This is a genomic window from Streptomyces sp. BPTC-684 (assembly GCF_030028635.1).
GTDB lineage: Bacteria > Actinomycetota > Actinomycetes > Streptomycetales > Streptomycetaceae > Streptomyces > Streptomyces noboritoensis.
In genome coordinates this window covers 3445699-3502530 of record NZ_CP124863.1, presented here as the reverse complement: position 1 = coordinate 3502530, position 56832 = coordinate 3445699, and the positions used below count along the sequence as shown (strand labels likewise).

Sequence of the window (56832 nt, the reverse complement as noted above, 5' to 3'; positions counted from 1 at the left end):
CTCCTCCTCGTCCTCGAAGGGGACCACGGCCACGACCGGCCCGAAGATCTCCTCGCGGACGACGCGCATGTCGTTGGTGCAGTCGGCGAGGAGGGTCGGGGCGACATAGAACCCCCGCTCCAGCGACGGCCGTTCGCCGCCGGCCACGACCCGCGCCCCCTCCTTGCGCCCGAGCTCCACGTACGACTCGACCCGGTCACGGTGCGCGGCCGAGATCACCGGCCCCACCACCGTGCCCGCCTCCGCCGGGTCACCCACCTTCAAGTGGCCGATATAGATAGACAGTTGCTCCACCAGTTGGTCGTGTACCGACCGGTGGACAAGGACCCGCGTCGGCGCCGTACAGATCTGGCCGCTGTAGAACGAGAACGTCGTGCCGATGCCCCTCACCGCCGCCCCCACGTCCGCGTCGTCGAAGACGACCGCCGCCCCCTTCCCGCCGAGCTCCATGAGCTGGCGTTTCATGCCCCGGCCGCACACCTCCGCGATGCGCTGCCCCACCGCCGTGGAGCCGGTGAAGCTGACCATGTCGACGTCCGGGGAGTCCACGGCCGCCTCCCCGACGGCCGGGGCCGAGCCGGTGACCACGTTCACCACCCCCCTCGGCACGCCCGCCTCCGCCAGCGCCTCGGCCATCCGGAAGACGGACAGGGGGTCCTGGGGGGCGGGTTTGACGACCACCGTGTTGCCCATGGCGAGCGCGGGCGCGACCTTTCCCGCCGGGTTGGCCCAGGGGTTGTTGTACGAGGTGATACAGGTGACCACCCCCACGGGCTGCCGCACGGCGACGGCCCCGAAGACGCCCGCCCGCCCCATCGGCCCGGCCTCGTTGATCTGCGGCGGAATCGCGCTCTCGACCGGCTCCAGGGCTCCCTTCGCGTACCGCCGGAAGCGGGCCGCGCCCACCGCGACCTGCATGCCGCGCGCGGTGGCGGTGGTGGCGCCGGTCTCGGCGCGGGCGAGTTCGGCGTACGGGGTGAACTCGCGCTGGATGACGTCCGCCGCCCGGTCGAGGATCGCGGCGCGCTCCTCGGGGGCGGTGCGGGACCAGCCGTCGAAGGCGTCCCGGGCGGCGGCGGCCGCCGCGTACACCTGCGCACGGCTCGCCTCGGGGGCGAGCCCGACGACTTCCTCGGTGGCGGGGTCGAGGATCTCGTACTGCCCGCCGTCGGGCTCGACCCACTCACCGTCGATGAACAACTTCGGCTCGTACAGGCTCACTTGACGGACACCGTCCTCGTGTCGCGGCCGGAGCGCAGGACCGTGCCCGGCACCGCGCCCGTCACCACGTCGTCGCGGATCGTCTCGACGCCGTTGACGCGGACCGAGACGACGCCGATCGCCTTGGAGTCCAGGCGCGGGCTGTCGCCGGGCAGGTCGTGGACGAGCGTTGCCGGGCCCGCCTCGATGCGCTCGGGGTCGAAGAGGACGAGGTCGGCGTGGTAGCCCTCCTCGATCCGCCCCCGCTCGCGCAGCCCGAACAGCCGTGCCGGGTCGTCGCTGAGCATCTTCACGGCCTGTTCCAGGGACACCAGCTTGCGGCCGCGCAGACAGTCCCCGAGGAAGCGCGTGGTGTACGGGGCGCCGCACATCCGGTCCAGGTGGGCGCCCGCGTCGGAGCCGCCGAGCAGGACGTCCTCGTGCTGCCAGGTCTCCTGGCGCAGCGCCCAGCTGGCCGGGTCGTTGTCGGTCGGCATCGGCCAAAGGACCGTCCGCAGCCGGTCGTCGGCGCAGATCTCGACCAGGCAGTGGAAGGGGTCCTGGCCGCGCTCGGCGGCGATGTCGCGGACCACGCGCCCGGTGAGCCCGGCGTTGGCCTCGGAGTAGGTGTCCCCGATGACGTACCGCCCGAAGTCGGCGAGCCGCCGGAAGACCCCGGCCTCCTTGCTGTCGGCGCGGCGCAGCATCTCGGCGCGTACGCCGGGGTCGCGCAGCCGCTCGATCCGCTCGGGGACGGGAAGGTTGAGGACATCGCCCCAGCCCGGGATGAGGTTGAGGGCGCAGAAGGTGCCGAGCGACATGTTCATCGGGGTGAGGATCGGCATGGTCAGCGCGACGATCCGGCCGCCGGACCGGCGGGCGCGCTCACTGGCGGCGAGCTGGCGGGGTACGCGCTCGGGGACGGCGGCGTCGATGGTGAGGACGTTCCAGTTGAGCGGCCGCCCGGCGACGGCGGACATCTCCACAAGGAGATCGATCTCGTCGTCCGAGAACTGGTCCAGGCACCCGGCCACGATCGCCTCGATCTGGGTGCCCTCGTGCTGCCCGACCGCCTTGGAGAGGGCGAGCAGTTCGGCGCGGCGGGCGTGCCGGGAGGCGACGGGGTGGCCGTCGCCGTCGGAGTGGGTGGACGACTGGGTGGTGGAGAGCCCCCAGGCGCCCGCGTCCATGGCGTCGTGGAGGAGGCGCAGCATGGCGTCGAGCTGGTCGGGGGTGGGCTGCCCGCCGACGGCGTCGGGCCCCATGACGTACCGGCGGAGCGCGCAGTGCCCCACCATGAACCCGGCGTTGACGGCGATGCGGCCGTCCAGCGCGTCCAGGTACTCGCCGAACGTCGACCAGCCCCAGTCGACGCCGTCCTCCAGGGCCTTGAGCGCCATGCCCTCCACCCGGGCCATCATCCGGCGGGTGTAGTCGGCGTCCTCCGGGCGGTCGGGGTGGAGGGGGGCGAGGGTGAAGCCGCAGTTGCCTCCGGCGACGGTGGTGACGCCGTGGTTCATGGACGGGGTGGCGTACGGGTCCCAGAACAGCTGGGCGTCGTAGTGGGTGTGGGGGTCGACGAAGCCGGGGGCGAGGACGAGGCCGTGGGCGTCCTCGCTGGTGCGGGCGTCTTCCGGGGCGAGGGTGTCGGGCTCGGCGATCTGGGCGATGCGGCCTGCTTTCAGGGCGACGTCCGCGGTGTAGGCGGGGGCGCCGGTGCCGTCGACGACGGTCGCGCGCCGGATCAGGTGGTCGAGCATGGTGTCCCTCTCTTCCGGGTCCTCCGGAGCGTGGGTGTGCCCCGGCCGGGGGTCACGCGCGGCGGGCCGCCGCCGGGTGGCCTCCGGCCGGGGTGGACGGGGGAACGGCCCGGGATGCCGCCGCCCCGCGTCTTTGTTTTGCCCCACCCCGCCCCTTCCCGAAAGCCCTCTGGCGGGCGGCCGGGGGGGGCTTCGCCCCCTGGGGCAGGTGTTCGTCTGCGGGTGGGTGGGGGCTGGTCGCGCAGTTCCCCGCGCCCCTACAAAATGCCGCTCCGCGGCAATCCCCTGAGGCGCCCCGCAGGGGCGCATCTCAGGGGCGCGGGGAACTGCGCGGCCAGCCCCCACCCACCCGCAGCCAAACCGTTCGCTCAGGCGCCCGCGGCCTCGCGGAATCGGGTCGTCCGGTGGACCGGATCCGTGTCGATCTTCGGGATCACGTGCTCCCCGATCAGCCGGATCGTGTTCATCGTGTCCTCATAGGGGACCCCGATCGGCAGGCCGAAGGACAGCTGGTCCGCCCCCGCCTGCTCCCACCGCTTGCACTGCCGCGTCACCTCGTCCGGATCGCCGCAGATCATCAGCTCCTCCGCGATGAGGAGTTCGATGATCTCCGTGGTGTACTCGGGCAGCAGCTCCGGCCACTCGGGCACACCCTCCGGCCGCGGGAACGTGTCGTGGTAGCGGAACACCAGCGACTGCAACCGGTTCAGACCGCCCGCCGCGGCAATGGCCACCGCCTTCTCGTGCGTCTCCGCACAGATCGCCGTCGACGTCACCATCACGTTGTCGTTGACGAAGTCGGAGATCGGCTCCGCCTCCCGTATCGCCGTCTTGTACTGCTCCAGGACCCACTCCATGTCCGAGACCTTCTGGACGGAGAAGCCGAGGACGCCCAGGCCCTTCTTCGCGGCCATGGCGTACGACGACGGGGACCCGGCCGCGTACCACATCGCCGGGTGCGACTTCCCGTACGGCTTGGGGAAGACCTTGCGCGGCGGCAGCGACCAGTGCTTGCCCTGGAACCCCACGTACTCGTCCTGGAGCCACATCTTGGGGAACTCCGCGATGGTCTCCTCCCAGATCTCCTTGGTGTGGTTCATGTCGGTGATGCCCGGCATGAACCCCAGGATCTCGTGGGAGCCCGCGCCCCGCCCGGAGCCGAACTCGAAGCGCCCCTCGCTGAGGTGGTCGAGCATCGCGACCTTCTCCGCGACCTTGACCGGGTGGTTGACCGGCGCGAGCGGGTTGAAGATGCCCGAGCCGAGGTGGATCCGCTCGGTCGCGTGGGCGAGGTAGCCGAGGAAGACCTCGTTGGCCGACAGGTGCGAGTACTCCTCCAGGAAGTGGTGCTCGGAGGCCCAGGCGTACTTGAAGCCGGACTTGTCCGCCTGGATGACGTATTCGGTCTCCTCCATGAGCGCCTTGTGCTCCGCCTGGGGGTCGACCGACGAGCGTGCCACGGGCACGTATCCCTGTACAAACAGTCCGAATTCCAAGGAGGTTCACCGTCCCTGTCAACGTTTCTGACGCATCGTCAGATCTCTGCGATACGGCGACTGTTCCACCGGCGCCCGACGTCGTCAATACCTGACGCCAAGTCAGGAAGGGCTCAGAACAGGCTCACCCCCGCCAGCCAGCCCCCGTCGATCACGAACGGCTGGCCCGTGATGTACGCGGAGTCCTCGCTGGTCAGGAAGAGCGCGAGCGCCGCGACCTCCTCCGGCCGCCCGATCCTCCCCAGCGGCACCAGCCGCTTGTACAGCTCGGCCACCGCCTCCTTGGCCTCCTCCGGGTCGGCCGTCGGGTCGAGGGCCGCCGGGTTGGTCATCGGGGTGTCCACGGCGCCGGGGCAGACCGCGTTCACCCGGATCCCCTTCGCCGCGAGCTCCACGGCCGCGACCCGGGTGAGGCCGAGGATGGCGTGCTTGGTGGCGGCGTACGCGCCGACGTAGGCCATGCCCGTGAGCGCGGTGTACGAGGCGGTGTTGACGATGGTGCCGCCGCCGGCCGCCTCGATCTCGGGCGCCGCGTACTTGATGCCGAGGAAGGCGCCCACCTGGTTGACCTGGATGATCTGCTGGAACTCCTCAAGCGGGGTGGCGACGAGCTCGTTGAAGCGGAGGATGCCCGCGTTGTTGACGAGCCCGTCGAGATGCCCGAAGGCGGCCTTGGCGAGGCTGATGGCGGCGACCCACTCCTCCTCCCGGCTGACGTCGAGGTGCACGAACCGGGCGGACTCCGCCCCCAGCTCCTTGGCCACCGCCTCCCCCTGGTCGTCCAGCACGTCCGCGAGGACCACCTTGGCGCCCTCGGCCGCGAAGAGCCGCGCCTCCTGCTCGCCCTGCCCGCGCGCCGCGCCCGTGACGAGGACGACCCGCCCGTCCAGCTTGCCCATGTCCGTACTCCCTAGGTGAGGTGGGGGGCCACGTCGGCGGCGAACGCCGCGATCTGGTCGATGAGTTCGGCGCGGCCGCGCGAGCGGAAGCGCAGCTGGACCTGGTGGACGCCGAGCGCGGCGTACTCGCGCAGGGAGTCGGCGAGGGCGTCGGGCTTGCCGCTGAGGGTGCGGCGCCCGAGGTCCCAGCGCGCCTCGCCCACGTACAGCGGCTCCGCGATGGCGCCGACGCAGAACGGCCCCTCGATGCCCGCGCGCTCCCGCAGCTCCCTGATCCGGGCGATCTGGTGCGGCAGCTTGTCCCGGGGGTCGCCCTGCGGCAGCCAGCCGTCGCCGCGCAGGGCGGCGCGCCGGACGGCGGCGGGCGAGGACCCGCCGACCCAGATGGGCACGCGCTCCTGGGCGGGCCGGGGCCGCTGCCCGAGCCCGCTGAAGCTGAACCTCTCGCCGTGGAACTCGGGGAACTCCTCCGGCCCGAGCGCGACCCGCAGTGCGTCGACGGTCTCGTCGAGCACGGCGCCTCGGCGCGCGAAGTCGGCCCCGAGGGCCTCGAACTCCTCCTGTACGTGCCCGGCCCCCACCCCCAAGACCAGCCGGCCGCCGCTGAGGTGGTCGAGGGTCGCGTACTGCTTGGCGGTGAGGAGGGGGTGGCGCAGGCCGACGACGGCGACGTGGCTGAGGAGGAGGGTGCGGGTGGTGAGGGCGGCGAGGTAGGCGAGGGTGGCGACGGGGTCGTACCACGTGGTGCCCATCGCGCCCGCGAGCCGGCGGGGGATGGCGACGTGGTCGCAGGTGGCGAGGTAGTGGAAGCCGGCGCGGTCGGCGACCCGCGCGATCTCGGCGAGGTCGTCGGGGGTCGCGCCGGCTTCCCAGGGTTCGGCGTAGAGAGTGCTCTGGGACTGGATGGGGAGCTGCATCCCGTACGAGAGCGGCCCCCCGGGTATGTCCGTGTACGGGTCCACGATGCGGCCTCCTCCGCCGGGACGGCACGCCGATCTGACGCCCCGTCACTTCCTGACCGGCTCACCCCATCGTGATATCTGACACTCCATCAGACAAGGGTTCCGGCTCACCCCAGAAGGGCGTACACCGTGCTGGCCCGGGCGGCGGGCTCGTCCGCGCCCTCGGCGGTGAGGGTGATCTCCGCGAACGCCATGCGCTTGCCGAGCTTGGTGACGCGCGCGTCGACGAGCACGTCCGCGCCGACGACGGGGCGCTGGAAGCTGGTCGACTGCTGGACGGTGGTCATGGGGCCGTACGCGCCCCGGGCGGCGGAGACGGCGATGACGGTGGCGGTGTCGGCGGCGGCCATCATGGCCTGCCCCGACATCCCTCCCCCGTCCCGCGCCAGCCGCGCGTCCCAGGGCAGCCGCAGCACGGCGTGCGTGTCGCCGACCTCGACGACGGCGAGGTTGAGGTCGAGCACCCAGGGGGCGAAGTTGTCGACGAGGATCTGCTGTGCGGATTGGGGGTTCATGGGGGGATGGTGGGGCAGGCCGGGGGCACGGACAAGAGCGCCGGGCGGGTGGTTCGCCTGCGGGTGGGTGGGGGCTGGTCGCGCAGTTCCCCGCGCCCCTTTTTGGCCCGGTGTTTGTCTGCGGCCCGGCGGGGGCTGAGCGCGCAGTTCCCCGCGCCCCTTCTTGGGCCGGTGTTCGTCTGCGGGCCGTGTGGGTTGCTCGCGCAGTTCCCCGCGCCCCTGAAGGGGTTCGTCGTTGTCTGCGGACCGTGCTGGCTTGCTCGCGCAGTTCCCCGCGCCCCTTAAATGCCGCTGCGCGGCATCCTCGGGGGCGGCCCGGAGGGGCGCTTCTAGGGGCGCGGGGAACTGCGCGACCAGCCCCCACCGGTCCGCAGACGAACGGAGTCCGGGGCGCAGCCCCGAAAGCGGGGTGCAGGGGCCGCAGGCCCCGCCCCAGGGGTCCGGGGGCGTAGCCCCCGGGAGAGCCGCCTTCACCCCCACCCACCCCCGGAGGCCACGCGGCGGAGCCGCAAATGCCACAGCGGGAAGGGGCGGGGTGGGGGCTCTCAGCCCGGCCACAGACCATCCGTCCCCAGCGACAGGAGCTCAATCGCGTTGCCCCGCACGATCCGCTCCACCACGTCCCCCCGAAGGTGCGCCATCTGCCCCTCCCCCACCTCCTTCGACTTCGGCCACGTGGAGTCCGAATGCGGGTAGTCCGTCTCGTACAGGACGTTCCCCACCCCGATAGCCCCCAGGTTCCGCAGCCCGAACGCGTCGTCGAAGAAGCAGCCGTAGACGTGCTCGGCGAAGAGTTCCGACGGCGGGCGGTGGACCTTGTCCGCGACTCCGCCCCAGGCGCGGTTCTCCTCCCAGACCACGTCCGCCCGCTCCAGGATGTAGGGGATCCAGCCGATCTGCCCCTCCGCGTACATCACCCGCACCCCCGGGAAGCGTTCGAACTTGCCGCTCATCAGCCAGTCGACCATCGAGAAGCAGCAGTTGGCGAAGGTGATCGTGGAGCCGACGGCCGGCGGCGCGTCCGCCGAGGTGGACGGCATGCGGGACGACGAGCCGATGTGCATCGCGATCACCGTCCCCGTCTCGTCGCACGCCGCCAGGAACGGGTCCCAGTAGTCGGTGTGGATGGAGGGCAGGCCAAGATGCGGGGGTATCTCGGAGAAGGCCACCGCACGTACGCCCCGCGCCGCGTTCCGCCGTACCTCCGCCGCCGCGAGCTCCGCGTCCCAGAGGGGGATCAGGGTCAGGGGGATCAGGCGGCCATGCGCCTGCGGGCCGCACCATTCCTCCACCATCCAGTCGTTGTACGCCCGCACCGAAAGCAGCCCCAGCTCCCGGTCCGCCGCCTCCGTGAACGTCTGGCCGCAGAAGCGCGGGAAGGTGGGGAAGCAGAGTGCCGACTGGACGTGGTTGACGTCCATGTCCGCGAGCCGCTCCGGAACGCTGTACGAACCCGGCCGCATCTGCTCGTACGTGATCACTTCAAGGCGGATCTCGTCCCGCGCGTACCCGACCGCCGTGTCCAGGCGCGTCAGCGGGCGGTGCAGGTCCTCGTACACCCACCAGTCGCCGATCGGCCCCTCGTCCCCGGGCGCGCCCATGACCGGCGCGAACTTGCCGCCGAGGAAGGTCATCTCCTTGAGGGGGGCGCGGACTATACGCGGGCCCGAGTCCCGGTACTTCGACGGGAGCCGGTCCTGCCAGACGTGCGGCGGCTCCACCGTGTGGTCGTCCACCGAGATGATCCTCGGGAAGCTCTCCACGGTCTCCACAGTCTTCATGGTCTCCATGGCTCTTCACCGTAGACCCGAACTGACGGTTCGTCAGCTAGTCGTGCGGGGCGCTCTTCGGCCACTTCACCGGTCGCCCTCGGACAAAGCTCCGCCGGATCCGGCCGACCCGCCACCCGCGCACCGGTCGCACCTCGGCCACCCACCAGTCACTCGTCGGCCATTCGCCCCTCGCTCCCCGCCCCTCGACGCCTGTCCGTCCCCCGGACAGGGCCGTGGACACGCGCCGGTGACCTGTAACGAAAGTGTGCGGAGGCCTTGTGCGGAGCGTCACCCGTAGCTGACGCGCATGCCATGGACAGGGCAGACTGGCACGGGCATTACCAGCGCTACGGGGGCACAGGGGGTCGCTATGGACCGAAACGGCGAGCCGCGCATTCCGGAGCAGCGGGCTCCGGTCCCGGCAGCGGACGCCGGCCAGGCCGCGGACACCGCGGACCTGCGCTTCGGCGTGCTCGGAAGCGTACGCGCGTGGCGCGGGGCCGACGTCCTGCCGTCCGGCTCGCCGCAGCAGCGCGCCCTGCTCGCCGCGCTGCTGCTGCGCGACGGCCGCACGGCCACCGCGGCCGAGCTGATCGACGCCATCTGGGGCGACGAACCGCCCTCGCAGGCCCTGGCGGCGGTACGGACGTACGCCTCGCGGCTGCGGAAGGCGCTGGGCCCTGGCGTCCTGGTGAGCGACGCCGGCGGCTATGCCATCCGGCTCTCCTCCGGCGTCCTCGACCTCGCCACCGCCCAGGAGCTGGCCGCCGAGGCCGAGAAGGCGCGCGCGGGCGGCGACCAGACCAGGGCGCGCGAGCTGCTGAAGGCCTCGCTCGCGCTGTGGACCGGCGAGCCGCTCGCCAATGTGCCCGGCCCGCACGCGGACACCGAGCGGACCCGGCTCGTCGAGTGGCGCCTCCAGCTCACCGAGGCGCGGCTCGACATGGAGCTGGACGCCGGGTGCCACGCCGAGGCCGTCTCCGAACTGACCGCGCTCACCGCCGCGTACCCGCTGCGCGAGCGGCTGCGGGAGCTGCTGATGCTGGCGCTCTACCGCAGCGGCCGCCAGGCCGAGGCCCTCGCGGTGTACGCGGACACCCGCAGGCTGCTCGCCGACGAGCTCGGCGTCGACCCGCGCCCCGAACTCTCCCGCCTCCAGCAGCGGATCCTGCGGGCCGACGAGGACCTGGCCCGGCCCGCCGAGGCGCCCGCCGCCCCGGCGCCCGTCCGGGCGGCCCAACTCCCCGCCTCCGTGCCCGATTTCACCGGCCGTGTCTCCTTTGTCCAGGAGCTGTCGGCGCGGCTCGCCGCCGCCGACACCACCGTCATGGCCGTCTCCGCGCTCGCCGGGATCGGCGGCGTGGGCAAGACGACGCTCGCCGTGCACGTCGCCCACGCGGCCCGCCCGCACTTCCCCGACGGCCAGCTGTACGTCGACCTCCAGGGCACCGGGCCGCGCGCCTGCGAGCCGGAGGCGGTGCTCGGCGCGTTCCTGCGGGCGCTCGGCACCCCCGACGCGTCCATCCCCGACTCGCTGGAGGAGCGCGCGGCCCTGTTCCGCTCCACGCTCGACGGCCGCCGGGTCCTGGTCCTGCTCGACAACGCGCGCGACGCCGCGCAGGTGCGCCCCCTGCTGCCCGGCACGGCGGGCTGCGCCGCGCTGGTCACCAGCCGGATCCGGATGCTGGACCTGGCCGGGGCGTATCTGGTCGACCTGGACGTGATGTCGCCGGAGGAGGCCCTCCAGCTCTTCACGAAGATCGTGGGGAAGGAGCGGGTGAGCGCGGAGCGCCAGTCGGCGCTCGACGTCGTCGCCGCCTGCGGCTTCCTGCCGCTGGCGATCCGCATCGCCGCCTCCCGGCTCGCCTCCCGCCCCACCTGGACCGTCTCGTTCCTCGCCGCCAAGCTCGCCGACGAGCGGCGCCGCCTGGACGAGCTCCAGGCGGGCGACCTCGCGGTCAAGGCCACCTTCGAGCTCGGCTACGGCCAGCTGGAGCCCGCCCAGGCCCGCGCCTTCCGGCTGCTCGGCCTGCCCGACGGCTCGGACATCTCGCTGGCCGCGGCCGCCGCCGTACTCGACCTGCCGCTCCAGGAGACCGAGGACCTGCTCGAATCCCTCGTCGACACCAGCCTGGTGGAGTCGGCGGCCCCCGGCCGCTACCGCTACCACGATCTCGTACGGCTCTACGCGCGTGCGTGCGCCGAGCGCGACGAGGACCCGCCGTCCGGGCGGGCCGCGGCCATGTCGCGGCTGCTCGACTTCTATCTGGCCTCGGCCGCCCGGGTGTACGCGATCGAGCGGCCCGGCGACCGGCTGGTGGAGCACCTGGCGCCGACCCAGTACCCGGGGCTGCCGTTCGCCGACGGACACGCGGCGGTGGACTGGCTGTACGCGGAGGCCAACTGCCTGCTGTCGTGCGTCCACCAGTGCGCGGGCGACCCCGCGCTGCTGCGGCGCGCGGTGGACCTGCTGTGGGCGGCGAAGGACCTCGCCGAGTCGGGGGCCAACTCGCGGCAGTACGAGACGACCGCGGTGGCCGTGCGCGACGCCGGGCAGGAGCGGGGCGACGCCAGCGCCGAGGCGCGGGCCCGGCTGGCGCTCTCCACCGTGCTGCTGGTCTCCGGCCGCTTCGAGCAGGCCGACGAGGAGGCGCGGCTCTCCTCGCTGCTCGCCAAGGAGGCCGCCGACCCGATGCCGGCCGGAGCCGCGCCCAACGACCGCGGGATCATCGCGTTCTACCAGAACCGGCACGCCGACGGCGAGCGCTTCCTGAAGGAGGCGATCGACAACTACCGCGCCGACGGCAACCGGCCGGGCGAGGCCAGCGCGCTGTGCAACCTCTCCCGTATCCACGTGAACATGGGCCGCACCGCGAGCGCGGTCGAACTCGCCCAGCGCGGGCTCGACATCTTCAACGAGATGGGCCTGGCCCTGCGGGTCGCCAACGGCCGCTTCGCGCTGGGCATCGCGCTGACGCGGGCGGGCCGCCTGGACGACGCGCTGTCCCAACTGGGCCAGGCCCTCCAGGTCTTCCAGGACAACCGCCAGCGCCTGTGGGAGGGCACCACGCACTTCCGCATCGCCGAGGCCCACTTCGCGGCGCGGCGCCCGGCGCGGGCGGCCCAGCACGCGGAGCAGGCGCTGGCGCTGCGCTGCATCGGCGGCGAGTGGATGCGCGGCAACGTCCTGACGACGCTGGGCCGCGCCCTGGACCAGCTCGGCCAGGCGGACCGGGCGCGCGCGTGCTGGCGCGAGGCGCTGGCCATCTACGAGTCGACGGGCGCGGCGGAGGCCAAGGACGTACGGCAGCTGCTGAGCCCGATGGCGGCGGCGTAGCGGGTACGGTTCACTGCGGCCGGGTCTTTGACGAGGCCTTTCGCCGGCGTACGGGGCTTTCGCCGCGGCTGTCCGCGCAGCTGTCCAAGCTGTTGTCGACGCCGTTTAGCCATCGTTTATCGCCCCTCGGCACTCTCTTACTCAACGATCCGCCGCGTCGGGGGGCAGGCGGGTCGACGGTGGGCCTCCCCGCTAATGTGGACGGCCCTTGAAGTGCCCGTCCGGCGACCCTCGGGGGAGCCGCCGGGCGGGCACCGTTCACAGCACGACATGCAGCAAACTCAGGGGAGCTGAACACGATGAGTGACGGAAACAAGCCCGAGATCGGCGACACCACGACGCAGGAGAATCACGCGGGGGGCCCGGGCTCCGGCACGGGCACGGGCACGATCCGCCCGCTGGAGAACCACGCCGGCCTGCTCGGCGGCGACGGCAAGATCAAGCCGCTGGAGAACCACGCGGGTCTGGTCGGCGGCGACGTGGTGAAGCCGCTGGAGAACCACGCCGGACTGATCGGCACGGGCGGCCCGGTCAAGCCCATGGAGAACCACGCGGGCCTGATCGGCGCGGACGTCCTCAAGCCCCAGGAGAACCACGCCGGTTCCGAAGAGGCCTGAGTACTACTGCTGGGCGGGGGTCGGCCGCGGCGACGCGGAGGGGGGCCGTCGCGGCCGGCGGCATACGGGGGAGCACGGGGGAACCACCGGGCCAACGGGGGAACGGGGGCCACGGGGGATCGCCGGGGACGCGTACTTGGGGGTGCGCGTCCCCGACGGGGGAGCAACGGGGGAAGTACGGGGGATTACGGGGGAACGGGGGAAGCAGGGGGGAGAACGGGGGAAGCAGGGGGGAGAACGGGGGAAAGTACGGGGGAAACCGAGCGCCCCGCGGCCGGACGTGCCGCGGGGCGCTCGGTGTTGTTCGAGGGGACGGGGCCGGGCTCAGGACGCGGGCGGCGTTTCGGCCTTCGTGTGGAGGACCTCGCGGGCCTGCTCCGCGGCGCGTATGAGGCTCTCGCCGACGAAGTCGAGGAAGCGGGCGATGTTTTCCAGGCGGGCGGCGGCCGGAGTGCCGGGGCCGAGGACGCCCACGCCCTGCCGGGCGATCTCGACGATCTGGGCGTTGGCCCGGACGCTGGCCATCATCGACTGGTACCAGATGTCGTCGTCGATGAAGTAGCGCTCGCGGCGGCGCTCGTCGCGTTCCCGGCGGACCAGGCCCTGGCTGTCGAGGAACGCGATCGCCTTGGAGACGGACGCCGGGCTGACCTGGAGGCGCCGGACGAGCTCGGACGCGGTGAGGCTGCCCGCGTCGGTGAGGGTGAGGCAGGCCATCACCCGGGACATCATCTTGGGCATGCCCGACGCCATCATGACGGTGGTGAGCGCCTCCTCGTACTCGCGCACCGCCTCGGCGTCGCGCCCGTACGCCTGCGCCGGCGCCTCCGCGTCCCGGGGCGCGGGCTGCGTGCGCCGGTGGGCGCGGCGTTCGGTGGCGCGGTGGGCCAGGTCGGCGCGGTAGGCGGTGGGGCCGCCGTTGCGCATCACCTCGCGCGTGACCGTCGAGGTGGGGCGGTCGAGCCGTCTGGCGATCTCCGCGTAGGCGAGGCCGTCGGCCAGCCCCAGCGCGATCTGCTGGCGCTCCTGCTGGGTGAGCCTGCCTCCCGGCATCGCGATCTCCTTCGTGTGTCCGTGATGCCCCCAGCATAGCGTTCACGCTCAATCCATTGCAACGATCGAGAGGGGTGTTGTTGCATTAAAGCACAGACCATTGCAACGATTTACTGGCTTTGACCTGCATAAATACAGATTCCACGCAACGAGCCTGTTGCCGTTTTCATGAACGCAACGTAGCTTTTCCCTCATCGGAAACGACAACGAAGCGAAGGAACACACCGTGCAGAAGTTCGCCACCACCGCCCCGATCTCCGCCGTCCTCGACATCCCCGCCGGACACATCCGCTTCATCGCCGCCGACCGGGCCGACGCCACGGTCGAGGTCCTCCCCGCGAACGCCTCCAACGGCCGCGACGTGAAGGCGGCGGAGCAGACCACGGTCGAGTACGCCGACGGCGTCCTGCGGATCGAGGCCGCACCGGCGAAGAACCGGATCCTCGGAAGCTCCGGATACGTCGAGGTGACGGTCCAGCTGCCCGCCGGCTCCCGCGTCGAGGCGAAGGTGGCCGACGCCGAGTTCCGGGGCGTCGGGCGGCTCGGCGACGTCGTCATCGAGGGCGCGCAGGGCTCGGTCAAGCTCGACGAGACCGCGAGCGCCCACCTCACCCTCCAGGCCGGTGACGTCTCCGTCGGCCGCCTGGGCGGCCCCGCGCGGATCAGCACCCAGAAGGGCGACCTCCGGATCGCCGAGGCCGTGCGCGGCGCGGTCGAACTGCGCACCGAGGCCGGCGACATCTCGGTCGGCGCCGCCCGCGGAGTCTCCGCCTCACTGGACGCGGGCACCGCGTACGGCCGGATCCAGAACGCGCTCATGAACACCGAGGGCGCCGCCGGTCTGAACATCCACGCGACCACCTCCTACGGCGACATCACCGCCCGCAGCCTCTGACCCCCGACCCCGCAGCCTCTGAAGGAGCACCCCTCATGACCAGCTTGGCCATCGCGGCGAACGGGCTGCGCAAGTCGTACGGCGACAAGGTCGTGCTCGACGGCATCGACCTGGCCGTCCCCGAAGGAACCGTCTTCTCCCTGCTCGGCCCGAACGGCGCGGGCAAGACCACCGCCGTGAAGATCCTCTCCACCCTCGTCCCGGCGGACGCCGGGGACCTGCGCGTCGGCGGCCACGACCTGGCCGCCGCCCCGCAGGCGGTGCGCGCCGCGATCGGCGTCACCGGCCAGTTCTCCGCCGTCGACGGCCTGATCACCGGCGAGGAGAACATGCTCCTCATGGCGGACCTGCACCACCTGTCCAGGCGGGAGGGCCGCCGGGTCACCGCCGAGTTGCTGGAGCGGTTCGACCTCACCGAGGCCGCGAGGAAGCCCGCCTCCACCTACTCCGGCGGCATGAAGCGCCGCCTGGACATCGCCATGACCCTGGTCGGCAACCCGCGGATCATCTTCCTCGACGAGCCGACCACCGGCCTCGACCCGCGCTCCCGGCACAACATGTGGGGCATCATCCGCGAGCTGGTCTCCGACGGCGTGACCGTCTTCCTCACCACGCAGTACCTGGAGGAGGCCGACGAACTCGCCGACCGCATCGCGGTGCTGAACGACGGCGGGATCGCCGCCGAGGGCACCGCCGAGGAGCTGAAGCGGCTGATCCCCGGCGGGCACGTCCGGCTCCGCTTCACCGACCCGGCGGCGTACCGCAGCGCCACGTCCGCGCTGGGCGAGGTCACTCGGGACGACGAGGCCCTGTCGCTCCACATCCCCAGCGACGGCAGCCAGCGCGAGCTGCGCTCCCTCCTCGACCGGCTGGACTCGGCCGGGATCGAGGCGGACGAACTGACCGTGCACACCCCCGACCTGGACGACGTGTTCTTCGCCCTGACCGGCGGCACCACCCTCCCCAGCCAGCCCAAGGAGTCTGTCCGATGAGCACCTTCGCCCTCGCCGTACGCGACTCGCGGACGATGCTGCGCCGCAACCTGCTGCACGCGCGCCGCTACCCGTCCCTCACCCTGAACCTGCTGCTCACCCCGGTCATGCTGCTCCTGCTCTTCGTCTACATCTTCGGCGACGTGATGAGCACGGGCATCGGCGGCGCGGACCGCTCCGACTACATCGCCTACATCGTCCCGGGCATCCTGATGTTGACCATCGGCGGCACGGTGATCGGGGCGGCGGTGTCCGTCGCCACCGACATGAACGAGGGCATCATCGCCCGCTTCCGTACGATGGCGATCCACCGGGGCTCGGTGCTGATCGGGCACGTCGTGGGCAGCGTGCTGCAGTGCGTGATGAGCGTGGTCCTGGTCGGCGCCGTCGCGGTGGCCATCGGCTTCCGCTCGACGGACGCGACGCCCCTGGAATGGCTGGCGGCGTTCGGGCTGCTGGTGCTCTTCGCCCTTGCCCTCACCTGGATAGCCGTCGGCATGGGCCTGGCCAGCCCGAACGCCGAGGCCGCCGCCAACAGCGCACAGCCGCTGGTCATCCTGCCGCTCATCTCCAGCGCCTTCATCCCGGCCGACACGATGCCGGGCTGGTTCCAGCCGATCGCCGAGTACCAGCCCTTCACCCCCGCCATCGAAACCCTGCGCGGCCTCCTGCTCGGCACGGAGATCGGCAACAACGGCTGGCTCGCGGTGGCGTGGTGCGTGGGCCTCGCGGTGCTGGGCTACGTCTGGTCGACGTCGAGGTTCAACGGCGAGGCGACCAAGTAGCCACCGTGGGTCGAAGTCCGCCTGCGGGCTGTCGTGGGCTGGTCGCGCAGTTCCCCGCGCCCCTTAGATGCGCCCCTTCGGGGCGCCCACTAGGGGCGCGGGGAACTGCGCGAGCAACCCAGCACGGCCCGCAGACGAAAGAAGCGGGGCGCAGGGGCCGCAGGCCCCGCAAGGGGGTCCGGGGCGAAGCCCCGAGGGGGTGCAGGGGCGCAGCCCCGCCCGGGGTCCGGGGGCGCAGCCCCCGGGAAACGAGCCTCCACCCCCACCCGCCCCCGGAGGGTCTAGGGAAGGGGCGGGGTGGGGGACAACTCCCGGAGCACACCCTTCACCACCTTCCCCCCCGCATTCCGCGGCAACTCCCCCAAGAACCACACCTCCCGCGGCACCTTGAAGTTCGCCATCTCCCGCCGCGCCCAGGCGATCAGCTCGTCCGCCGAAAGGCCGGACCCGGCCCGCCGCACCACGAACGCCCGCCCCACCTCCCCGAGCCGCCCGTCCGGCACCCCCACCACCGCCACGTCCGCGACCTCCGGATGCAGCCCGAGCACCTGCTCGATCTCGGCGGGGTACGCATTGAAGCCCCCCACGATGAACATGTCCTTGATCCGGTCCGTGATCCGCAGGTTGCCCGCCGCGTCCAGGACCCCCACGTCCCCGGTCCGCAGCCACCCGTCCCCCGTGATCGCCCGCGCCGTCTCCGCCTCGTCCTCGAAGTACCCGCGCATCACGTTGAACCCGCGCACCAGCACCTCCCCCGGAGAACCCCGCTCCGCCAGGACCCGTACCTCCGTACCCGGTATCGCCCGCCCGGACGTGGCCGCGATCACCTCCGCCGGGTCGCCGCGGCGGCACATCGTGACGATGCCGCTCGCCTCGGACAGCCCGTACGCCGTGAGCACCGTCCCGATCCCCAGCTCCGTCCGCAGCCGCTCGACGAGCCGCAGCGGGACGACCGCCGCGCCGGTCACCACGAGCCGCAGCGCGGACAGGTCGTGGGCCGCTCTCGCCGGGTGGTCGAGGAGGGACTGGTGGAGCGTGGGCGGGCCGGGCAGTACGGAGATGCGCTCGGCGGAGATGTTCGCCAGGACCGTCTCGACGTCGAACACCGGCTGCGGCACCATCGTCGCGCCCCGCATCAGACAGGCGATGATCCCCGCCTTGTACCCGAAGGTGTGGAAGAAGGGGTTCACGATCAGATAGCGGTCGCCCTCCCGCAGGCCCGCGAGCTCGCTCCAGATGTCGTAGCCCCGCAGCGTCTGCGCGTGCGTGATCACCACGCCCTTGGGGCGGCCCGTCGTACCGGAGGTGAAGACGATGTCCGAGGCGGCGGAGGGGGACACCGAGTCCGCCCGCCCTCGTACGTCCGCCGTCGGGACGCCTTCCCCTGCCGCCAGGAAGTCCTTCCAGGTCCAGAAGTCGTCCGGCGCGTCCTCCGCCAGGACCACCACCTGTTCCAGATGCGGCAGTCCGGGCAGCGGCCCCGCGCCCTCGCCCTCGGCGGCGGCACGCCGCAAGGTGGCAACGTACGACGTCCCCAGGAACGTTCCCGTCACGAACAGCAGCTTCGCCCGGCTGCGTTGGAGCACGTACGCCGCCTCCGCGCCCTTGAACCGCGTGTTCAGCGGGACCAGCACCGCCCCGGCCGTGACCGCGCCGAGCGCGGAGACGATCCAGTCCAGGGTGTTGGGTGCCCACACCGCGACCCGGTCGCCGCTCTCGACCCCGGCCGCCATACAGGCCGCCGCCGCCCGTTCGACCCGCTCGCCGAGCTCCGCGTACGAGACGCGGGTGCGGCCCTCGACGACGGCCTCCCGCTGTCCGTACCGCTCGGCCGCGCTCCGTACGAGCGCGGGGACGGAGCCCCGCTCCAGGTCTCCCCGCTCCAGGTCTCCCCGCTCCAGGTCTCCCCGCATGGCGAACCCTCCCACCCGCAGTAGCTGAGCAATTCATCGACCGACCCACGCGCTAGCTGACTGTCCGTCAGATTAGCTGTACCCTTCCTCGCTGTCAGCAGCAATTCCAGCGGCAATGGCGCACGGGGATCGCGGAGGTGGCGGGTGTCGATGCTCAAGGACGCGACGGCGATCGCGGGCATAGGCCAGACGGAGTTCGCCCGCCGACTGGGCGACTCCGAGAAGAAGTTGGCCTGCCGGGCCATCCTCGCCGCGCTCGACGACGCCGGGATCTCCCCCTCCGAGGTGGACGGCTTCGCCTCGTACACGATGGAGGAGACCGACGAGGTGGAGGTCGCCAAGTCCATCGGCGCCGGCGACGTCACCTTCTTCGGCAAGGTCGGCTTCGGCGGCGGCGGTTCCTGCGCGACCGTCGCCCATCTCGCCGCCGCCGTCGCCACCGGTCAGGCGAACGTGGGGGTCGCCTGGCGCTCCCGCAAACGCGGCAGCGGACCGAGGCCGTGGACGAACACAGCGGTCCAACTCCCCACCCCCGCCCAGTGGACGCGCCCCTTCGGGCTGCTGCGGCCCGCCGACGAGATCGGCATGCTGGCGCGGCGCTATATGCACGAGTACGGCGCCACCCGCGACCACCTCTTCAACGTCGCCCTCGCCTGCCGCAACCGCGCCAACCAGAACCCGGCCGCGATCATGTACGAGCGGCCGCTGACCCGCGACATGTATATGACCTCGCGCTGGATCAGCGAGCCGCTCTGCCTCTTCGACAACTGCCTGGAGACGGACGGCGCGCTGGCCTGCGTGATCGTCTCCGCCGAGCGCGCCCGCGACTGCCGCCACAAGCCGGTGTACGTGCACTCCGCCGCCCAGGGCCTGCCCGCCCAGCACCACGGCATGGTCAACTACTGGAACGACGACCCGCTGACAGGACCCGCCTGGACCGCCGCCCGCCACCTGTGGAAACAGGCCGACTTCGGTCCCCAGGACGTCGACGTGGCCCAGATCTACGACGCGTTCACCCCGCTCGTACCGCTCTCCCTGGAGGGCTACGGCTTCTGCGGCCGGGGCGAGGGCGCCGCCTTCACCGAGGGCGGGGCCCTGGAGATCGGCGGCCGGCTGCCGCTCAACACGGGCGGCGGCGGCCTGAGCGAGGCGTACGTCCACGGCTTCAACCTCATCAACGAGGGCGTGAAGCAACTGCGCGGCACGTCCACGGCACAGGTGCCGGACGCGGCGACGTGCCTGGTGACGGCAGGCGAGGGCGTCCCCACATCGGCTGTTCTGCTGAGGAGTTGAGATGCTGACCCCGGCGATCGACGACGACGGCGCCCCGTTCTGGGGGTACGCCGCGCAGGGCGAACTGCGCGTCCAGGCGTGCGCCGCCCCCGACTGCGGCCGACTGCGCTTCCCGCCCCGGCCGTGCTGCCCGCACTGCCACTCCTTCGACAGCGAGTGGCGCCGGATGTCCGGGCGCGGCCGCATCTGGTCGTACGTGTTCCCCCACCCCCCGCTCCTGCCGGAGTACGCGGCCCAGGCCCCCTACAACGCGGTGGTCGTCGAACTCGTCGAGGACCCCCTGATCCGCCTGGTCGGCAATGTGGTCGCCGCCCCGGACGCACCACTGGACTCGGTGGCACCGGAGCGGCTGCGGATCGGGGCGCGGGTGCAGGTGGCGTACACGGAGACGGATGGCGTGACCGTCCCCCGCTGGCTCCTGGAGCGCCCGTGACGCTGGAGGTCGTACGGGACGAGAAGACGGGCGTGGCGGTGGTGAGGCTGAACCGCCCGCACAAGCTGAACGCGATAGACGCGGAGACGGCGGCGGAACTGTCTTCTGTCTGGCGGCAGTTCCGCTACGACGACACGATACGGGCGATCGTGCTGACGGGCTCGGGCGAGAAGGCATTCTGCACGGGCATAGACCGAGCGACGGCGGTCCCACAGCCACCATCCCCATACTCGATGGACGACCCCCTCCTCACGATCGGCCCGAAGGCGAACGACCTGTGGAAGCCGGTGATCGCGGCGGTGCGGGGGATGGCGTGCGGCGGGGCGTTCTATCTGCTGGGCGAGGCGGAGTTCGTGATCGCCGCCGAGGACGCCACGTTCTTCGACCCGCACACGACGTACGGGATGGTCAGCGCGTACGAGTCGGCCTACCTGGCCACCCGGATGCCCCCCGGGGAGGCGGCCCGGCTCGCCCTGATGGGCACGGCGGAACGGGTCTCGGCCCGCCGGGCGTACGAGACGGGCCTGGTCAGCGAGGTGACGCCGCCGGGCGAGGAGGTAGCGGCGGCGCGGCGCTGCGCGGAGGTCCTGTCCGCCTACCCCACGGAGGCGGTCCAGGGCACGGTCCGCGCTCTGTGGACGACCCGCTCCCCCACCCTGACCCAGTCCTTCGCCCAGGCGCCGCATCTGATCGCGCTGGGGAATCTGCCGCCGAGGAGGCAGGCGGAGTTGTTCGGGGGGAGGGGCAGGGGGTTCAGGGTGAGGTGATTCGTCTGCGGGCGGGCGGGGGCTGGCCGCGCAGTTCCCCGCGCCCCTTATCGGCCCGGTGTTTGTCTGCGGACCGTCGGTGGTTGCTCGCGCAGTTCCCCGCGCCCCTTAAGTGCCGCTGCGCGGCAATCCCCTGGGCGCCCCGCAGGGGCGCATCTCAGGGGCGCGGGGAACTGCGCGAGCAACCACCGACGGTCCGCAGCCGAAACACCCGGCCGCCCGCCAGAGGGCTTTCGGGAAGGGGCGGGGTGGGGGATCCCCGCCGGAGGCGCTACCCGGCCCCCACCCCGTACCGCGCCAGAAACACATCCACCCCCGCCACCACCAACGCCTCCACCTCGTCGTGGGACGGCGCATACTCGGGGTCGAACGTCTTCGCCAGCTGCGGAATCGAGATCGTCACGCTGACCAGCTGCTTCACCGCCAGCTCAGGATCCGCCACAGCCAGCGAACCCCGCCGAGTGAGCTCGGCAAACGCCTCGACCAGCGGCGCGTTCATCGCCGCATAGCTGCGCCGGAACCACAGCCGCCCCAGCTGCGGAAAGCGGTCGACCTCCCCGATCACCAGCCGCCGCAACCGCACGATCCGCTCGTCGAGCTGGATCAGCGTCCATTCGAGCTGCACCTCGATCAGCGCCGAGCGCAGGTCGACGGCCCGGGTGAGCGCGGTGCCGTGCGGCTCCAGCTCCTCGTACGCCCCGTTCAGGACCGAGCCGATGACCGCGAGGAACAGCCGCTCCTTGCTGCCGAAGTGCTTGTACACCGTCGGCTTGGACACCCCCGCGCGCGAGGCGATCGCGTCGACCGACACCGCGCTGTACCCCCCGGCCAGGAACTCGGCCAGGGCCGCCTCCTCTATGGCCCGCCGCTTCACCTGGGAGACGCTCACGGCCTCCGGGATCACCGGGATTCCGTACGCGTCCACGTCCTCGCTCATCGCTCTCGCCCTCCGCCGCCGCCTCCACCTGCCTGTCCGGCCCAGTATGCCTGACTGAACCGTTCAGCTGACTAAACCACACGGTGTAGTTGCATGAATGAACTGAACGGTTTAGTGTCATCGACATCGCCGCAGGGGCAACACCCGCCCCGGGGCGCACACTTGGGAGGGAAACCAATGAGCGACTTCAAGATCCTCGGCATCTCGGGCAGCCTGCGCGCCGACTCGCACAACAGCGCCCTGCTGCGGGCCGCCCAGAAGTTCCAGCCCGGCGGCCTGGACATCGAGATCTACGAGGGCCTGCGCGACATCCCCCCGTACGACATGGACCTGGACACCCCCGAGAACCGCCCGGCGGTCGTCGCCGACCTGCGCCGCCGTATCGACGAGGCCGACGGCGTGCTGATCGCGACGCCCGAGTTCAACTACTCGATCCCGGGCACGCTGAAGAACGCGATCGACTGGGTCAGCACCGACTGGACCAAGCAGGAGGGGCTGCCGCTGCGGCACAAGCCGATCGCGATCATGGGTGCGGCGCCGACCAACTTCGGCACCGTCCGCGCCCAGTTGGCGCTGCGTCAGGTGTTCGTCTGGACCGAGAGCGACGTCGTGGTCAAGCCGGAGGTCCAGGTCTTCCGTGCGCACGAGCGGTTCGACGCGGACGCCAACCTGGTCGACGACATGACCGTGGACCTGCTGCGCGGCCTGCTCACGGCGCTCAAGGGCAAGGTGGAGAAGAACCGGTAGAACCGCTGGACAGGAGCCGGGTCAGCTCCACTCCATGACCCGCACCACGCGGCACTCCTTGACCTTGTCGAGCCGCGACGTCAGCGCCATCGGCACCTTCACGGTCTCCGTCGCCCCCGCGTCGAGGGTGACGAAGGCGGAGCCCGTGTCGACGGTCTCGCCGGCCGCGCCGAGGAACGCGACCTCCAGGCGGTACCGGTGGCTGCCGCTCGCCAGCGGGTCGCCGGTGACCCGTACGGTCGCGGAGGTGACGGCCGGGCGCTTGCCCTTGGCGGGCGAGACGCAGGTGACGACGGTCCCCGTGGCGGTGGCCGAGGGGGACGGCGTGGGGCTCGGGGTGTACGAGCCGGAGTTGGAGCCGGACCCGCCACTGCTGCTGCCGTAATCGTCGTCGTGGCGGTATCCCGAACCGCCGTTACTCTTGTGGGAGTTGGAGCAGCCGCCACCGCCGCCGCTGCTCTTCCCGTGGCCGTGCCCGGAGAACCCGGTCAGTGCCAGCACCACTCCGGCCAACACGGCCGTGAACCTCATCCGTCGACGGAACACCGCGCCCTACCCCCCGTACCGAAGCCTGCCGAAAACCGCCGACACCGTAACAGCAGGGGCGGGTGGGACTCGGGCTGTCCGGCGCCCGCCACACGATCTCCTCGGCGTCCACGTCGTACTCCCACAGCCCGGCCGGGCGCCCGCTGGCAGGGGGGCGGGGTGGGGGGTAGCGTCGTCAGCGAGAGCCGGGGTTCTGGTCCGCCGCGCTTCCGCCCGGACCCGTCTCCCCGCTCGCGAACGACGGCCGCCGTTCCAGCCCCTTCCGCGCCGAGTGCGACGGCCGTCCCGGCCGGGCGGCGCAATTCTTTGTCTGCGGGCCGGCGGGGGCTGGTCGCGCAGTTCCCCGCGCCCCTAAATGCGCCCCTCCGGGGCGCCCAGGGGATGCCGCGCAGCGGCACTTAGGGGCGCGGGGAACTGCGCGACCAGCCCCCACCCACCCGCAGACGAATCACCGGTGTGCCCCGGACGTCGCCGTCCCCTTCACCGCGTCCAGCGCGTACACGCAGCGGTCCTTGCTGCATGCGTACACCACCCCGTTGCGGGCCACGGGCGAGCCCGTGATCTCGCCGCCCGTGGCCAGCTTCCAGCGGAGTTGGCCGCCCGCCGCGTCCAGCGTGTACAGGCAGTGGTCGGCCGAGCCGAAGTGGATGCGGCCGTCGGCCACCACCGGCGTGCCCACGACCTCCGCCCCCGCCGCGAAGCGCCACTTGGGGGTGGAGGTGACCGCGTCCAGGGTGTACAGCGCGCTGCCGCTGCCCACGTGGATGTTGCCGTCCGCCACCAGGATCGGCTCGATGGACTGGCGGGACTCGGTCGCGATGCGCCAGCGGTCCTTGCCGGTGGCCGCGTCCAGCGCGTACACCGTGCCGAGGTAGTCCGCCAGGTACACCCCGCCGCCCGCGACCGCCGGGCCCGGCGCGAACGTCGGCGGGCAGAGGAAGACCGCCGGGGCCTCGAAGTGCCAGCGGACGTGGCCGCTGGCGATGTCGATCGAGAGGACGCGGGTGCCCGCCGAGACGTACACGTACCCGTCCGGCGCCGGGGCGAGGCGGACCGGGACGCCGCCGCACGACGCCGCGTCGCCCACCGGGTACGACCAGCGCTCGGCGCCCGTACGCGCGTCGAGGGCGCGCAGCCGCGCGTCCTGCCACACGTACACCGTGCCCTCGTGGATCACCGGCCCGGCCTCGGGGGTCTCGAAGTCGCTCTGGGCGCCGGTGATCTCCCACAGCTTCTCGCCGTTCGCGGCCTCCCAGGCCTGCACCCCGCCGCCCCGGGTCGCGGTGACGATGGTGCCCCGGTCCGCCTTGAGGGCGTACACCCAGGCGTCGGTCGGCAGGCGCCACAGCTCGCGGCCGTCCGTCGCGTCCAGCGCGTACAGCGTCGGGCCGTCGGAGGCGTGGATCCGGCCCGCCTCCACGGCCATCGCCCACGCCACGTCCCGCGTCTTGAACTGGCGCCGGCCGCTGCCCACGTCCAGCGCGTGCACCTCGAAGGAGGTGACGTAGAGCAGGTCGCCGGCCACCGCCGGGGTGCCCCACACGTCGTTGGACATGCGGAAGCGCCAGGGCCGCCAGCGGCCGGGCGGCTCGGGCGAGGGGGTCGGGGCCGGTACGGGCGGGGCCGCCGTCGGGGCCCCGTTCGCCGGGGGCCGGTCCGGTCTGCCCAGGGGGGCGCCGACCGGGAACCTGACCCACCCCGTGGCGGGGCTGGCCTCGGCCACCGCGCGCGCCCCGTCCATGACCCGGGGCCCGGGGCCGATCGACACCTTCGCCCCGGCCAGCCGGACGGGCCCGTCCGGCACGGACTCGGGCAGCGAGGGGTGGTGCGGCGGCTGGTACGGCGGGCGCGGCGGCGGCGAGGGGTCCACGGGCTGCGCGACCGGCTTGGCCCGGCCGCCGCCCCGGCGCTGCTCGATCATCGCCACCGAGCGGTCGGGCAGCCACGCCGAGGCGGTGCCGCTGTCGTCGGAGCCGCCGAAGAGGTGCGGGGCGAGCTGCGCCTGGAGGTCCTCGGGCGAGGGCCGAAGGCCGGCCTCCATCTGCATGCAGGACTCGATGAGCGGCCGCAGCTCGTCCGGCAGCCCGGTCACGTCCGGGCCCTCGCGCAGCAGCATGAAGACGGTCTCGACCGGGTTGGCGCCGTGGAAGGGGGCGTGGCCGGTCGCGGCGAAGACCAGCGTCGAGCCGAGCGAGAACACATCGCTCGCGCCGGTCACGCTGCGCGAGTCCTTCGCCTGCTCGGGCGACATGTACGCGGGCGTGCCCACGGCCACGTTCGTCATGGTCAGGCGCGTGTTGGAGACGCCGGACGCGATACCGAAGTCGATCACCCGGGGGCCGTCCTCGACCACCAGGACGTTGGACGGCTTGAGGTCGCGGTGGACCAGGCCCGCCCCGTGGATGGACTGCAGCGCCTCGGCGATGCCGGCCGCGAGCCAGCGCACCGCCTGGGCCGGGAGCGGCCCGCACTCGTTCACTATTTCTTCCAGCGAGGGCGCCGGTACGTACGCGGTGGCCAGCCACGGCACCGCCGCGCGCGGGTCGGCGTCGACCACGGCCGCCGTGTAGAAGCCGCTGACGGCCCGGGCCGCCTCCACCTCGCGGGTGAAGCGGACCCGGAACAACTGGTCCTCGGCGAGTTCCGTACGCACCGTCTTGATCGCCACGCGGCGGCCGGACGCCGAGCGCGCCAGATAGACCAGCCCCATGCCGCCGGCACCGAGCCGTCCCAGCACCTCGAAGGGGCCGATCCGCCTCGGGTCGTGCTGCGTCAGCTGCTCCACTTGCCTGCCACCTCCCCGTACGGGCCTTAAGTATCAACGCGTCGCAACAAGGCCCCGTGCAGCGTCTCACGCGGCACCCCGATTCTTCCTGCCGGAGGCACCCGGTGGCCAACCCGAGCACGGATCGGGATGTCTCATCCCGATCCGGGACATCCCCCGCCCGCTTCTCCTGGACGATCCTCACTCCTTCTGGAGGATCGCGAAGCTCGCCCCCTGGTCGTCGGCGAGGACCGCCATCCGTCCGTGGGCCATGTCGAACGGCGCGGTGGTGACCCGGCCGCCCAGATCGGCGCAGGTCGCGGCCGTGGCGTCGCAGTCCCCGACCGCGAAGTACACCAGGAAGTGGTCGGGCATCTCGGCCGGGAAGGTGTCCCCCATGAGGCCGCGGCCGCCGAAGGCGGTGTCGGGGCCGGGCTCGGAGCCCGCGGGCGACCACGTGCGGAAGTCGTCGTCCGTGCCGTCCAGGTCGCGGCCCTCGAAGCCGAAGACCGCCTCGTAGAAGCGGTCGGCCTGGGCCGTGTCCCTCGTGTACACCTCGGTCCAGCAGAAGGAGCCCGGCGCGCCGCTCTTCTCGAAACCGGTGTGCCCGGCGGCCTGCCAGAGGCCGAAGACCGCGCCGCCGGGGTCGGCGGCGACCGCCATCGTCCCGTACGGAGGAACCTCCACCGGGTCCCTCACCAGCTGGCCGCCCGCCGCCCTGATCCGCACGGCGAGGCCCGAGGCGTCCGGCGTCGCGAAGTAGACGCCCCAGGCGGTGGGCATCCGGCCGTCCCGCTTGGGGACGAGGGCGGCGACGCGCCTTCCGCCGCTGAAGGCGTTGGTGTAGTACCCGTACCGCTCCTCGGCGTCGTCGTCGAAGGTCCAGCCCATCAGCGCGCCGTAGAACCGCTTGCCCGCCGCGAGGTCGGGCAGCGTCGCGTCGGCCCAGCACGGCGCGCCTTCCGGAAATCCGCCCATGCGCCTGGTTCCTTCCTGGGGTGGCCCCGCGCGGGTGCCGCTGCGCGGTGAGCTCTACGCCGCGAAGCTAACGGCCCCGTCCGCACCCCGCAGTGGCACAAATCGAACAAATACTCTGCTTTGCCCCCACTGTAGGCGCCCGCGCCCTTTTCCCGCACGGGTTGTCCACAGAGCGTGTCCACAGGCTGTTGATAACACCATTCGAGTGGCGGACGGGCGCTCGACGGCGGGCCGGGGTGACGCGAGCCCGGGGGCGGCACGAGGAGTCGGGCCGGGCCCCGCTCCCGGCCCCCGTCAACCCCCGGCCCCCATTTGCAGTCGGCCGAATCGCGCTCCGATCACCCCTCGGTAAGCTGACGGCATGACAGGACAAGTACGCACCGTCGACGGCCGCGTGGCCGGCCGACGCGGCCAGGCGACGCGGCAGAAGCTGCTCGACTGCCTCAGCGAGATGCTCAGCTCCTCGCCGTACCGGGACGTAAAGGTCATCGACGTGGCCCGGAAGGCGGGCACTTCACCCGCGACCTTCTACCAGTACTTCCCCGACGTCGAGGGCGCCGTCCTGGAGATCGCGGAGGAAATGGCCAAGGAGGGCGCGGCGTTGACCGCCCTCGTCGAGGGCCGCTCCTGGGTCGGCAAGGCCGGCTGGCAGACGGCGGAGGAACTGGTCGAGGGATTCCTCGACTTCTGGCGCAAGAACGACGCGATCCTCCGTGTGGTGGACCTGGGCGCGGCCGAGGGCGACAAGCGGTTCTACAAGATCCGCATGAAGATCCTCAACTCCGTGAACAACTCCCTTACGGACGCGGTGAAGGAACTCCAGTCCAAGGGCAAGGTCGACAAGGACGTCAGCCCGGCGGCGATGGCGGGCTCGATCGTCGCGATGCTGGCGGCGGTCGCCTCGCACCAGAAGGGCTTCCAGACCTGGGGCGTCAAGCAGGCCGAGCTGAAGCCGAACCTGGCGCTGCTCGTGCATCTGGGCATCACGGGCAAGAAGCCGACGAAGTAGGCGCGGCCCGGGAGGCGTACGGGTCAGCGGCCTCGCGCTGACGCGTTGACCGCCGGGGCGCGCGCCCTCAAGTCCTGTCACGCCGACGGTGGTTCACCCAGGTGAGCCCCGTCGGCGTTCCCGTGCCCCGCCGCGCCCTCCTGCCGCCGCTCCAGCCGGAAGAGCCGTATCTCGCGCTCGACGCGGGCCTGGTAGGCGGCGTACGGGGGCCAGAACGCCAGCGCCGCCCGCCAGGCCGCCGCCCGCTCCTCCCCCGCGAGCAGCCGGGCCCGGACCGGCACGTCCCGCCCCTTCCAGCTGATCTCGGCGTCCGGGTGGGCCAGCAGATTGCCGGTCCAGGCGGGGTGGCCGGGGCGGCCGAAGTTGGACCCGACGAGCAGCCAGGTCCCGGCGTCCTCCGGCATACAGGCGAGCGGGGTCCGCCGCGCGAGCCCCGACTTGGCCCCGCGCGCGGTGAGCACGACCCCCGGCAGCATCCGCGCGCTCGGCAGCACCCGGCCCCGGGTGAGCCGGTGCACGGCCCGGTCCAGGGCGGGGACGACGTGGGGGGCCACCTTCGCGAACGCGCGCGTGGACGACGCTTTCTGTACGAGTCGTACGCCACGCGAGGCGCCGGTCACCGGGTGGCCGCCTGCACGCGCGTACCTGTCGTACGCTCGCGAAACAGCCCGGCCCGGTCGGCGGCGCGGGCCCGCAGCAGCGGTACGGGACCGAAGAGCAGCTCGTCGGACGCGGCCCGCTTGAAGTACAGGTGCGCCTCGTGCTCCCAGGTGAACCCGATGCCGCCGTGCAGCTGGATCGCCTCGGCGGCGGCGCTCCGCAGCGCCTCCAGCGCCTGCGCGAGGGCGAGCCCCCCGGCGTCCGGGTCCCAGGCCGCGTAGTAGGCGGCGGAGCGGGCCGCCTGCACCTGTACGTAGCGGTCCGCGAGGCGGTGCTTGACGGCCTGGAAGGACCCGATGGGCCGCCCGAACTGCTCACGCTCCTTCACGTACGCGACGGTCCGCTCCAGCACGTGCGCGGCGGCGCCGACGGCTTCGGCGGCGAGGGCGGTGGCGGTGGTGCGGCCGGTGTCGGCGAGGGCGGGGAGGGGGTCGGCGTCGCCCATCAACTCACCTACCACCTCCCTGAGTTGGATCCTCCCCTGGCTGCGGGTCTCGTCGAGGGTGGTCTGCCGGACCCGGCGCAGACCGTCGGCGTCTCCCCGTACGAGGAAGAGCTGGACGCGGCTGCGGGGGAAGCCGCCGGTGTGGGCGGGGACGAGGAGGAGGTCGGCGCGGTGGGCGTCGAGGACCTGGGAGGCCTCGCCGTACAGCCGCCATCTGTTGTCGACCCGCCGGGCCTGGATGCCGCCGGCGCGGCCGCCGCCCGCCCAGGCGCCGTCGGCGTCGTCGCCGGTCAGGCCGAGGGCCGGGGCGAGGGCGGGGCCCGGGACGGCGAGGGTCGCGGTGAGTTCGCCGCGCGCGAGCGGGGGGAGGTACGCGTGCTTCTGCGGCTCGGTGCCGAGGGCGAGGAGGAGGGGGGCGGCGAGGGCGGCGGTGGCGAGGAGCGGGGAGGGCAGGAGGGCGCGGCCGGTCTCCTCACAGGCGAGGGCGAGCTCGGCGGGCCCGCAGCCGACCCCGCCGTACGCCTCCGGGATCGCGAGCCCCGGAAGCCCCAGCTCCTTGGCGAGCCGCTGCCACAGGGCGGGGTCGTACCCCGGGGCGGTCCGGACGGCGGCCTTGACCTCGTCCGGGCCGCAGCGCTTGGCGAGGAGGGTGCGGAGGGTGCGACGGATCTCGTGCTGCTCTGGGGTGAAGTCGGCGTCCATGAGCGGCTTTCCTCCCGGGGGGGGGCGGGGTCGACGCGGCAAATCTGACGGTACATCAGTTTCCCCCCACCCCACCCCTTCCCTGAACCCTCCGGGGGTGGGGAGGGGTGGAGGTGGGCCTCCCGGGGGCTACGCCCCCGGACCCCGTTCGTCTGCGGGCCGTCCGTGGCTGGTCGCGCAGTTCCCCGCGCCCCTAAGCGGCTGGCCGGGGCGCGCCGCCTGGTTATGCCCACGGGAACGTGACGACCGGCGTCGAAAGCGACTGTGCGTTACGCAGCTCCGCCTCGGTGCAAGGCCGTACCTGGTGGGGCGGCGCACTCCATTCGGCGCCGCCACCCGGTGGACGGAGGTATACGGATCCCTCGTACTCGGCCAGGATCTCGCCGACGGCGTCCGTGCCCGTGTCCACTGCGAATCGCCTGCTGGTCATGTTGCCTCGCCGTCCCCTAGTAGGTCGTGTGGCGATCATTCCGCCAGGCAGCGAAGGTCTACAGGGACGCAACGTCCTAGTCTCCGCACGCTAATTGGCGAGGCCCAGGAACTCGGCGAGCTTGCGCAGGCCCGGCGGCCGAATCGACGACTCCCACAGATCGCTGACGATGGCCACCGCGAGCGTGTGATGGCGCATCCATGCCGGAGCCACACGCCGCAGCGATTCGAGTGCGCGAACGGCACCCGCGGCATCCCCCACATCCGTGTGCGCACGCGCCACGTCCAGCAGCAGCCAAGTGCGCCATGAAGGCGGGATGTCCTTACTGAGCCGCATCCCCTTGGCCAGGTTCAACGCTTCCTCCGGGCGTTCGTGCTGAACGGCGAGGCGAACGCGCTCGATGCGGACTGACGACCGACTGAAGACCGAGACCAACTTGCTGTCCGGCGGGGGTGGGAGCGCCGCGAGGCGATCGGCCGCCCTCTCCGCCGTCTTCATCATCGTGTCGGCGGTGTCGTAATCGTCGTTCCTCGCGTAACTGGTCGCAGCCGACATCAGCAGACCGCCCCACACCCGGACCCCTTCGGCGGTATGAACGTGCTCCCTCTCGACTCCGTCCGCCGCGTACACCGCGAGGTGCTGCGCGTCATCCAGTCGATTCTGGCGTTGATAGGCCCATGCGACGGAGTTGGACACCATGGCGGGCAGCAAGGGGTCAGCAGACTGTCCGGCGGCCTCTATGGCCCGTTCCAGGGCTGACAGCGCGAGGTCCGACTTGCCCAAACGGATGGCCAGATGTCCACCGAGTTGCAGTGCCTTGCCCAGCGCGGCTTGCCCGGCGGCCCTTTGCTCCGGAGTGCCCACAGCAGCGGCAAGACGGGCATCAGCGATGATCCCCGGCAGCACCTCCATGAGGTGCCCGAACTCGGCATCGTGATAGAGCGTCCACCCTCCGGTCAGCTCCGACCGCAGAAGCGGCAGGGACAGCCGCTCGGCTCCGCTCGACTCCGGTGGCGGGGCGAAGAGTGGAGGCATGATCGCGCGTCGTACGGCGACCAGGGCCGGAGGATCCGCTTCGCCGGTGGAGGGTACGCCGGGAGGGTCACCCAACAGGCTGGTGAGTTCGACCCCGAGCCCCTTGGACAGCGCGTGGAGCGTGGGCAGGCGGGCACTGTGCTTGCGCTTCTGTTCCAGCTTGCGCACGACGTCCACAGACACGCCGGACCGCTGCGCCAACCCTTCCTGAGTCAGATCGGCGAGGCGACGCAGACGACTCAGCCGGTCGCCCAAGTGCTCAGAGGCCATGCTCTTACGCTACGCCCGCGCTTCAGCCGCAAACACGGGAAGAACCTTCACGTGGCTACGCCTTCCAGGGCCCCGTTCTGCCTTTGGGGGCGCGGGGAACTGCGTGACCAGCCCCCCACCGGCCCACAGGCGAACGACACCCCTACGGCCACAACAACTCCCGTACCCACCCCGCCCCCTCACGGCGATACCGGAGCCGGACATGCCTCCGCCGCGCATCCCCCTGGAAGAACTCCACCTCGACCGGGTCAAGGGCGTACAGCGTCCAGCTGGGCACAGGCGCGTCCGGCGCAACCTCGGCCCGGGCCCACGCGCGCTCCGACGCCGCCGCGAGCTCGTCCAAGGACCCCAGCACCTCACTCTGGCGCCCGACCAACGCGGCGGCGAGCGCGCCCGTCGACCGGGCGTGCAGATCGGCCTGGCCGGCGTCGGCCCCCGACGGCCGCACGGCCCCCCGCACCCGCACCTGCCGCCCCACCGCAGGCCAGTAGAACCCGAGCGCGCCAGCCGGGCAGGCGGCCAGCTGCCGCCCCTTCGCACTGCTGGAGTGCGACCCGAACCAGAACCCACCCGCGTCGGCCCCGTGCAGCATCACCGTCCGTACGTCGGGCAGCCCGTCAGCGTCCACCGTCGCGAGCGACATCGTGTGCGGCTCTGCCTGCCCGGCGCGCCCCGCGTGCATCAGCCACTCCTGGAACAGGGCGACGGGCTCGTCGGGCGCGGCCTCCGGATCGAACTGCGGCAGCTCGACGTCCCAGACGCGCAGGGTATGCAGGTACTCCTGGAATTCCATGCCCAGATTGTCACCCGTAGGCCCTAAGCGGACTTGTGGAAGTCCGGTGCGGTACCGCGCCCCTTCAGGGGCGCGGGGAACTGCGCGACCAGCCAGCGACGGCCCGCAGACGAATCACCGCACTTCCAGCGGAGCGCTTAGGCGCCCCGCGCGAGCCACTCCTCCCGAGTCAGCGCGTACTCGACGTCCCCGTGCTCATCGCCCTCGACGGAGTAGGGCCACTCCTCGAAGTACGTGCGTACGTACGTGAGCCCGCACGTCTCCATGACGTGCCGGGACCGGTCGTTCACGTACATCGTGTTGCCGGTGATGCGCGCGTAACCCAGCTCACCGAACCCCTTCTCGATGAGCGCGAGCGCGCCCTCGCGGGCGTACCCCTTCCCCCAGGCCGCCTTCCGCAGCCGGTACCCGAGGTCCGCGTGGTCCGGCGGGGCGTTGAGCCCGGGGCGCAGACAGTGCCACCCGATGAACTCACCGGTGTCGCGCAGATGCGTCGCCCAGAAGCCCTTGTCCCCGCCCCCACCCCCCGGCAGCATCCGCGCGAACGACTCGGCCCGGATCTCGTCCCGGGTCATGGGGCGGCCCCCGGTGAGGTACCGCATGACCTCCGGGTCGCTGTCGAGCTCGACGACGAGGTCGAGGTCGGCCTCGGTGTCGGTGAAGGGGCGGAGGGTGAGGCGGTCGGTGGTGAGGAAGGGGGGTGGTGTGGTCATGGGGGTGATTTTCGGGGGGCGGGGGCGCGAGGGGCCACCGGTTTAAGGCGGCCCGGGGCGCGAGGGGCTCACCCTCTCCCCAGGACCAGCGTCCCGGACGAGCAGAACCAGCCGCCCGTGCCCGAGGCGACGGCGAGCTCGGGGAGGCTGCCATCGGCTCTGCGCACCTGACCCGCGCCCGCCTCGCCGCGCAACTGCCGTACCGCCTCGACGATGAGGAACAGCCCGCGCATGCCCGGATGACAGGCGGAGAGCCCACCGCCGTCGGTGTTGACGGGCAGCGCGCCATCCCTCAGAAGCCGCCCCTTCCCTACGAAGGACCCGCCCTCCCCCTTCTCGCAGAACCCGAGGTCTTCGAGGGTCACGAGGGTCATGTACGTGAAGGCGTCGTAGATCTCCGCGAGGTCGATGTCGGACGGGCGCACCCCGGCCCGCTCGAAGGCGAGGCGGCCCGAGACGGCGGCCGGGGAGGCGGTGAAGTCGTCCCACTCGGACATCGTGGTGTGGGAGACGGCCATGCCCGAACCCAGCACCCAGACGGGGTCCTTGGCGGTGTCCGGCACGTACTCCTCCGCCGCGAGCAGCACCGCGCAGCCGCCGTCCGAGCGGATGCAGCAGTGCAGCTTGGTGAACGGGTCCGCGATCATCGGCCCGGACAGGACGTCGTCGACGGTGATCGGGTCGCGGAACATCGCGTCGGGGTTGGTCGCGGCGTTGGCGCGCGCCTGCACGGCGATCTCGGCGAGCTGCTCGACGGTGGTGCCGTACTGGTGCATATGGCGGCGTGCGGCCATCGCGTACTTCGAAATCAAGGTGTGGCCGTAAGGAACTTCGAATTGCAGGGGTCCGCGCCCGCCGAACGACAGATTCGATGTCCTTCGCCCGGCTTTGATGTCGGCGCGGGCGGTCGAGCCGTAGACGAGGAGTACGGCGTCGGCGTGCCCGGCGGCGATGGCGTCCACGGCGTGGGCGGCCATCACCTCCCAGGTGGCGCCGCCGACGCCGGTGGAGTCGACCCAGGTCGGCTTCAGCCCCAGATACTCGGCGACTTCGACCGGCGCGAGCGTGCCGAGCCCCGCCGACCCGAACCCGTCGACGACGCTCCGGTCGAGCCCGGAGTCGGCGAGTGCCCTGCGGGCGGCTTGGGCGTGCAGGGCGTACGGGGTCGCGTCGTCGACGCTGCCGGTGTCGGAGAGGGCGGCGCCGACGATGGCGACGGGGCGGGGGCGGGAGCGCGGGGGGGCTGCTGCCATGAATCTGACGGTACATCAGTTTTGAATCCCCCCCCACCCCTTCCCGAAAGTCCTTGCCGGACGGCTGGTTTGGTCGGCTGCGGACCATGCTGGGTTGCTCGCGCAGTTCCCCGCGCCCCTTGAGATCGAACCTCGGTGGCTCAGCCGAGATAGGGCCGATCCTGGTGCTCCAGGTAGTGCGTGAGACGTAGCCGCTGCGTGTGGTGCATGGGCAGCACGTCGAAGTCATCGGGCGAGACGTAGCGCAACTCCGTCGACTCGTCCGACATGGCGAGCTTCCCCCCGACCACGCGAGCCGTGAAGACGACGGCGAACTGCCGGCGAACCTCTCCGTCGCTGTACGCGATGATGTGCCGTGGGTCCGTGTACGTGCCGACCAGCCCCGTGATCTCCACGTCCAGGCCCGTCTCTTCCTTGACCTCCCGGACAGCCGTACCGGGCAGCGACTCCCCCATGTCCATGGCTCCACCGGGAAGCGCCCACAAGCCGTTGTCCCGGCGCCGCTGGAGGAGGATGCGCCCTTGGTCGTCCGCGACGACGGCAGAGGCGGCAACGACCAGGCTGTTGGGCTTCGGTGCGTTTGGGTCGTCGTAGTACTCGGTCCGTGCCATGCGATCACCCTTCCAGGGGTCGGGCCGTCTCCCATACGGCGTTGAAGCCCTCCGCAAGGGGCGGGGTGGGGGCGATGCCCCGAGCGCAGCCCTACAGCGCAGCCCTGAACACCGGCACCGCCACCTCCCCACCCCGAAAGCCCACCACCAACTCCATCCCGATCCTCAGCCCCGCCTCCCCACACCCCACCACCTCCGTCATCATCCGCGGCCCCTCCGCCAGGTCGACCACCGCCGCCATGTACGGGACCCGCGCGTCGAACGGGGGCAGGTCGTTGCGGTGGATGACCGACCAGGTGTAGAGCGTGGCCCGGCCGCTCGCCCGCTCCCAGGTCACGGTCTCGCTCCAGCAGTACGGGCAGAACTCGCGCGGGTAGTGGTGGGCCCGGCCGCACGCCCCGCAGCGGCGGATCAGGAGGTGGCCCTCGGCTGCCGCATCCCAGTACGGGCGCGTGAAAGCGTCGATCTCAGGGGTTGCGGCGTCCGTCATCAGAACCACCCGATCGCGTGGTCCAGCGACCACGTCTGCCACGACACCGCGAAGAGCGCGACCATCGAAATCAGGGCCATCATCGCGTTCTGGCCCTGCTCGGCCCAGTCGTGGATCATGAGGAGGAGGTAGAGCAGGTTCAAGATCAGGCCGCCTATCAGCGCCACCGGTGTGAGCAGGCCCGCCACCAGGCCCAGGCCGAGGGCCAGTTCCGCGTACGCCACCACGTACGCCATCGTCCGGGGACGCGGCTTCACCACGACCTCGAAGCCGCTGCGGACCGCCTCCCAGCGGTGCTTCGCCGCCACGTCCGCCGCCCAGGCGATGCCCCCGCCCGCGAACCACGTCTTCTTGTCCTTGTGGCGCCAGCTCTCCAGCCACCACAGGCCGAGGCCGATCCGCAGGACGGCCACCCACTCGGCCCCACTGAGCCAGATCGCATCCATCATCCGCAGGCCTCCATCGACCACCAGTTTCTGACGGTACGTCAGTTCAGTCGATGCCTCCGCCGTGCGCAAGAGGTCCGACGCCACCCCACCCGCGCAAACTCCGGAGCGTAATCGATTCGTAACCGATTCAGGTCTTGACCGAGACCCATCAAGTGGCTGCGTCGTTACGCTCGGTTCCCATGGCCACCAACGACCCCACCCGCCCTGTCTACGTCATCGGCGCCGGCCCCGGCGGGCTCGCCGTCGCCGCCGCGCTGCGCGGGCGGGGCGTACGGGCGGTCGTCCTGGAGAAGGCCGACGCCGTCGGGGACTCCTGGCGACACCACTACGACCGGCTGCGGCTGCACACCACCCGGCGCCTCTCCGCGCTGCCGGGCCTCAAGATGCCGCGCTCGTTCGGGCGCTGGGTGGCCCGCGCCGACGTCGTGCGGTACCTGGAGAAGTACGCCGAGGTGCATGAGCTGGAGATCGTCACCGGTGTCGAGGTGTCGACGATCGAGCGTGCCGAGGAGGGCTGCTGGCTGCTGCACGCCACCGGCGGGCGGCGGCTGACCGGGCGGGCGGTCGTGGTGGCGACCGGGTACAACCACACGCCGTACCTGCCGGAGTGGCCCGGCGCCGACGCGTACACCGGCACCCTGCTGCACGCCGGGCAGTACCGGAACCCCGCCCCGTACGCGGGCAAGGACGCCCTCGTCGTGGGCAGCGGGAACACCGGCGCGGAGATCGCCGTCGACCTGGTCGACGGCGGGGCCGGGCGGGTGCGGCTCGCCGTGCGCACCGCGCCGCACATCCTGCGCCGCTCGACCGCCGGCTGGCCCGCCCAGGCCTCCGGCATCCTGGTGCGGCGGCTGCCGGTGCCGCTGGTGGACCGGGCGGCCGGGGCCCTGGCCCGGCTCAGCGTGCCCGACCTGTCCGACAAGGGGCTGCCCCGGCCGGAGACCGGCCTCTACGCGCGCGTGCGTGAAGGCGCCATCCCCGTACAGGACGTGGGTCTGATCGCGGCCGTGCGGTCGGGGCGGGTGGAGCCGGTCGCGGCGGTCGAGTCGTTCGAGGGCGCCAAGGTCGTTCTGGCCGATGGCAGTCACCTCTCCCCCGAGGTCGTCGTGGCCGCCACCGGCTATCGGCGGGCCCTGGAGGGGCTGGTCGGCGAGCTGGGCGTGCTCGACGGGCGGGGCCGCCCCACCGTCCACGGCGGCCGCACCGCGCCCACCGCCCCCGGCCTCTACTTCACCGGGTTCACCAACCCCATCAGCGGCATGTTCCGCGAGCTGGCCATCGACGCCGAGAAGATCGCCAAGGCGGTCGCGCGCTCCTGAGGCCGATCGGACACACCGTCGGTACGCCTCTTCCACACCACCCGCGTACGCCGTAGTTGGCGCAATGGTGACGGGTAGGCACCCCCCGGGCGGGTACGGGAAACGTACTCGGCCGGACCTCCGCACGTCCCGGAGCCTTCGGTGAGCCTTTGCCCGCACGACGGTTCCTGACTGGTCGTCAGGTCTGTAATCTGACTATGCGTCAGTTACCAGCCAGTTGCGCAAGAGCCATGTTGGCCATCGACCAGGAGCGGGCGGAACGATGCTTGGATCGACTCACGGCACCCTCACGACCGACTTCCGCGCACGGGTGGTCGCCTGCGGCGAGCAGCCCCGGCCCGGCGCCGTCCACGGCACGGCCGCCGCCGAGGGCGATCTGGACGTCAGCGGCCGGCCACTGCACGCGCCCGTACCCGACCTCGACCGGTTCTTCCGGCCCGAGTCGCTGGCCGTCGTCGGCGCCTCCGACGCCGAGGGCCGCCCCAACACGGGGATCACCCGCCAGCTCATCGCCTGGGCCGAGCGGGTGGGCGCCCGCGTCCACCCCGTGCACCCCACCCGCGCATCCGTCTTCGGCCTGCCCTGCTCCGCGTCCGTCGCGGACCTGCCCGAGCAGGTGGACCTGGCCGTGCTGCTCGTCGGCGACCCGCTGCCGCTGATCGACGAACTGGCCGAGGCCAAGGTGAAGTTCGCGGTCGCCTTCGCGTCCGGGTTCGCCGAGACCGGCGAGGACGGCGCCGCCGCGCAGGAGCGCCTCGCCGCCGCCGTGCGGCGCTCGGGGGTGCGGCTGCTCGGCCCCAACACCAACCTCAACGCCTTCGAGCGCTTCCGGGACGACCTGGAGGGGCCCGCGATCGCCCTGATCACCCAGTCCGGCCATCAGGGCCGCCCCCTGTTCGCCCTCCAGGAGCTGGGGGTGCGCCTCTCCCACTGGGCGCCCACCGGCAACGAGGCCGACCTCGAAGCCGCCGACTTCATCTCGTACTTCGCCGAGCGCCCCGGGGTCGGGGCCGTCGCCTGCTATCTCGAAGGGCTCAAGGACGGACGCTCCTTCCTGCTCGCCGCCGACCGGGCGGCGCGGGCGCGGGTGCCCGTGGTGGCGGTCAAGGTCGGCCGCACCGAGACCGGGGCGCGCACCGCCGCCTCCCACACCGGCAAGCTGACCGGCGCGGACCAGGTGGTCGACGCGGCGATGCGGCAGTACGGAGTGATCCGCGTCGACGGGCTCGACGAGCTCCAGGACACCTCGGCCCTGCTGGCACGGGCCCGCCCGCCGGTCGCCGACGGGGTCGTCGTCTACTCGATCTCGGGCGGCACCGGCGCCCACTTCGCGGACCTGGCGACGGCGGCCGGGCTCACCCTGCCAACGCTCTGTGCCGCCAAGCAGGCCGAGCTGCACGAGTGGATACCGCCGTACCTGAACGTGGCCAACCCGGTCGACAACGGCGGTCACCCGGTGGGCGACTGGCGCGGGCGGAAGATCATCGACGCCATCCTCGCCGACCCCGCCGTCGGCGTCCTGATCTGCCCCATCACCGGGCCGTTCCCGCCGATGAGCGACAGGCTGGCGCGCGACCTGGTGGAGGCGGCGGAGCACACCGACAAGCTGGTGTGCGTGGTGTGGGGCTCGCCGGTGGGCACCGAGGCCGCCTACCGCGAGACGCTGCTCGGCTCCTCCCGGGTCGCCACCTTCCGTACCTTCGCCAACTGCATAGGCGCGGTCCGCGCCCACCTCGCCCACCACCGGTTCACCTCCTCCTACCGCTCGCCCTTCGACGAGGCGCCGCGCGTGCCCTCGCCGTCGTTCCGCAAGGCCCAGGCGCTGATGCGGCCGGGCCGGCAGCTGAGCGAGCACGCGGCGAAGCAGCTGCTGCGGGCGTACGGGATCCGGGTGCCGCGCGAGCAGCTGGTGACCAGCGCGGCCGCGGCCGTGCGGGCGGCGGGCCAGGTCGGCTACCCGGTGGTGATGAAGGCGTCGGGCACCCGGCTCGCCCACAAGACCGAACTCGGCCTGGTCAAGGTCGGGTTGACCTCGGCGAGCCAGGTGCGGGACGCCTACCGCGAGCTCACCGACATCGCCCGGTACGAGGGCGTCGAGCTGGACGGCGTGCTGGTGTGCCAGATGGTCGCGCGGGGTGTGGAGATGGTCGTCGGCGTCACCCACGACGCGCTCTTCGGGCCGACCGTGACCGTGGGCCTGGGCGGGGTCCTGGTGGAGGTCCTGGGCGACGCGGCCGTGCGCGTACCGCCGTTCGGCGAGGAGCAGGCCCGCGACATGCTCGGCGAGCTGCGCGGCCGGGCCCTCCTCGAAGGCGTACGGGGCGGGCCGCCGGTCGACGTGGACGCGCTGGTGGAGGTGGTGCTGCGGGTGCAGCGGATGGCCCTCGAACTCGGCGGCGAGCTGGCGGAGCTGGACATCAACCCGCTGATGGTGCTGCCGCGCGGACAGGGCGCGGTGGCGCTTGATGCGCTGGTGGTGTGCTCATGAACTCTGCCGCTTCCGGGGGACTCCGTCCCCCTGCGGAGACCGTACGCCACACCACTGACAGCGGGGTCTCGTGGATCACGCTCGACCGGCCCGAGGCCATGAACGCGGTGACCTGGGAGCAGCGGGAGCGGATCATCTCGCTCCTCGACGCGGCGAGCGCCGACCCGGCCGTACGTGCGGTCGTGATCACCGCGACCGGGAAGGGCTTCTGCGCGGGCGCCGACCTCAGGGGCGGGGCGGTGGCCGGTGAACGGGTCGCCGGCGACGTGGCCCGCACCATCCGCCTCGGCGCCCAGCGGCTCGTCTCATCCGTGCTCGACTGCGAGAAGCCGGTGATCGCGGCCGTCAACGGCACGGCGGCGGGCATCGGCGCGCATCTGGCGTTCGCCTGCGACCTGGTGCTGGCCGCCGAGTCGGCCCGGTTCATCGAGGTGTTCGTCCGGCGCGGGCTCGTCCCGGACGGCGGGGGCGCGTATCTGCTGCCCAGGCTCGTGGGGCCGCAGCGCGCCAAGGAGCTGATGTTCTTCGGGGACGCGGTGGCGGCGGCGGACGCCGAGCGCCTGGGCCTGGTCAACCGGGTGGTGCCGGACGCCGAACTGCCCGCCGTGGCCCGGGAGTGGGCGGAGCGGCTGGCGGCGGGCCCGACCCGCTCGCTCGCCCTCGCCAAGCAGCTGGTGAACGCGTCCCTGGACACCGACCGTACGACCGCGTTCGCGGCGGAGGCGGCGGCCCAGGAGATCAACATGACCACACGGGACGCACAGGAGGGCGTGGCGAGCTTCGTGGAGCGCAGGACACCGAAGTACCGGGGGTTGTAGGGGTTCGCGGGCCGGGTTTGCAGGTCAGGTTTGCAGGTCCCTTGAGGGTTCCGATCTGACGCTCCGTCAGTTTCAATGGAGAGCATGATGGGACACGAAGGGATGGCGGCGACCGTCGTCCGATACCTGCGGTCCGTCGGCGCGGCGGCCACCGCCCCCGCCGAGCCCGTCGAAGCACTGCCCAGGCCCGACTTACGGGCAGTACGGGACGACGAGCGGCTGCCCGTCGACCCCGCCGAGTTCCGCGGTGTCCTCGGCCACTTCGCCACCGGCGTCACGGTCGTCACGGCCCGGGACGAGGCCGGCCCGACCGGCTTCGCCTGCCAGTCCTTCGCCTCCCTCTCCCTCGACCCGCCGCTGGTGGTCTTCATGGTGGGCCGTACGTCGACGACCTGGCCGCGCATCGCCCGCGCGGGCACGTTCTGCGTCAACATCCTGGGGGCCGAACAGGGGCCGCTGTGCCGGGCGTTCGCGGTGAGCGGCGCCGACAAGTTCGCCGGGGTGTCCTACGACGCGGCCCCCGTGACCGGCTCCCCGCGCCTGGACGGCGTACCGGCCTGGGTGGACTGCCGCATCCAGAACGTCCACACGGGCGGGGACCACCTGATCGTGGTGGGCCGGGTGGAGGCGCTCGGCGGGGCGGCGGAGGGGGATCCGCTGCTGTTCCACCGGGGGCGGTTCGGACGGTTCACGGGCTGACGGCGACGCCGACATCCACCGGGTGACGGCGACGCCCGCGTTCGCCCGCTGACGGCGGCGCCCTCGTTCACCAGGGCCGCTCGACGACCTCGCCGCCGCTGCGGGTCTCGATCCGCAGCTTCCCCTTGTCGCCGTACGCCTCGTGGCGCCACGCGGCGAACACCTCCGCGATCCGGCGGCCTTCGTGGTCGCTGCCGCCGGACGGGATGAAGTTCACGGTCACGAGCGCCCTGACGGACTCGCCCTCCTGCCGGAGCCTGGCGGCCACCAGGAAGGGCCACATGCCGTCGTCGGCCTTGGTGAGGTGTTTGGCGTAGTAGTCGGTGAACTCCTGGGTCATGTCGAACCACCCGGCGGGCAGACAGGGCGGGGCGGTGCCTTCGGTGGGCGGCCCGGGGTCACCGGCGTCGTCGTCGGTGGTGTCGTCGGTGGGCGGCTGCGGGGCGCCGGTGTCCTCGTCGGTGGGCGGCTCGGCGCTGCCGGAGCCCTCGTCGGTGGTCTCGTCCGTCGGCGGCTCGGAGGAACCGGCACCGTCGTCGGTCGTCTCGTCAGCGCCCGGGCCCGACGTCTCGTCGGTCGTCTCGTCGGTGGTCCGGGCCGACGCCCGCGCCGACGCCTCCTCCGACGTCTCGTCCACGCCCCCGCCCGACGGCGCGTCCTGCGTCGTCTCGTCCGGCGAGCACGGCTGCTTCTCGGCGGCCAGTGACGGCGGCGGCGAGGGCCGCCCCTCGCCCGCCGCGCCTCCCGCCTTCTCGGTCCCGCATCCCGCCAGCACGGCGCAGAGCAGCCCCGCCACCGCCACGTTCCTCGACTTCATCATTTGCCCCCTCCATAGGAAGAGGGCCTCACGCGGCCGCGGGTTCCGCCGGAGCCGCGGTCCTGACGCCGCCGCCGGGGCGGCGGATCACCAGGGCCATCAGCGCGGCCACCGCGCACAGCGCGCCCGAGCCGTACCAGACCATGTCGTACGAGCCGAAGGCGTCGCGCGCGAGGCCGCCGAGGAAGGCGACGACGGCCGCGCCGACCTGGTGGGAGGCGAGCACCCAGCCGAAGACGATGGCGCTGTCCTCGCCGTAGTGCTCCCGGCAGAGCGCCAGCGTCGGCGGGACGGTGGCGACCCAGTCCAGGCCGTAGAAGACGATGAAGAACAGCATCGGCGGATGGATCGAGGGCGCGAGCAGCATCGGCAGGAACAGGAGCGAGATGCCGCGCAGCGCGTAGTACGTGGCGAGCAGGCGCCGGGACTCGAAGCGGTCGGTGAGCCAGCCGGAGAAGATCGTGCCGGCCACGTCGAAGACGCCGATGACGGCGAGCAGTCCGGCGGCGGCCGTCACCGGCATGCCGTGGTCGTGCGCGGCGGGCACGAAGTGCGTCTGGATGAGGCCGTTGGTGGACGCGCCGCAGATCGCGAAGGTGCCCGCGAGCAGCCAGAACGGTCCGGTGCGGACGGCCGAGACGAGCACCTTCAGCGCGCGGGCGGCCGCGCCGGGGACGGGCGCGGGCTTCTCGACGTACGTATCGGAACCGTACGGGGCGAGCCCCACGTCCGCCGGGTGGTCGCGCAGGAGCAGCCACACGAACGGCACCACCGCGAGGGCCGCGAGCGCGACCGTGACAGCGGCCGGGCGCCAGCCGTGGTGCTCCACCAGCCACGACAGGACCGGCAGGAAGATCAGCTGCCCGGAGGCGGACGCGGCGGTAAGGATACCGGTGACCAGGCCGCGCCGCTCGGTGAACCAGCGGTTGGTGACGGTCGCGGCGAACGCCAGCGCCATCGACCCGCTGCCGAGCCCCACGAGCAGGCCCCAGCAGAGCATCAGCTGCCAGGCGGAGTCCATGAAGACGGTGAGCCCGGCCCCGGCCGCGATCACCGTCAGCGCGACGGCCACCACCCGGCGGATGCCGAACCGGTCCATCAGCGCGGCGGCGAAGGGCGCGGTGAGCCCGTACAGCGCGAGGTTCAGCGAGACCGCCGACCCGATCGTGCCGCGCGACCAGCCGAACTCGTCGTGCAGCGGATCGATGAGCAGCCCCGGCAGCGACCGGAAGGCGGCCGCGCCGATGATCGTCACGAAGGTGACGGCGGCGACGAACCAGGCGCGGTGGAAGCGGCGGGCGGGCCGGGGCCGCGGGGAGGGGGCGGCCCGCTGCCCGTCCGGGGCGACGGCATCGGTTGTCTGGGACATGCCCACAGCCTCGCGGGGCGGCCCGGTCCGTACGAGTGGCTGGATAGCCATGGTTCGCAGGGATCGGGCCACACGGGCGGCGAGGGATCCGGCCGGGTAACGGCCGGGGGTCCGGCCATCGGGTTCGGGCCACGGGCCGAGGCCGGATTGTCTATCCTCGCACTCACATTGAGTGGCCGGGGACCCACTCGTGGTGATCATGGAGGGTGGGCCATGACCGAGCCGCTTACCGAACGGCTGCTGGTGGACTTGCGGGACGACGGCCGGGTGCAGGTGTCGTCCTGGCCCGCCGCGGAGCACTCCCCCGGACCGGCCGGGGAGCCGGTCGAGCTGGTGTGGCCGCTGGACGAGCAGGAGATGGCGGACCTGCGGTGGTATCTGGAGCAGTATCTGCGGATGCCGTTCGGGGTGTACGAGCAGCGCGGGCCGCGGGTGGCGGAGCGGTTGCCCGAGTGGGGTGCCCGGATCTTCGCGGCGCTGTTCGCCACGGCCGAGGCGAAGAAGGCGTACACGGAGGCGCGGACGCGGGGCGGGCAGCTGGAGATCGTGCTGCGGTCGGGCTCCGCGGAACGCCTCGGCCTGCCGTGGGAGCTGATGGCCGACCCGGCGCGCCCGGTCCCGATCGCACTCGACCAGGTCGCGGTCTCCCGCAGCCTCCAGACCGCCGACACCCGGCACGTGTTCACCGTTCCGGGCTCGCGTCTGCGGGTGCTGATGGTGATCTCCCGGCCGGACGGCGAGGCGGACGTCGGCTACCAGATGATCGCCCGGCCGCTGCTGCGCCGACTGGAGGCGGTGCGCGGGAGCGTGGAGCTGGTGGTGCTGCGGCCGCCGACGCTCAAACGCCTGGAGGAGGTGCTGACGCGGGCCCGCGAGGACGGCGAGCCGTTCCAGGTGGTGCACTTCGACGGCCACGGCGTGTTCGGCCCGCCACCGGCCTCCGGCGGCTGGGGCCCGATGATGTTCCAGCAGTCGGGCCCGCAGGGGATGCTGGCGTTCGAGAAGACCGGCGGCGGCAGCGACCTGGTGCCCGCGGGCCGGGTGGCCCAGGTCCTCGCCGGGGCGCGGGTGCCGGTGGCGGTCCTCAACGCCTGCCAGTCGGCGGTCGTCGGCTCCCAGGTCGAGGCGGCGGTGGCGACCCGGCTGATGCAGGAGGGCGTGGCCTCGGTGGTGGCGATGGCGTACAGCGTGTACGCGGTGGCCGCGGCCGAGTTCATGGCCGCCTTCTACGAGCGGCTGTTCGCGGGCGACCGCATGGCCTGGGCGGTCGCGGCGGGGCGCCGACGGCTCGCCCTCAACGACGAACGGCCCTCCCTCAAGGGGATGCTGCCGCTGGACGACTGGATGGTGCCGGTCTTCTACACCCGCAGCGAGGTGCGCTTCCCGGGGCTGCGCACCGAGCGCGAGTCGGCGGAGTCCCTGGACGGCATCCTCGACGCGATCCGCCGCCGCCCCGAAGGCGCCCAGGAGGCCGGACCGGGCCAGGAGCTCGCCGCGGAGGGCGAGTTCATCGGCCGCGACGCGCTGTTCTACCGGCTGGACGTCGCCGCCCGGCTCCAGCGCGTCGTGGTCCTGCACGGCCCCGGCGGGACCGGCAAGACGGAGCTGGCGAAGGCGTTCGGCCGCTGGTGCCGCGACACGGGCGCGGTCGACGAGCCGGAGTGGGTGATCTGGCACTCGTTCGAGCCCGGCGTGGCCTCGTTCGGCCTCGACGGCGTCGTCAACGCGATCGGGCGCCGCGTCTTCGGCGAGAAGTTCGACACGCAGTTCGTCCTGCTTGACGCCGCCCAGCGCCAGGAGGCGGTCGAGCGGGCCCTGAGGACCCGGCGCGTCCTGCTGCTGTGGGACAACTTCGAATCCGTACGGGCCATGCCGGACCCGGGGCAGGCCACGCCGCCGCTGCCGGAGCGGGAGCAGGGCGAGATGCGCGCCTTCCTGTCCCGGCTCGCCCGTGACAGCCGCGCCTCGGTCGTCATCACCAGCCGCTCCGACGAGGACTGGCTGGGCGAGAACGTCCGCCGCATCCGGGTCGACGGCCTGGACACCGAGGAGGCCACCCAGTACGCGGAGCAGCTCCTCGCCCCGTATCCGCACACGCGCGGGGCCCGCGAGTCGCGCGCGTTCGGCGAGGTGATGCAGTGGCTGGACGGCCATCCGCTGAGCATGCGGCTCGTGCTGCCGCACCTGGACACCACGAGCGCGCAGGACCTGCTGGACGGGCTGCGGGGCATCAAGGCGCTGCCGGGGAACGGCAACGGCGGCCGCACGACTTCGCTGGCGGCGAGCATCGCGTACTCCTTCGATCACCTGCCGCCGGAGGACCAGCGGGCGATGACCGTGCTGAGCCTGCTGCACGGGGTGGCGGACGCGAGCGTGCTCGGGGTCCTGTCGGTCATGAACGGGGTGCCCGAGCCGTTCCGCGGCCGCACCGCCGAGTACTGGGGGCAGCTGCTCGGCCGGGCGTCGGCCCTGGGCCTGCTGACACCCCTGTGGTCCGGGATGTACCGCATCCATCCGGCGCTGCCGGCCTATCTGGCCAACCACTGGAAGTCCCAGGCGGGCGACGCGTACGGCGAGCAGCGCACGGCCTCCGTCCGCGTCCTCATGGACGCGCACGTCTCCTTCAGCTTCTGGCTCAGCGAGCAGCTGGCCGGTGAGCAGGCCCAGCTCGCCATGGTGCTGATCACCGCCCACCGCCGGATGCTGGGGAGCATGCTCGGCGCCGCCCTCGACCAGCGCATGTGGGAGCACGCACAGCTCATCGCCCAACTCCTGGACTCCTACTGGGACATGCGGGGTCTGGGCGAGGAGGCCCGCGGCTGGACCGCCCGGATGAGGCTGGCCGCGGAGGGGCCGGGCGGCACCGCGCCCGACCTGAGCACTCCGGCCGGAGCCCTCTGGGCGTACGCCACCGGGTCGCAGGCCAACCGGGAGCTCGTGGCCGGCCGGCTCGACCTGGCCGAAAGCACCTACCGCTCGCATCTCCAAGCCCTGCTGGCCGGCCCCGACACCCCCGCGCAGCGCAAGAACATCGCCACCGGCTACCACCAGATCGGCATGGTCGCCCAGCACCGCGGCCGACTGGAGGAGGCCGAGGAGTGGTACCACAAGTCCCTCGCCATCGAGGAGGGCCTCGGCAACCGGACCGGCATGGCCAGCAGCTACCACCAGCTCGGCATCGTCAGCCAGCTGCGGGGCCGGATGACCAAGGCCGAGGAGTGGTACCACAAGTCCCTCGCCATCAAGGAGGACCTCGGCAACCAGTCCGGTATGGCCCGCAGCTACCACGCACTGGGCATGGTCGCCCAGCACCGCGGGCGCCTGGACGAGACCGAGGAGCTCTACCACAAGTCCCTCACCATCGAGGAGAACCTGGGCAACCGCCCCGGGATGGCCAGCAGCTACCACCAGCTCGGCGTCGTCAACCAGCTGCAAGGACGGCTCGCCAAGGCCGAGGAGTGGTACCACAAGTCCCTCGCCATCGAAGAGGACCTGGCCAACCAGCCGGGAATGGCGGGCAGTTACCACCAGCTCGGCGTCGTCAACCAACTCCAGGGGCGCCTGGAGGAGGCCGAGGAGTGGTACCACAAGTCCCTCGCCATCGAGGAGGCCCTCGGCGACCGGACGGCCATCGCCATCGGATACCAGCAGCTCGGCGCCGTCCACCACTTGAAGGGCGAACTGGCCACGGCCGAGGAGTGGTACCGCAAGTCCCTCGCCATCAAGGAAGACCTCGGCAACCGGCCCGGCATGGCCAGCAGCTACCACGCACTGGGGATCACCGCCCAGCACCGGAAACGGCTGACCGAGGCCGAGGAGTGGTTCCGCAAGTCCCTCGCCATCAAGGAGGACCTCGACGACCGGCCGGGCATGGCCGTGACGTACGGGCAGCTCGGCCTCCTGGCCGCGGAGCTGAACCGGCCGGACGAGGCCCTGGAGTGGACCGTCAGATGCGTGTCGCAGTTCGAGGAGGTCCCGCACCCCGAGACCGGTCAGGGCCCTTGGCGCCTGCGGCTGATGACCGAATTGCTGGGCATGCCCGCCCTGGAGCGGACCTGGCAGTCCGTCACCGGCACCCCGCTCCCCACCGCCGTACGCCAGTACGTCCTCACGCCCCCACCCGCCACCGACTGAAACCGACCCCCAGGAGGGCTCCCACCCATGGCCGACCCGACCACCGACCCCGTCGAGCTCGGTGTCCGCGCCGCCGCCCGGCGGCTCGCCCCGCAGACCTATCCCGGGCTCCCCGACGACGTGGAGGCCGCGCTGTACGCACGCGGCGCCGCCGCCCGGCCCGACCAGTACACCGACCTCAACTCCCTCGGCGCGCTCATCGTGAGCATCGGGACGCTGGCCTGGACGGTCTACAACGATCTGAAGAGCAGGGCGGCCGCGCCCCGGCGCGAGGTGACCGTGCGGCACGTGCAGGACCGGCTGGTCCGGGACGACGCGCTGCCGCCCGCGCTCGGCCCGGCCGAGCGGGACCGGATCATCGTCGTCACCGTCGACGAGATCCTCGACGCGGCGGCCCGGCAGGAGGAGCCGGGACAGCCGCAGTAGCGATGGCCTGACCAGCATGGTCCGCAGAGATCGGGCCACGTACACTCGCCCCATGACCACGCCCCCGCCGCACCGCGTCGTCGTCCTCGCCCTCGACGGCCTGCTCCCCTTCGAGCTCGGCATACCGCAGCGGATCTTCGGGCGGGCGCGGAGCGCGGGCGAGGGGCGGGAGGCGCTGTACTCCGTGACCACCTGCTCGGTGCGGCCGCCCGGGCCCGTGCAGACCGACGCCGACTTCGCCGTGCTCGTGGAGAACGGGCCCGAGGCGCTGGCCCTCGCCGACACCGTGGTCGTGCCCGCCTCGCACGAGCTGGGGCCGGTGTACGAGGAGGGCGTGCTCACGGACGAGCTCGCGCGGGCCTTCGCGTACGTACGGCCCGGTACGCGCATGGTCTCCATCTGCACCGGCAGCTACGTGCTGGCCGCCGCCGGGTACCTCGACGGGCGGCCCGCCACCACCCACTGGTGGCACGCCGAGCACTTCCAGCGGCTCTTCCCGTCCGTCGCCGTCGACCCGGACGTGCTGTTCGTCGACGACGGGGACGTGCTGACCTCGGCCGGGGTCGCCGCCGGGATCGATCTGTGCCTGCACCTGGTGCGGCGCGACCACGGGGCGGCGGTCGCCAACGACGTGGCGCGGCGGACCGTGGTGCCGCCGCACCGCGAGGGCGGACAGGCCCAGTTCATCGAACGGCCGCTCCCCGCACCGCAGTCGGCCACCACCACGGCCGCGCGCGCCTGGGCGCTCGGGCGGCTCGACGAGCCGATCCAGCTGCGGGACATGGCGGAGCAGGAGGCGATGTCCGTACGGACGTTCACGCGCCGGTTCCGCGAGGAGACGGGGCTCAGCCCCGGGCAGTGGCTCACCCAGCAGCGCGTGGAGCGCGCCCGGCACCTGCTGGAGTCGAGCGACCTGTCCGTGGACCGGATCGCCCGCGATGCCGGATTCGGTACGGCGACCTCGCTGCGCCAGCACCTACAGGCTGCGCTCGGGGTCCCGCCGACCGTCTACCGGCGCACCTTCCGCGCCGCCGGAACCAAGGCCTCGGGCGGCTGAGCGGTCGCGCGTCGGTTCCCGCAGCACCCCGACCACCGTCAGCAGCAGCGTGAGGCCGACCCCGGCCAGGATCGCCGTCGAGGGGGCCACCGAGCGCAGCAGGACGCCGGAGAGGGTGCCGGTGACCGCGTAACCGGCGCCCACGGCCGCGTACATCACCGAGTACCCGGCGGTCAGCGCGCTCGGCGGCAGCACCTCGCGCAGCAGCAGGTTGCGGGTGAGCATCGCCCCGGCCTGCAGGACGCCCGCGAGCACCAGGAACACCGCGAGCCACACCGCGCCCGGCAGCAGCGCGACGAGCGCCACGCACCCCGAGACCGCGAGCAGGAGCACCAGGCTCTGCGCGCGCAGGGCGCCGGGCCACGAACGCAGCCCGTACACGAACGCGCCCGCCGCCGACCCGGCCGAGAACCCGGCGAGCAGCGGGCCCGCCCAGCCGAGCGCGATGCCGCGCTGCTCCAGCAGGGCGGGCAGGACGAGTTCGGCCAGGGCGAGCAGGGAGATGCCGGCCGCGCCGGTCACGTACACCGGCCAGGCCCGCCACAGCACCCGGCGCATCGGCTCGCCGCCCCGGTCGGCGGTGTCGGCCTTCCAGCCCGGCGGCAGCGCCCAAAGGCCGGCGACGGCGGCGGCCATCAGCCCGGCCGCGAGCAGCATCGGAAGGTAGGGGCGCACGCTCAGCGCCAGCCAGGTGGTGACAGCCGGGGTCACCGACCAGATGCCGAATATCAGCATCGACTCACCGCTGACCGCCTGTTGGACCGCCTTTTCGGGTACGAGCGAGGCGAGCATCGCGCGCAGTCCCCCGGAGGTCGCGGCGGGCGCCGCCCCGGCGACGAACGCGGCGGCGCCGAGCACCACCGGGTGCGCGTCGTGGGCGAGGCCGAGCGCGGCGAACCCCACCGCCCCGCCCGCGAGCCCCGCCGCCAGGTGCGGCCGCGCCCGCTCGGCGCGCAGCCGCATGCCGAGCAGGGGGGCGCCGACGATCTCGCCGAGTACGTAGGCGGCGGCGAGCACCGCGCCGAGGGTGTACCCGCCGGGCCGGTCGCGGACCATGAAGACGACGGCCAGCGGCGCCATCGCGACCGGAGCGCGCGCCCCGACGGCGACGAGCGCCCAGGTCAGGACGGGGCGCGTGGCGAGGTCGCGGTAGCTCATGGGGCTGAAGATAGCCCGGGGGCGAGGGGTGGCCACAAACGGATATCGGCACTCGGAAGCCCGCCCTCAGAAGGTCAGCACACCGCGTGCCACCCTCCCCTGCCGCGCGTCCTCGACCGCCTTGGCGAAGTCCTCGACGGGGTACGTCTCCGTCACCAGCTCGTCGAGGAGCAGGGCGCCGGTGCGGTACAGCTCGGCGTACCGGGGGATGTCGTGCTGGGGCCGCGAACTCCCGTACCGGCAGCCGAGGATGGACTTGTCCAGGAACATCGCGGCGGGCGCGAACGTCGCCTCGGCGGTCGGCGCGGGCATCCCGAGCAGGATCGCCTGGCCGTGCCGGTCGAGCAGGTCGACGGCCTGGCGGACGAGCCCGACGTGGCCCACACACTCGAAGACGTGGTCGGCGCCGGTCGCCAGGACCTCCCGTACGCCGTCCGCCGACGCCAGGAAGTGGGTGGCGCCGAACCGCCGGGCGGCGGCCTCCTTCGCCGGGTTGGTGTCGACGGCGACGACCGTCCGCGCGCCCGCGATCCGGGCGCCCTGAAGGACGTTGAGGCCGATGCCGCCGGTGCCGATGACGACGACGGTGTCGCCGCGGTCGACGCGGGCCCGGTTCAGCACGGCGCCCACGCCGGTGAGGACGGCGCACCCGATGAGGGCGGCGGAGGCGAGCGGCAGATCGGGGGGAATCCTGACGGCCTGGACGGCCTTGACCACCGTACGTTCGGCGAAGGCGGAGTTGGAGGCGAACTGGTGGACGGGGGCGCCGTCGCGCGAGAACGGCCGCCCGGGCCGTCCGATCGCCTTGCGGCACATGGTGGGCCGCCCCCGGTCGCAGTCGGCGCAGGCCCCGCAGTTGGCGAGGGTGGAGAGCGCCACGTGGTCGCCGGGGGCGACATGGGTGACGCCCGCCCCGACCGCCTCGACGACGCCCGCGCCCTCGTGGCCGAGCACCACGGGCACGGGGAAGGGGATCGTCCCGTCGATGACGGACAGGTCGGAGTGGCAGAGCCCGGCGGCGGCGATCGCCACCTGGACCTCGCCGGGCCCCGGGTCGCGTACCTCCAGGTCGTCGACCACCTGCGCGTGCGTACCGTCGAACAGAACACCTCTCACTGACCCCGTGCCTCCTTCGGCAGGCCGAGCACGCGCTCGGCGATGATGGTGCGCTGGATCTCGTCGGAGCCGCCGTAGACGGTGTCGGCCCGCGAGAAGAGGAACAGCCGCTGGAGCGGGTCGAGTTCGTACGGCCGCTCCTCGCTCCAGTCGTAGGGCCCGACCGTGCCGGCCGCGCCCCGTACGGCCATGGCGAGCTCACCGAGCCGCTGGTGCCAGCCGCCCCAGAGGAGCTTGGCGACGCTGGGGGCGGCGGGGTCGTCGCCGCGGCCGCCGAGGGTGCGCAGCGCGTTCCAGCGCATGGTGCGGAGCTCGGCCCATTGACGGACGAGGCGGTCGCGGAGGAGGGGGTCGGCTTCGCTCGACCGCCGGATCACTTCCTCCAACTCGGCTTCGAACCCGATCTGCTGGACCAGGGTGGAGACTCCGCGTTCGACGGCGAGGAGGTCCATGGCGACGCGCCAGCCGTTGCCCTCGCCGCCGACGAGGTGGTCGGGGTGGGCGCGGGCGCCGTCGAAGAAGACCTCGTTGAACTCGCTCGTCCCCGTCAGCTGCCGGATCGGCCGCACCTCGACCCTGCCGTCGGGCTGGTCCATGGGGACGAGGAGGAGGGAGAGCCCGTGGTGGCGCTGCGAGCCGGGTTCGGTACGGGCGAGCACGAAGCACCAGTCGGCTTCGTGGGCGTGCGAGGTCCAGATCTTCTGGCCGGTGAGGCGGTACGTGCCGGTGGCCGGGTCGCGGGTGGCTTTCGTACGGACGGCGGCGAGGTCGGACCCGGCGCCGGGTTCGCTGTACCCCTGGCACCAGATCGTCTCGCCGCGGGCGATGCCGGGGAGGAAGCGGGCCTTCTGGGCGGGGGTGCCGTGGGTGAGGAGGGTGGGGGCGAGGAGGTTTTCGCCGATGTGGCCGGGGCGGGGTGGGGTGTTCTGTGTCCGGGCGTACTCCTCGGCCCAGACGATCTGCTGGGTGAGGGTGGCGTGCCGGTTCCCGTACGGCGTGTCCCCCCACCCGAGCCCGATCCACCCGCCCTCGCCGAGCGTCCGCTCCCAGTCGCGCCCCGACCGGTCAGGCGGGTGGGCGTCGAGCCAGGCGCGGGCGTGGTGGCGGAAGGTGTCGTCTTCCGGGGGGAAGGTGAAGTCCATTGCGGTGCCTCTCTGGTCGCGTGGTGCCTGTCCCCCACCCCGCCCCTTCCCTAAAGCCCTGGGCCGGGCGGCTGGTTCGTCGACTGCGAGCCGGTGGGGGCTGGTCGCGCAGTTCCCCGCGCCCCTGAAAATGCCGCTCCGCGGCAATCCCCTGGGCGCCCCGAAGGGGCGCATCTCAGGGGCGCGGGGAACTGCGCGAGCAACCCACCACGGCCCGCGGACGAACGAAGCGGGGTGCAGGGGCCGCAGGCCCCGCAACGGGGTCCGGGGGCGCAGTCCCCGGGAGAGCCACCTCAACCCCCACCCGCCCCCGGAGGGTTTAGGGAAGGGGCGGGGTGGGGGCCGCGTTCGGGCGCGCGTCAGAGCTCGCCGCCCGCTCCATCTCCCCCACCCGCTCCAGCAGCGGCATGGGATCCACCCCCACACCCCCCGGCAGGAACTCCGCGATCCGCTCCGGCGTCCACGCCCCCTCCGCCACATACCCCGCCCGCAGCTCCCGCGGCTGCGCCCACACCGCGATCTTGGGCCCGGCCACGGTGTACACCTGTCCGGTGATCCCCGCCGCACGGGCCCGCTCACTCAGCAGGTACACCACGAACGCCGCCACATCCTCCGGCTCGCCGATCTCCTTGAGTTCGAGAGGGACGTTGGCCGACATCCGGGTACGGGCGACGGGGGCGACCGCGTTCGCCGTGACGCCGTACTTGTGCAGCCCCAGCGCCGCACTGCGGACCAGCGAGATCACACCCCCCTTCGCCGCGCTGTAGTTCGCCTGCGCCACACTCCCCTGATGGTTCCCGCTGGTGAAACCGATCAGCGTCCCCGCGCCCTGCTTCCGCATCACGGCAGAGGCCGCCCGGAACACCGTGAACGTGCCCTTGAGGTGCGTGGCGACCACCGGGTCCCACTCCTCCTCCGTCATGTTGAAGAGCATGCGCTCGCGCAGGATCCCCGCCACGCACACCACCCCGTCCACCCGGCCCCACCGGGTGAGCGCGGTGTCGACGATCCGCTGGCCGCCCGCCATCGTGGAGATGTCGTCGGCGACCGCCACCGCCTCGCCGCCCGCCGCCTCGATCTCCTTGACCACCGCGTCCGCGATCTCGCTGCTGGGCGAGGCGCCCTCGATCGAGACGCCGTAGTCGTTGACGACGACCTTCGCGCCCTGGGCCGCCGCCGCGAGCGCCACCGCGCGGCCGATGCCGCGCCCCGCACCGGTCACGGCGACCACTTTGCCTGCCAAGAAGTTCCCCACGCCCGGCCCCTTCCCGCGGTTTCTGACGGACCGTTAGATTTTATGGCCCGGTGAACCGGAGAAGACAAGCCCCTGGGAGGCCCCAGATGCCAGCCGAGCCGACGACCTCCACCATGCCCCCCGAGTTCCACGACATCGCCAAACGCGTGAACAACTGGGGTCGTTGGGGCCCGGACGACGAGATCGGCACGCTCAACCTGATCACCGACGACGTCGTACGCGAGGCCGCCACCACCGTCCGCACCGGCCGCCGCATCCCCCTCGCGCTCCCCCTGGAGCAGAACGGCGTCCAGACCGGCCTGATCCCCGGCCGGGTCAACCCCCTGCACACCATGGTGCAGATCAACCAGGAGATCTTCGGCCCGGGCACGGTCGCCACCAGCGACGACGCCGTGACGTTCGGGCTCCAGGCCGCCACCCACTGGGACGCGCTGACCCACGTCTCGCACTCCGGCCGCATCTACAACGGCCGCCCGGCCACCACCATCACCGCCCACGGCGGCGCCGAGTTCAGCGGGATCGACAAGCCCCGCCACGTCGTCTCGCGCGGCGTCCTGCTGGACGTGGCCCGCGCCCACGGCGTGGACCGGCTGCCCGGCGGCCACGCGGTCACCCCCGAGGACCTGGCGGCGGCCGAGGAGCTGGGCGGCGTCACCGTACGCGCGGGCGACATCGTCCTCGTACGCACCGGGCAGATCCAGCTGTGCCTGGGCGGCGACAAGCACGGGTACGGGTTCCCCTCGCCGGGCCTCTCGCTCCGTACGCCCGAGTGGTTCCACGCGCGCGATGTCGCGGCCGTCGCCAACGACACCCTCACCTTCGAGATCTTCCCGCCGGAGGTCGAGAACCTGTGGCTGCCGGTGCACGCGCTCGACCTGGTGGAGATGGGGATGCTGCAGGGCCAGAACTGGAATCTCGAAGAGTTGTCCACAGCCTGTGCGGAAGAGCGGCGGTACGCGTTCTGGCTGTCGGCGATGCCCGAGCCGTTCGTGGGCGCCACGGGGACGCCGGTCGCGCCGGTCGCCGTGCTCTAGGGGGCGACCCGGACACATATCCACGGGTGGCGGCGCGTCATGCGCACCCCGAGCACGGCACGGCGGCCGCCACCCGGCTCCGGCGTGCTCGCCCTGCTCCCCATGCCCTGAAGGAGCCTTGCCCTGAGCTCACGCCGAGCCACGACCCGCACTCGCCGAGGAGAGCCAGGACCGGCCCAGGACGGACCAAGGGCCAGTCCGCGCCCTCGGCGTCCCCTCGCGACGAATCGCTCATCCAAGGGTGATCAGGCCGACACGACGCGTCAACACCTAGTGAAAGCTTTGCCGCTTACGCCCTATTTGTGACAGCGCACGACGGCTCATACGCGCCCGGCTCATACGCCCCGCCGGTGCGCTCCGGCGCGCCCCCGTCGCAGCACCGGTCCACCTCGCACCAGATCGACTTGCCCGCGCCCTCGGCCTGCCAGCCCCAGCGGTCGGCGAGGCCGTCGACCAGCTCAAGGCCCCGGCCGTTGGTGTCGTCGCCGTCCGCGTGGCGCGGCTTGGGGGCGCACGCGCTGGTGTCGGCCACCTCGACCCGGACCGTACCGCCGTCGGCCGGTCCGCCGACGGGGCCGAACAGCATCCGCAGCACGGCGGGGCAGCCGGTGTGCACCACCGCGTTGGTGACGAGCTCCGAGATCAGCAGGATCAGCGTCTCGGCGAGCGGCTCGTCCAGCCGTATCCCGGACCCGGCCAGCCGCGAGCGGGCCCATCTGCGAGCGCGCCCCACCTCGGCGGGGTCGGCTCCGACCTCCAACTGAACCTGAAGCACCTGCACCGCTCACACCATCCGAACCGGCGGACACATCGCCTCGCGCCTCGACAAGCTCACGGAACGTGATTTCCTTACGAGACAGCATGGTTGACGTACAGTCACCGCAACAAGCGCTTCAGGCATATTCCAGCGCGAAGGAGTACGCGTGGTGCATACTGTGCGACGCACATTGCGGGGGGTCGAACAAGGGCGCGCAGGATGCCTGGGGGATCGCACCCCACGGAGGGTACCGGAGGGCGGCCCCGACTCCGGCGCGTGACGAGTCCGGCTTAGGACACAACCCGGTATCGACGCTCGGTGACGTTTCATCACGCTCCGGCCAACGCCTCGTCAGACTGCGGGCCGCCCCGCCGAGCACGCATCACATCGCCTCCTCCAGCGCCGCCGCCTGGAGCTCCTGTGCCCGGGCCGTCGCCGGCCACCGCTCGCGCCGCAGCCACGCCCGCTTCAGGTGCAGATGGACCTCCGCCTCCCAGGTGAAGCCCATCCCGCCGTGCACCTGGAGGCAGTCCCGGGCGCACCGCACCGCCGCCTCGTCGGCCAGCAGCTTGGCGCCCGCGATCTCCACCGGGTCCCCGGTCACGGCCGCCGCGTACACGGCGGCGCGGGCCACCTCCGTGCGGACCAGCATCCGCGCGCACAGGTGCTTGACCGCCTGGAAGGCGCCGATGGGCTGCCCGAACTGCTCGCGTTCGCGGGCGTATTGGACCGCCGTCTCCGTGGTGCGGCCCGCGCTGCCCAGCTGCTCGGCGGCGGTCAGCAGCGCCCGTTCCGACGGGCCCCCGTCCCCGCCGGCCGGGAGGCGGTGCAGGGGGGTGAGCGGGTCGGCCGAGCGGATCGGCTGGGCGCCGGTGACGTCTCCCCGTACGACGTCGGCCTCCGCCAGCCACTCCACCAGGCCCCCGTCGGGCGCGGTCACCACCGTGTCGCCCTCGGCCGCCCCCTCGACCAGGCCCGCCGCCAGCTGCGTGGCGATCAGCGGGCCGGGGAGCAGCGCCCGCCCGGCCTCCTCGAAGAGCAGCACCGCCTCGGGCAGCCCGAGCCCCACCCCGCCCGCCTCCTCCGGCAGCCGCAGCGCGAAGAACCCGGCCTCGCCGAGCGCCCGCCACAGGCCCCGGTCGAGCCCTCCCCCGTCGGCGGCGGCCCGCAGCGCCGCGGAGTCGAAGCGCCGGGCGAGCAGCTCCCGTACGCCCGCCTTCAAGGCCCTTTGGTCATCCGTGAGTTGGAAGTCCATCAGCGGCCCTTCGGCAGGCCGAGGATCCGCTCGGCGACGATGTTCCTCTGGATCTGCGAGGTGCCGGCGGCGATGGTGTACGCGAGCGAGGAGAGCCGGTCCAGGGTCCACTCGCGGCCGAGGTCGAGGGCGTCGGGGCCGAGGACGGCGGCGGCCGCGTCGTACAGCTCCTGGCGGGCGTGCGAGTAGCGGAGCTTGAACACCGAGCCGCCGACCCCGGGCGGTCCGCCGGATCGCTCGGATTCGCTCACGTTCCACTGGATCAGTCGCCACAGAGCGGTGAACTCGGCGTGCAGGCACCCCAGTCGGCGCCGGATCACGGGGTCGTCCCAGGTGCCGTTCTTGTGGGCCGCGCGGGCGATCTCCACCAGGACGCGGCGGCACGCGACCACCTCGCCGACGAAGGCCGTGCCGCGCTCGTACGACAGCGTCACCATGGTCACGCGCCAGCCGTCGTTCTCGGCGCC

Annotated in this window: 49 protein-coding genes (2 of these 49 cut by a window edge); 18 read left to right on the top strand and 31 right to left on the bottom strand. The window is 72.5% G+C overall.

The features are described 5' to 3' along the window. From QIY60_RS15690 to QIY60_RS15660, 7 genes are all read right to left on the bottom strand, one after another. A protein-coding gene (locus tag QIY60_RS15690; protein WP_283143009.1) for an aldehyde dehydrogenase family protein crosses the window boundary here: on the bottom strand, positions 1-1221 show its 5' portion. It extends 240 nt beyond the left edge of the window; only the first 1221 of its 1461 coding nucleotides appear in the window; it begins with the start codon at positions 1219-1221; its stop codon lies beyond the left edge, outside the window. Then, positions 1218-2960, bottom strand: coding sequence for a D-aminoacylase (locus tag QIY60_RS15685; protein WP_283143008.1), 1743 nt, complete (start codon positions 2958-2960; stop codon positions 1218-1220). Before QIY60_RS15685 ends, QIY60_RS15690 begins: the two co-directional genes overlap by 4 nt. 368 nt (positions 2961-3328) lie before the next feature. Further along, positions 3329-4456: an LLM class flavin-dependent oxidoreductase gene (locus QIY60_RS15680; protein ID WP_283143007.1), complete on the bottom strand. Its 1128-nt coding sequence runs from the start codon at positions 4454-4456 to the stop codon at positions 3329-3331. A 113-nt stretch (positions 4457-4569) separates the two neighbouring features. Then, positions 4570-5355 carry an SDR family NAD(P)-dependent oxidoreductase gene (locus tag QIY60_RS15675; RefSeq protein ID WP_283143006.1) on the bottom strand — a complete coding sequence of 262 codons (786 nt, stop codon included), beginning with the start codon at positions 5353-5355 and terminating at the stop codon, positions 4570-4572. An 11-nt stretch (positions 5356-5366) separates the two neighbouring features. Beyond that, positions 5367-6272 (bottom strand): LLM class F420-dependent oxidoreductase, encoded by a 906-nt coding sequence (locus tag QIY60_RS15670; RefSeq protein ID WP_283145945.1) that lies wholly within the window; start codon positions 6270-6272, stop codon positions 5367-5369. A 152-nt stretch (positions 6273-6424) separates the two neighbouring features. Then, a complete protein-coding gene (locus QIY60_RS15665) occupies positions 6425-6832 on the bottom strand; it encodes a PaaI family thioesterase (protein ID WP_283143005.1) in 408 nt (135 codons plus the stop codon). A 545-nt stretch (positions 6833-7377) separates the two neighbouring features. After that, positions 7378-8595, bottom strand: coding sequence for an amidohydrolase family protein (locus QIY60_RS15660; protein WP_283145944.1), 1218 nt, complete (start codon positions 8593-8595; stop codon positions 7378-7380). Positions 8596-8974: 379 nt separating this feature from the next. Between QIY60_RS15660 and QIY60_RS15655 the strand changes: the two genes are divergently transcribed. Then, the gene (locus tag QIY60_RS15655) at positions 8975-11941 is read left to right on the top strand and encodes an AfsR/SARP family transcriptional regulator (protein ID WP_283143004.1); all 2967 of its coding nucleotides are present in this window, start codon (positions 8975-8977) and stop codon (positions 11939-11941) included. Positions 11942-12240: 299 nt separating this feature from the next. Beyond that, positions 12241-12558, top strand: a complete 318-nt coding sequence (locus QIY60_RS15650) for a hypothetical protein (RefSeq protein ID WP_283143003.1) — start codon at positions 12241-12243, stop codon at positions 12556-12558. 324 nt (positions 12559-12882) lie between these two features. Here QIY60_RS15650 and QIY60_RS15645 read toward each other — a convergent pair whose 3' ends face one another. Further along, a complete protein-coding gene (locus tag QIY60_RS15645; RefSeq protein WP_283143002.1) occupies positions 12883-13611 on the bottom strand; it encodes a helix-turn-helix domain-containing protein in 729 nt (242 codons plus the stop codon). A gap of 226 nt (positions 13612-13837) precedes the next feature. Here QIY60_RS15645 and QIY60_RS15640 point away from each other — a divergent pair, with 226 nt between their 5' ends. From QIY60_RS15640 to QIY60_RS15630, 3 genes are read left to right on the top strand one after another with little or no spacing between them, the layout of a single operon-like run. After that, positions 13838-14506 (top strand): DUF4097 family beta strand repeat-containing protein, encoded by a 669-nt coding sequence (locus tag QIY60_RS15640; protein WP_283143001.1) that lies wholly within the window; start codon positions 13838-13840, stop codon positions 14504-14506. Positions 14507-14541: 35 nt separating this feature from the next. Then, positions 14542-15498, top strand: coding sequence for an ATP-binding cassette domain-containing protein (locus QIY60_RS15635; RefSeq protein WP_283143000.1), 957 nt, complete (start codon positions 14542-14544; stop codon positions 15496-15498). Further along, positions 15495-16283, top strand: coding sequence for an ABC transporter permease (locus QIY60_RS15630; protein ID WP_283142999.1), 789 nt, complete (start codon positions 15495-15497; stop codon positions 16281-16283). The genes QIY60_RS15635 and QIY60_RS15630 overlap by 4 nt, the downstream gene beginning before the upstream one ends. 281 nt (positions 16284-16564) lie before the next feature. On the opposite strand, the gene QIY60_RS15625 is transcribed toward QIY60_RS15630, so the two are convergent. After that, the gene (locus tag QIY60_RS15625; protein WP_283142998.1) at positions 16565-18196 is read right to left on the bottom strand and encodes a FadD3 family acyl-CoA ligase; all 1632 of its coding nucleotides are present in this window, start codon (positions 18194-18196) and stop codon (positions 16565-16567) included. A gap of 150 nt (positions 18197-18346) precedes the next feature. On the opposite strand from QIY60_RS15625, the gene QIY60_RS15620 reads away from it, so the two are divergent. From QIY60_RS15620 to QIY60_RS15610, 3 genes are read left to right on the top strand one after another with little or no spacing between them, the layout of a single operon-like run. Beyond that, entirely contained in the window at positions 18347-19489 is a 1143-nt protein-coding gene (locus QIY60_RS15620) for a lipid-transfer protein (RefSeq protein WP_283145943.1), read from the top strand. A gap of 1 nt (position 19490) precedes the next feature. Further along, positions 19491-19922: an OB-fold domain-containing protein gene (locus QIY60_RS15615; RefSeq protein ID WP_283142997.1), complete on the top strand. Its 432-nt coding sequence runs from the start codon at positions 19491-19493 to the stop codon at positions 19920-19922. Further along, positions 19919-20689: an enoyl-CoA hydratase/isomerase family protein gene (locus QIY60_RS15610; protein WP_283142996.1), complete on the top strand. Its 771-nt coding sequence runs from the start codon at positions 19919-19921 to the stop codon at positions 20687-20689. Before QIY60_RS15615 ends, QIY60_RS15610 begins: the two co-directional genes overlap by 4 nt. A 271-nt stretch (positions 20690-20960) precedes the next feature. Here QIY60_RS15610 and QIY60_RS15605 read toward each other — a convergent pair whose 3' ends face one another. Next, positions 20961-21626 (bottom strand): TetR/AcrR family transcriptional regulator, encoded by a 666-nt coding sequence (locus QIY60_RS15605; RefSeq protein ID WP_283142995.1) that lies wholly within the window; start codon positions 21624-21626, stop codon positions 20961-20963. A gap of 177 nt (positions 21627-21803) precedes the next feature. On the opposite strand from QIY60_RS15605, the gene QIY60_RS15600 reads away from it, so the two are divergent. Then, a complete protein-coding gene (locus tag QIY60_RS15600; RefSeq protein WP_283142994.1) occupies positions 21804-22373 on the top strand; it encodes an NADPH-dependent FMN reductase in 570 nt (189 codons plus the stop codon). 21 nt (positions 22374-22394) lie between these two features. On the opposite strand, the gene QIY60_RS15595 is transcribed toward QIY60_RS15600, so the two are convergent. From QIY60_RS15595 to QIY60_RS15585, 3 genes are all read right to left on the bottom strand, one after another. Further along, entirely contained in the window at positions 22395-22904 is a 510-nt protein-coding gene (locus QIY60_RS15595; RefSeq protein WP_283142993.1) for a hypothetical protein, read from the bottom strand. Between the two features lie 463 nt (positions 22905-23367). Next, positions 23368-25704 carry a PQQ-binding-like beta-propeller repeat protein gene (locus tag QIY60_RS15590; RefSeq protein ID WP_283142992.1) on the bottom strand — a complete coding sequence of 779 codons (2337 nt, stop codon included), beginning with the start codon at positions 25702-25704 and terminating at the stop codon, positions 23368-23370. Between the two features lie 180 nt (positions 25705-25884). Further along, on the bottom strand, positions 25885-26661 hold the full coding sequence (locus QIY60_RS15585) for a VOC family protein (protein WP_283142991.1): 777 nt from the start codon (positions 26659-26661) through the stop codon (positions 25885-25887). Between the two features lie 361 nt (positions 26662-27022). Between QIY60_RS15585 and QIY60_RS15580 the strand changes: the two genes are divergently transcribed. Beyond that, a complete protein-coding gene (locus tag QIY60_RS15580; protein WP_101388803.1) occupies positions 27023-27670 on the top strand; it encodes a TetR family transcriptional regulator in 648 nt (215 codons plus the stop codon). Positions 27671-27747: 77 nt separating this feature from the next. On the opposite strand, the gene QIY60_RS15575 is transcribed toward QIY60_RS15580, so the two are convergent. The 9 genes from QIY60_RS15575 to QIY60_RS15535 all read right to left on the bottom strand — a co-directional run bounded on the left by QIY60_RS15575 (position 27748) and on the right by QIY60_RS15535 (position 35518). Then, a complete protein-coding gene (locus QIY60_RS15575; RefSeq protein WP_283142990.1) occupies positions 27748-28290 on the bottom strand; it encodes a nitroreductase family deazaflavin-dependent oxidoreductase in 543 nt (180 codons plus the stop codon). After that, positions 28287-29477, bottom strand: a complete 1191-nt coding sequence (locus tag QIY60_RS15570) for an acyl-CoA dehydrogenase family protein (protein WP_283142989.1) — start codon at positions 29475-29477, stop codon at positions 28287-28289. Before QIY60_RS15570 ends, QIY60_RS15575 begins: the two co-directional genes overlap by 4 nt. A 520-nt stretch (positions 29478-29997) precedes the next feature. After that, a complete protein-coding gene (locus QIY60_RS15565; protein ID WP_283142988.1) occupies positions 29998-31212 on the bottom strand; it encodes a helix-turn-helix transcriptional regulator in 1215 nt (404 codons plus the stop codon). Between the two features lie 142 nt (positions 31213-31354). Continuing rightward, positions 31355-32005, bottom strand: a complete 651-nt coding sequence (locus tag QIY60_RS15560; protein ID WP_283142987.1) for a pyridoxal 5'-phosphate synthase — start codon at positions 32003-32005, stop codon at positions 31355-31357. A gap of 137 nt (positions 32006-32142) precedes the next feature. Next, positions 32143-32718: a GNAT family N-acetyltransferase gene (locus QIY60_RS15555; protein WP_283142986.1), complete on the bottom strand. Its 576-nt coding sequence runs from the start codon at positions 32716-32718 to the stop codon at positions 32143-32145. 68 nt (positions 32719-32786) lie between these two features. Beyond that, positions 32787-33971, bottom strand: a complete 1185-nt coding sequence (locus QIY60_RS15550) for an acetyl-CoA acetyltransferase (protein ID WP_283142985.1) — start codon at positions 33969-33971, stop codon at positions 32787-32789. Positions 33972-34111: 140 nt separating this feature from the next. Further along, entirely contained in the window at positions 34112-34582 is a 471-nt protein-coding gene (locus QIY60_RS15545; protein ID WP_283142984.1) for an NUDIX domain-containing protein, read from the bottom strand. Between the two features lie 91 nt (positions 34583-34673). Continuing rightward, complete coding sequence (locus QIY60_RS15540; RefSeq protein ID WP_283142983.1) at positions 34674-35072, bottom strand: Zn-ribbon domain-containing OB-fold protein; 399 nt, start codon at positions 35070-35072, stop codon at positions 34674-34676. Then, a complete protein-coding gene (locus QIY60_RS15535) occupies positions 35072-35518 on the bottom strand; it encodes a DoxX family protein (protein WP_283145942.1) in 447 nt (148 codons plus the stop codon). The genes QIY60_RS15540 and QIY60_RS15535 overlap by 1 nt, the downstream gene beginning before the upstream one ends. Positions 35519-35700: 182 nt before the next feature. Between QIY60_RS15535 and QIY60_RS15530 the strand changes: the two genes are divergently transcribed. From QIY60_RS15530 to QIY60_RS15515, 4 genes are all read left to right on the top strand, one after another. Beyond that, on the top strand, positions 35701-36840 hold the full coding sequence (locus QIY60_RS15530; protein ID WP_283142982.1) for an NAD(P)/FAD-dependent oxidoreductase: 1140 nt from the start codon (positions 35701-35703) through the stop codon (positions 36838-36840). 262 nt (positions 36841-37102) lie between these two features. Next, positions 37103-39328, top strand: a complete 2226-nt coding sequence (locus QIY60_RS15525) for an acetate--CoA ligase family protein (protein ID WP_283142981.1) — start codon at positions 37103-37105, stop codon at positions 39326-39328. Further along, a complete protein-coding gene (locus QIY60_RS15520) occupies positions 39325-40146 on the top strand; it encodes an enoyl-CoA hydratase-related protein (protein ID WP_283142980.1) in 822 nt (273 codons plus the stop codon). The genes QIY60_RS15525 and QIY60_RS15520 overlap by 4 nt, the downstream gene beginning before the upstream one ends. A 102-nt stretch (positions 40147-40248) precedes the next feature. Beyond that, entirely contained in the window at positions 40249-40845 is a 597-nt protein-coding gene (locus tag QIY60_RS15515; RefSeq protein ID WP_283145941.1) for a flavin reductase family protein, read from the top strand. Positions 40846-40912: 67 nt separating this feature from the next. Here the strand turns inward: QIY60_RS15515 and QIY60_RS15510 are convergent, their stop codons facing one another. Together QIY60_RS15510 and QIY60_RS15505 are read right to left on the bottom strand one after the other, a co-directional pair. After that, entirely contained in the window at positions 40913-41665 is a 753-nt protein-coding gene (locus QIY60_RS15510) for a hypothetical protein (protein WP_283142979.1), read from the bottom strand. A 25-nt stretch (positions 41666-41690) separates the two neighbouring features. After that, complete coding sequence (locus QIY60_RS15505) at positions 41691-43031, bottom strand: MFS transporter (protein WP_283142978.1); 1341 nt, start codon at positions 43029-43031, stop codon at positions 41691-41693. Positions 43032-43244: 213 nt separating this feature from the next. Here QIY60_RS15505 and QIY60_RS15500 point away from each other — a divergent pair, with 213 nt between their 5' ends. From QIY60_RS15500 to QIY60_RS15490, 3 genes are read left to right on the top strand one after another with little or no spacing between them, the layout of a single operon-like run. After that, complete coding sequence (locus tag QIY60_RS15500) at positions 43245-47165, top strand: tetratricopeptide repeat protein (RefSeq protein ID WP_283142977.1); 3921 nt, start codon at positions 43245-43247, stop codon at positions 47163-47165. A gap of 27 nt (positions 47166-47192) precedes the next feature. Further along, complete coding sequence (locus tag QIY60_RS15495) at positions 47193-47591, top strand: hypothetical protein (protein ID WP_283142976.1); 399 nt, start codon at positions 47193-47195, stop codon at positions 47589-47591. A 52-nt stretch (positions 47592-47643) separates the two neighbouring features. Continuing rightward, positions 47644-48648 carry a helix-turn-helix domain-containing protein gene (locus tag QIY60_RS15490; protein ID WP_283142975.1) on the top strand — a complete coding sequence of 335 codons (1005 nt, stop codon included), beginning with the start codon at positions 47644-47646 and terminating at the stop codon, positions 48646-48648. Here the strand turns inward: QIY60_RS15490 and QIY60_RS15485 are convergent. The 4 genes from QIY60_RS15485 to QIY60_RS15470 all read right to left on the bottom strand — a co-directional run bounded on the left by QIY60_RS15485 (position 48568) and on the right by QIY60_RS15470 (position 53319). Next, positions 48568-49806 (bottom strand): MFS transporter, encoded by a 1239-nt coding sequence (locus QIY60_RS15485; RefSeq protein WP_283142974.1) that lies wholly within the window; start codon positions 49804-49806, stop codon positions 48568-48570. The genes QIY60_RS15490 and QIY60_RS15485 overlap by 81 nt on opposite strands. Before the next feature lie 66 nt (positions 49807-49872). Next, positions 49873-50922, bottom strand: a complete 1050-nt coding sequence (locus QIY60_RS15480; protein ID WP_283142973.1) for a Zn-dependent alcohol dehydrogenase — start codon at positions 50920-50922, stop codon at positions 49873-49875. After that, positions 50919-52064, bottom strand: coding sequence for an acyl-CoA dehydrogenase family protein (locus QIY60_RS15475; protein WP_283142972.1), 1146 nt, complete (start codon positions 52062-52064; stop codon positions 50919-50921). The genes QIY60_RS15480 and QIY60_RS15475 overlap by 4 nt, the downstream gene beginning before the upstream one ends. A 319-nt stretch (positions 52065-52383) precedes the next feature. Continuing rightward, on the bottom strand, positions 52384-53319 hold the full coding sequence (locus QIY60_RS15470) for an SDR family oxidoreductase (RefSeq protein WP_283142971.1): 936 nt from the start codon (positions 53317-53319) through the stop codon (positions 52384-52386). An 86-nt stretch (positions 53320-53405) separates the two neighbouring features. On the opposite strand from QIY60_RS15470, the gene QIY60_RS15465 reads away from it, so the two are divergent. Beyond that, positions 53406-54353: a cyclase family protein gene (locus QIY60_RS15465; protein ID WP_283142970.1), complete on the top strand. Its 948-nt coding sequence runs from the start codon at positions 53406-53408 to the stop codon at positions 54351-54353. A gap of 289 nt (positions 54354-54642) precedes the next feature. Here QIY60_RS15465 and QIY60_RS15460 read toward each other — a convergent pair whose 3' ends face one another. The 3 genes from QIY60_RS15460 to QIY60_RS15450 form a co-directional block, all read right to left on the bottom strand. Beyond that, entirely contained in the window at positions 54643-55134 is a 492-nt protein-coding gene (locus QIY60_RS15460) for an ATP-binding protein (RefSeq protein WP_283142969.1), read from the bottom strand. Between the two features lie 358 nt (positions 55135-55492). Next, positions 55493-56365: an acyl-CoA dehydrogenase family protein gene (locus QIY60_RS15455; protein WP_283142968.1), complete on the bottom strand. Its 873-nt coding sequence runs from the start codon at positions 56363-56365 to the stop codon at positions 55493-55495. Then, positions 56365-56832 carry the 3' end of an acyl-CoA dehydrogenase family protein gene (locus tag QIY60_RS15450; RefSeq protein ID WP_283142967.1) on the bottom strand. 666 nt of this gene lie beyond the right edge of the window, so only the last 468 of its 1134 coding nucleotides appear in the window; its start codon lies off the right edge, out of view — the gene reads right to left on this strand; its stop codon occupies positions 56365-56367. The genes QIY60_RS15455 and QIY60_RS15450 overlap by 1 nt, the downstream gene beginning before the upstream one ends.

What these genes read in the sequence shown, in the direction of transcription:
- QIY60_RS15555 (WP_283142986.1), bottom strand. Translation starts at nt 32,718, where the DNA reads ATGACCACACCACCCCCCTTCCTCACCACCGACCGCCTCACCCTCCGC.
- QIY60_RS15645 (WP_283143002.1), bottom strand. Translation starts at nt 13,611, where the DNA reads ATGCCGGGAGGCAGGCTCACCCAGCAGGAGCGCCAGCAGATCGCGCTG.
- QIY60_RS15535 (WP_283145942.1), bottom strand. Translation starts at nt 35,518, where the DNA reads ATGGATGCGATCTGGCTCAGTGGGGCCGAGTGGGTGGCCGTCCTGCGG.
- QIY60_RS15490 (WP_283142975.1), top strand. Translation starts at nt 47,644, where the DNA reads ATGACCACGCCCCCGCCGCACCGCGTCGTCGTCCTCGCCCTCGACGGC.
- QIY60_RS15465 (WP_283142970.1), top strand. Translation starts at nt 53,406, where the DNA reads ATGCCAGCCGAGCCGACGACCTCCACCATGCCCCCCGAGTTCCACGAC.
- QIY60_RS15530 (WP_283142982.1), top strand. Translation starts at nt 35,701, where the DNA reads ATGGCCACCAACGACCCCACCCGCCCTGTCTACGTCATCGGCGCCGGC.
- QIY60_RS15580 (WP_101388803.1), top strand. Translation starts at nt 27,023, where the DNA reads ATGACAGGACAAGTACGCACCGTCGACGGCCGCGTGGCCGGCCGACGC.
- QIY60_RS15655 (WP_283143004.1), top strand. Translation starts at nt 8,975, where the DNA reads ATGGACCGAAACGGCGAGCCGCGCATTCCGGAGCAGCGGGCTCCGGTC.
- QIY60_RS15515 (WP_283145941.1), top strand. Translation starts at nt 40,249, where the DNA reads ATGGCGGCGACCGTCGTCCGATACCTGCGGTCCGTCGGCGCGGCGGCC.
- QIY60_RS15585 (WP_283142991.1), bottom strand. Translation starts at nt 26,661, where the DNA reads ATGGGCGGATTTCCGGAAGGCGCGCCGTGCTGGGCCGACGCGACGCTG.
- QIY60_RS15570 (WP_283142989.1), bottom strand. Translation starts at nt 29,477, where the DNA reads ATGGACGCCGACTTCACCCCAGAGCAGCACGAGATCCGTCGCACCCTC.
- QIY60_RS15675 (WP_283143006.1), bottom strand. Translation starts at nt 5,355, where the DNA reads ATGGGCAAGCTGGACGGGCGGGTCGTCCTCGTCACGGGCGCGGCGCGC.
- QIY60_RS15670 (WP_283145945.1), bottom strand. Translation starts at nt 6,272, where the DNA reads ATGCAGCTCCCCATCCAGTCCCAGAGCACTCTCTACGCCGAACCCTGG.
- QIY60_RS15485 (WP_283142974.1), bottom strand. Translation starts at nt 49,806, where the DNA reads ATGAGCTACCGCGACCTCGCCACGCGCCCCGTCCTGACCTGGGCGCTC.
- QIY60_RS15600 (WP_283142994.1), top strand. Translation starts at nt 21,804, where the DNA reads ATGAGCGACTTCAAGATCCTCGGCATCTCGGGCAGCCTGCGCGCCGAC.
- QIY60_RS15540 (WP_283142983.1), bottom strand. Translation starts at nt 35,072, where the DNA reads ATGACGGACGCCGCAACCCCTGAGATCGACGCTTTCACGCGCCCGTAC.
- QIY60_RS15630 (WP_283142999.1), top strand. Translation starts at nt 15,495, where the DNA reads ATGAGCACCTTCGCCCTCGCCGTACGCGACTCGCGGACGATGCTGCGC.
- QIY60_RS15520 (WP_283142980.1), top strand. Translation starts at nt 39,325, where the DNA reads ATGAACTCTGCCGCTTCCGGGGGACTCCGTCCCCCTGCGGAGACCGTA.
- QIY60_RS15560 (WP_283142987.1), bottom strand. Translation starts at nt 32,005, where the DNA reads ATGGAATTCCAGGAGTACCTGCATACCCTGCGCGTCTGGGACGTCGAG.
- QIY60_RS15550 (WP_283142985.1), bottom strand. Translation starts at nt 33,971, where the DNA reads ATGGCAGCAGCCCCCCCGCGCTCCCGCCCCCGCCCCGTCGCCATCGTC.
- QIY60_RS15595 (WP_283142993.1), bottom strand. Translation starts at nt 22,904, where the DNA reads ATGAGGTTCACGGCCGTGTTGGCCGGAGTGGTGCTGGCACTGACCGGG.
- QIY60_RS15615 (WP_283142997.1), top strand. Translation starts at nt 19,491, where the DNA reads ATGCTGACCCCGGCGATCGACGACGACGGCGCCCCGTTCTGGGGGTAC.
- QIY60_RS15505 (WP_283142978.1), bottom strand. Translation starts at nt 43,031, where the DNA reads ATGTCCCAGACAACCGATGCCGTCGCCCCGGACGGGCAGCGGGCCGCC.
- QIY60_RS15665 (WP_283143005.1), bottom strand. Translation starts at nt 6,832, where the DNA reads ATGAACCCCCAATCCGCACAGCAGATCCTCGTCGACAACTTCGCCCCC.
- QIY60_RS15475 (WP_283142972.1), bottom strand. Translation starts at nt 52,064, where the DNA reads ATGGACTTCACCTTCCCCCCGGAAGACGACACCTTCCGCCACCACGCC.
- QIY60_RS15650 (WP_283143003.1), top strand. Translation starts at nt 12,241, where the DNA reads ATGAGTGACGGAAACAAGCCCGAGATCGGCGACACCACGACGCAGGAG.
- QIY60_RS15625 (WP_283142998.1), bottom strand. Translation starts at nt 18,196, where the DNA reads ATGCGGGGAGACCTGGAGCGGGGAGACCTGGAGCGGGGAGACCTGGAG.
- QIY60_RS15500 (WP_283142977.1), top strand. Translation starts at nt 43,245, where the DNA reads ATGACCGAGCCGCTTACCGAACGGCTGCTGGTGGACTTGCGGGACGAC.
- QIY60_RS15620 (WP_283145943.1), top strand. Translation starts at nt 18,347, where the DNA reads ATGCTCAAGGACGCGACGGCGATCGCGGGCATAGGCCAGACGGAGTTC.
- QIY60_RS15455 (WP_283142968.1), bottom strand. Translation starts at nt 56,365, where the DNA reads ATGGACTTCCAACTCACGGATGACCAAAGGGCCTTGAAGGCGGGCGTA.
- QIY60_RS15565 (WP_283142988.1), bottom strand. Translation starts at nt 31,212, where the DNA reads ATGGCCTCTGAGCACTTGGGCGACCGGCTGAGTCGTCTGCGTCGCCTC.
- QIY60_RS15495 (WP_283142976.1), top strand. Translation starts at nt 47,193, where the DNA reads ATGGCCGACCCGACCACCGACCCCGTCGAGCTCGGTGTCCGCGCCGCC.
- QIY60_RS15525 (WP_283142981.1), top strand. Translation starts at nt 37,103, where the DNA reads ATGCTTGGATCGACTCACGGCACCCTCACGACCGACTTCCGCGCACGG.
- QIY60_RS15605 (WP_283142995.1), bottom strand. Translation starts at nt 21,626, where the DNA reads ATGAGCGAGGACGTGGACGCGTACGGAATCCCGGTGATCCCGGAGGCC.
- QIY60_RS15545 (WP_283142984.1), bottom strand. Translation starts at nt 34,582, where the DNA reads ATGGCACGGACCGAGTACTACGACGACCCAAACGCACCGAAGCCCAAC.
- QIY60_RS15635 (WP_283143000.1), top strand. Translation starts at nt 14,542, where the DNA reads ATGACCAGCTTGGCCATCGCGGCGAACGGGCTGCGCAAGTCGTACGGC.
- QIY60_RS15510 (WP_283142979.1), bottom strand. Translation starts at nt 41,665, where the DNA reads ATGATGAAGTCGAGGAACGTGGCGGTGGCGGGGCTGCTCTGCGCCGTG.
- QIY60_RS15685 (WP_283143008.1), bottom strand. Translation starts at nt 2,960, where the DNA reads ATGCTCGACCACCTGATCCGGCGCGCGACCGTCGTCGACGGCACCGGC.